The sequence below is a fragment of the Enterobacter sp. C6 genome (assembly GCF_008122455.1).
GTDB lineage: Bacteria > Pseudomonadota > Gammaproteobacteria > Enterobacterales > Enterobacteriaceae > Enterobacter > Enterobacter pseudoroggenkampii.
Map to the genome: position 1 here is coordinate 1 of NZ_QPFW01000239.1, position 57,671 is coordinate 57,671.

A 57,671-nucleotide genomic window follows, 5' to 3' on the forward strand; every position below is an offset into this window, starting at 1 on the left:
CCGCGATCCCCAGCGTTTTATTCAGCCATGCATAGGCAAACGGTGAGGCTGCCGCCATCAGCTGGCCGGGGATCAGCAGCATGCCGGTGCGGCGGGCATAGCTTTCCGCGCTGAACAGTTCCAGCGGCAGCGTGGCTTTCACGATGGTGACCAGCCCGTTCATGGCGCCATAGCCCAGCACAAACCCGGCCGCACACCACACAAACAGAGCGCTACTCAACCCCAGAAGAAAGCAGAGCGGCATGGCGAGCGCGGTAAAAAGCGTGAGTTTGAAGGGGGTTAAACGGGCACCCGCCAGCACTTCCAGCGAGCGGGCGCCCGTCTGGCCGATCCCCCACAGCATGCCGATGGCGACCGGCAGGTTGAAGTGGGCAATAAACTCCGGCAGATGGGTGGAGGTGCCGTTAGAGACAAAGGTGATGAGGGCAATGAAGGCGGCATAAAGCCAGCCGTTGCGCCGCTCGTTGTTCAGGGGCGGCGCGGCGAACTGTGTCGTCACCGTCAGCCGCTGACGGGGGAGCGTTCTTATCAGCGCCGCGCTCAGCAGGCCGAAGAGAGCATAGACGCGCAGCGCCTCCTGCCAGCTCATCACATGAAGCAGAGCATCGCCCAGCGGCCAGAAGACGGCGGAAGCCAGCCCGCCCGCCAGCGTGACGCGGGAGATTGTTCTGCGCGCCTGCTGCCCGTAAAGATTCACCAGCGCGGCGAATAGCGCATCGTACAGCGACAGGCGCATCCCTACACCGATGACCAGCCAGGCGCAGTACCAGCCAAATAGCGTCTGGGTATACGCCATACAGGCGCAGCTTGCGGCGATCAGCAGCGTGCCGCTCATCACCACCGTCTGACCGCCAAAGCGTGCCAGCAGGTGGGCCACAAAGGGCGAAACCGCCGCCATCACCAGCATCGCCAGCGTCAGGCCGAGGTAAATCTGCGGTGACGACCATCCCCGGTCGGCTGCAATGGCCAGCGCAAAGGTGCCGGGCATATAAAACGAGATCCCCCAGTTGATGAGTTGATTACATCCCGCCATGAGGGCGAGGCGGCGTGGCAGGGCAGGTGTTTCCATTATTTTTCATTCCGCTATGCAGTTGTCCTGAGCATAACGGGCGCGGTATTGTGCTGGCAGGGCCGTAACCTTATGCGCGGTATAAGAGAAACTTTGAATGACGACGCTTAATCTGGGCTATCTCACCACCTTCCGTCTGGTGATCCAGCGCGGCAGCTTTTCAGCGGCAGCGGACGTGCTGGGCATTTCACAGCCCGCCGTCAGCCTGCAAATACGCCAGCTGGAGCAGTTTCTGCAAACGCGGCTGGTAGAGCGTACCGGGCGGGGAATTAAGGCGACGGCCGCCGGGCAGGCTTTGCTGATGCATGGGGAGCGTATTCAGCAGGCGGTGGATGACGCCATCCGGTCCGTGAGTGCGTTCAGTCACGACGTGAGCGGCACCATTACGCTTGGCACGGGGGCAACGGCCTGCATCCATCTTCTCCCGCCCCTGCTGGAGCAGCTGCGCCGCGACTATCCGCTCCTGAGCGTGGGGGTGACAACGGGCAACACCCTCGACATCGTCAGGGCCATCGAAGAGAACCGTCTCGATGTGGGGCTGGTCACGCTGCCGGTGAGCGGCAGAGCGCTGGACGTCATGCCGGTGATGGACGAAGAGTTTGTGTTTATCGCCTCGCGGGAGCAGCAGGATGTTTTCCGGGATTTCACGCCGGAGGCGCTGCACGCTCATCCGCTGATTGCCTTTGAATCAGGCAGCGGGACCCGGGCGCTGATCGATGGCTGGTTTGCAGCCAGTGGATTGGCGATCGCGCCGGTGATGCAGCTTGGCAGCATCGAGTCGATCAAACGCATGGTTCGCGCGGGGCTGGGCTACAGTATTGTGCCGCGAATGGCGGTCGAACAGGATGTCGATCGTGAAGGGCTATGCGTGATGTCGCTGATGCCCATGCTGCAGCGGCAGCTGGCGGTGGTCATGCGGCAGGATAAAATCCTCAGCAAAGGGATCGCGGCCCTTATTCGGCTCGTGCAACATCCTTTGGCGGTTTAGCGGTCAGCTGTGTCGACGGTCAGGCTGGATTGCTGCGACTGGGTTTTATCCTGATGGTGGTACCAGGCGCCAATCGAAGAGTAAACGAAGCGGCCAAAGAAAAACAGGAAGCTGATGAGCAGTATGATGCGGGTCATTCGGGTGTTAAATCGATGTCGTTTGCGCATACGCGTGACCTGACTCACTCTGTTTTTCCTGGGTAAGCCCTTTTGGGCGATAAGGATATTAAGGCACAGCGGGAAGATGGGGTCAATTCTGTGATGTGTAAATAACCGTCAATGTTTACATTAATTAATGTTATTGAGATTAATTAATACATTTACCATATTGATAATATGAAGAAAATAATTGTAGAAAAACGTCGCAAAACGTTATTTGCGTAAAGTAGTTTGATTTATGTCAACGGATTCCTGGCCCTGATATTTAAAATCCTTCCTCCACACTGTTCGCCCGGCACGCTGCCGGGCGGGACGTACGTCAGGTCGGATGCCTGTCTTTATTTCCCTCTGGAGCGATAGGGGTTTAACCGGGCATCTATGAACATTCTCGCTTTCCTGAAAAAAAATGAAAACCGCTGGTGGGCATTGCCGCTTATTTTACCGGTGGTTTTACTTCCCGTGCTGAGCATTGCGAATACGCTAACGCAGTTGGGCGACGGCATTGTGGCACTCTATTATTTACCCCTCTCATTTTTGCTTTCGCTGATGATGTTCTTTGGCCTGGAAGCGCTGCCCGGGATCGTATTGTCACTGTTTATCCGCTATTACCCCTCGGTCGGGATGTTTGAAACCGTCGCCGGCGTGCTCCATTTTATCGTCCCTTTAGTGCTCAGCTGGGGCGGCTACCGGGTGTTTGCGCCCAGACGGAATATGACCGCGTACGGCGACATCCGGCTGATGGCGCAGCGCATCTTCTGGCAGGCCTTCTGCCCCGCGACGCTGTTTCTGTTACTGTTTCAGTTTGCGGTGTATTTAGGCGTGTATGAGAGCCGCCAGAGCCTGGCGGGATTAAACCCTCTTAATATTCGCACGCTCATCAACTACCAGGCGTTGCTGGTCAGCGGACTGACGGGCGTGCCGCTGAGCTATCTGCTGATCCGCCTGATTCGTCATCCGCGTTATCTTAAAAGCCTTATCTCGCAGGTCCGTTCCCAGATAGACAAAAAGGTGACGATCGTTGAGTTTCTGGTGTGGGCAATCGCGCTTGGCGGGCTGCTTTCGCTGCTGCTGCTCCCGATGAATGAAAACAGCTCCATTTTTACCACCAACTACACCTTGTCGCTGCTGATGCCGGTGATGCTCTGGGGCGCGATGCGTTTTGGCTATAAGCTGGTGTCGCTGATCTGGATACCGGTGCTGCTGGTGTCTATTCACTATTTTTACCACTATATCCCGGTGAACCAGGGGTATGACATTCAGCTGGCGATCACCTCTTCCAGTTACCTGGTCTTCTCGTTTGTGGTGATTTATATGTCGATGCTGGCGACCCGGCAGCGCGCGGTGAACAAACGCTCCCGCAGGCTGGCGCTACTCGACCCGGTCGTCCATATGCCTAACCTGCGGGCGCTGTCGCGTGAACTGGCGAAAAACCCGTGGTCGGCTCTCTGCCTGCTGCGCATTCCGGAGCTGGAAATTCTGGGCCGAAATTACGGCGTGTTGCTGCGCATTCAGTACAAACAGCAGCTGGCGCAGTGGGTGAATGGCACGCTCCAGCCCAATGAGCAGGTGTATCACCTCACCGGGTATGACATGGCGGTACGGCTCAATGCGGAATCACACCAGCAGCGGATTGAAGCCCTGGACGAGCATATCAAACAGTTTCGCTTTGTCTGGGACGGGATGCCGCTGCAGCCGCAGGTGGGCGTGAGCTATTGCTATGTCCGGTCCCCGGTTAACCATCTTTATCTGGTGCTGGGCGAACTGGGCGTGGTTGCCGATCTGTCGCTCTCCTCCAACCATCCGGAAAATCTTCAGCAGCGTGGGGCCATCCATTTGCAGCGCAGCCTGAAGGATAAAGTCGCGATGATGAGCCGCCTGCAAAAGGCACTCGATAACGACGAATTCGCCCTGCTGGTTCAACCCGTTCGCGGCCTGCGTGGCGATCGCTATCACGAAGTTCTGCTGCGGATGCCGGATATCAACGGGCTATTGATCTCCCCCGACCAATTCCTGCCCGTCGCGCAGGAGTTTGGTCTCTCCTCGCGGGTGGATTTGTGGGTGCTGGAGCATACCCTGCGCTTCCTTGCAGCGCATCGCGAAACACTTCCCGGTCAGCGCTTTGCCATTAATCTGGCCCCGTCGACCGTGTGTCGGGTACAGTTCCCGCTTGAGGTAAGTCGCCTGCTGGCAAAATACGCCATTGAGCCGTGGCAGCTGATTTTTGAGGTGACGGAGTGCAGCACCTTCGGCAGCGGGGAGCAGGCGCTACATATTCTCCAGCAGCTGCAGAAAATGGGGGTACGCATTGCGATTGATGATTTTGGTACCGGGTATGCGAGCTATGCGCGGCTGAAAAGCGTGGATGCCGACATTCTCAAGATTGACGGCAGCTTTATCCGCAATATCGTCAATAACAGCCTGGATTATCAGATCGTAGCGTCTATCTGCCATCTGGCGCGCATGAAGAAGATGCTGGTGGTGGCTGAGTACGTCGAGACGGAAGAGATACGTAGCGCGGTTCACGCGCTAGGTATCGATTATGTGCAGGGCTATCTGATTGGCAGGCCGGCACCGCTTGAGTCACTGCTGGAAGCTGAGACGTCCTGCGCGGACGCCTGAACTGTTACGCGGCGACGTCGGCGCTCTCTTCTTCAATTTTGAGCAGCCAGCCGGTGACCGCTTCCCAGTACTGCTGCTCTTTTTCCAGGTCCAGCAGGACCAGCGCGTTCTGGCTGAACCAGTCGTGTGGGAAGCTCAGCGTCCAGTGATGATCGTCAGTTTTAAGCTTCAGCGTGGGCGGCGTGGTGGTGGCCTGGCGCTGGTTATTGAGCAGCACGCCCAGGCGCAGCAGCTGAATAAGCGGCAGGAACTGCTTCTTCTTAAACAGCGTGAAGCGCGGCAGATCGTCGAGCTTGATGGCTTTGCGGTGATAACGCACCAGGGTCGCCATCATGGTTTGCTGCTCCTGGTTGAAGCCGGGCAGATCGCTGTTTTGCAGAATGTAGGCCGAATGGCGATGCATCCCGCTGTGGTTGATGTTCAGCCCCACCTCGTGCAGCATCGCGGCCCATTTCAACAGCGCGGCAAGCTGCGGGTGCGCGAGCTTCGGATTCTGTTCTTCCCACTGTTCGTACATCTGCACCGTGGTGTCCAGCACGCGCTTCGCCTGTTCGCGGTCGATGTTGTACTGGTTGGCCAGGCTTTGCGCGGTACGGCTGCGAATATCCTGATGGCGGAAGCGGCCTTCCATTTCGTACAGCACGCCTTCGCGCAGCGCGCCGTCGGAAAGGCGCAGCTCTTTAATGGCGAGGGCATCAAACACGCCGCAGAGAATAGCCAGCCCCGGCACGAAGACCGCCTTACGCTCGTCGGAAAGACCCGGCAGGCTTAAGGCGTCAAAACTTTTATGCTTCAGCACTTCTTCGGTCAGCAATGTCAGGCGTTCAGGCGTGATAAACCCGTCTTTTTCACCCATCGCCAGCAGCACTTCATGCGCCGCTTTGATGGTGCCTGACGCGCCCAGCGCCACGTTCCAGCCCTGAATTCGGTACTGCCAGGCCAGGTTTTCCAGTTTCTGGACGGCCGCCATACGCGCACGCTGGAAGTTCTCGCGGGTGATGGTGCCGCCCGGGAAATACATCTGCGCGAAGCTGACGCAGCCCATACGGCGGCTTTCCACCAGGCGAGGCTCAAAGTCTTCGCCGATCACAAGCTCCGTTGAGCCGCCGCCGATATCGATAACCAGCTTGCGCCCTTTTTCCGGCTGGGTGTGCTCAACGCCCATGAAAATCAGACGCGCTTCCTCGTTGCCGGAGATGATCTCAATCGGGTAGGGGATCACTTTTTCGGCCCGTTTGAGAAACTCCGGCGCGTTCAGCGCCTGGCGCAGTGTGTGGGTGCCCACGATGCAGACGCTGGAGGGCGAGAAGCCCTGCAGGCGTTCAGCAAACAGCGACAGGCAGTTTAACCCACGCTCCATTGCCTCTTCGCTGAGCATGCTGCGTTCATCAAGGCCATCCGCCAGGTGTACCCGCTGCTTCAGACGACCGATGATCTGCAGTGCGCCATCCACCTCACGGGCGATGACCATGTGGAAACTGTTAGAGCCAAGATCGACCGCGGCGAATTCCTGCGGGCGTGGGGTCTTATCATTTATCGGCATAGGTTAATCGGGTTGCTCGAGTGATTTGATATAGTCGTAAATCGCCAGTTGCGACCGCACTTTGCGGCGGTTGCCACGCGGTACATAGCGGTTACTGAGTTCTTTGTCGATATAGCGTGCTTTCACGGTATCGCTGAACAGAATCTCGATGATGTCGAGGATCTGCTGCTTCAGGCGCGGATCCAGCAGCGGTGCCGCGACTTCAATTCGGTAGTCAATATTGCGCGTCATCCAGTCTGCCGAAGAGAGATAGACCTGTTTATCACCCGCATTATCGAAAATATAGACGCGATCGTGTTCCAGGTAGCGGTCAACAATGCTGATCACGCGAATATTGTCGCTGATGCCTTCCAGTTCCGGGATCAGCGAGCACATGCCGCGGATCAGCAGATTAACCGGCACGCCGGAGCTGGACGCCGCGTACAGCCTGTCCACCAGCCCTTTATCAACCAGGTTGTTAAGCTTCAGCGTGATGCCGGACGACAGCCCTTTCTGGGCATTGGCGATCTCTTTATCGATCATATCGTACAGCAGACGGCGCGAGTTCTGCGGCGAGACCAGCAGATAGTCAAAGTTCACCGGACGGTACGGGTTCTCAATAAAGTTAAAGACCCGGCGCACTTCGTTAGTGATGCGGGCATCGGCAGTCAGCAGCGAGTAGTCGGTATAGATTCGCGCCGTTTTCTCGTTAAAGTTCCCGGTACCGATGTGGGCATAACGCACCACCTCGTCGCCCTCTTTACGGGAGATGAGGAACAGCTTGGCGTGAATTTTCAGCCCCGGCGCGGAGAAGATGACGTGCACACCGGCTTCCGTCAGACGACGCGCCCAGTGAATGTTTGCCTCTTCGTCGAAGCGCGCCTGCAGCTCAACCACCACGGTGACTTTTTTGGCGTTGTGCGCCGCATGGATCATCGCGTCGATGATGCGGGAATCTTTTGCCACGCGGTAGATGTTGATTTTGATCGCCAGCACGCTCGGGTCGAACGAGGCCTGACGCAGCAGTTCCAGCACGTGCTCGAAGGTGTGGTACGGATAATAGAGCAGGACATCGCGTTCGCGGATGGCGTCGAATCCGTTGCGGAATTTATCGAACCACAGATGGCGCAGGCGCGGCAGCGGCTTGTTCACCAGATTGGCTTTTCCGACGTTCGGGAAACCAATAAAATCTTTAAAGTTGTGGTAACGACCACCCGGTACGATGGAGTCATAGCGCGAAATGGTCAGCTTCTCGCGCAGCATCTCCACCATGGCGTCCGGCATATCGCGCTGATAGACAAAGCGTACCGGCTCGGCCGTCAGGCGCTGTTTCAGGCTGGACGACATCAGCTCCATCAGGCTGGCTTCCATCTCGTGCACCAGGTCATATTCGGCGTCACGGGTCATCTTCATCGAGTAGGCGTTTAACGCATCGTAATCGAAGAAGCCTTTGAAGATATCGTCCAGACAGTAGCGCAGGATGTTATCGAGCAGGATCATCGGCTTGCGTCTGCGCGGGGTTTCCGGCGGCAGGTTCACAAAGCGCGGTACCTTGTCGGACGGGATCTCCAGCAGCGCGTAGCGGATGGATTCACCGCGAATAATTTCCACGGCCAGATAGGTGTAGTCATCTTTCAGGAACTGCACCAGATCGGTTTCGCGGTTGATCAGAATCGGGGTAATGTGCTGGCGCAGGTACTGTTTAAAGTAGTGGCGCAGCCAGTTTTGTTGGTTAACGGAAAGCTGACGTTCGTTAATCAGGAAGATTTGATTACGCGCCATCTCCAGCAGCAGTTCGTTATACAGGCCGTCAAATTCCTGATCGGCTTTCAACACGCGGGACTGGATTTTGCCCAGCAGGTGCCGCGAGTGCGAGTTTAGGCCCTGTTCTTCGCTGATGATGATGCGTCTTTTCAGCTCGGCAAAGCGAACCTTGTAGAACTCATCCAGGTTGTTGGAATAGATGCCCAAAAAACGCATGCGCTCGATCAGCGGGTTACTTTTGTCTGCCGCTTCCTGGAGTACACGTTCGTTAAATGCTAACCAGCTTAGCTCTTTCTCGATATATAACTTTTCCTGACCCATTACAGCTCACACTCCAGTTCAATCACAGGACGTGGTAAATCCGTCTCGTCCTTATTATGGCGAGCATTTCCACGATATGTCCAACAGTGCCAGAAAAGTATGACAGTTATTTTTTTTGTTGGGGAATTTAGAGGGTTGGGGGAGGGGGGCGCTGCGCTTATCACGACCTACGGGATCGTAGGCCCGTGCAAGCGAAGCGCCGCCGGGCAATTCAAAGAGACTACTCTTCGGCAGCATGACCCTGCGGGGGTAACTTCACGCCATCCAGCCAGGCTGCGCCGTCGCGCATTTCGAGACGCCCGTCGACAAACCAGCTTACCACCAGCGGGTAGATGGCATGCTCCTGGGTCTGCACGCGTTCGGTCACGTCTTCTTCGCTGTCGCCGTCAAAGACCGGGACTTTAGCCTGCAGGATCACCGGACCGCCGTCCAGCTCGTCGGTAACGAAATGCACGGAGGTGCCGTGCTCCTCATCGCCGTTTTCCAGAACCTGACGATGGGTGTGCAGGCCGGGATATTTCGGCAGCAGGGAAGGGTGGATATTCAGCAGACGTCCGGCGAAGTGTTCTACAAAAGCCGGGCTCAGAATACGCATATAGCCCGCCAGTACGACCACGTCCGGTGCGTAGGCATCAATCTCATGCACCAGCTCGCGGTCAAAGGCTTCACGCCCGGCGAACTGGCTGGCTTCCAGCGCGTGCGCAGGGATGTTCGCTTCCCGCGCGCGCTCAAGGCCGAACGCGTCGGCCTTGTTGCTGAAAACTGCCCGAATGGTGCCATTGATTTTCTTCTGTTTGCAGGCGTCAATTATCGCCTGCAAATTGCTTCCGTTGCCGGAAATGAGCACCACGATGTTTTTCATTCAATGACCACACGCTGTTCGGAATCGGAGGCTTTAATCGTACCGATTTTCCACGCGTTTTCACCTTTTTCAGTCAGCAGCTTGACCGCTTTATCCGCTTCGCTTGCTGGCAGGGCGATAACCATGCCCACGCCGCAGTTAAAGGTGCGGTACATTTCGTGGGAGCTCACGTTGCCTGCGGTCTGCAGCCAGTTAAACACGGCTGGCCACTGCCATGAGGATTCGTCGATCACCGCCTGGGTGTTGTCCGGCAGGACGCGCGGGATGTTTTCCCAGAAGCCGCCGCCGGTCAGGTGAGCGATAGCGTGAACGTCGACGTTCTCGATAAGCTCAAGCACGTTTTTCACGTAGATGCGGGTCGGGGCCAGCAGATGGTCAGCCAGCGGTTTACCGTCAAGTTCGGTCGTCAGCGGGTCACAGCCGCTCACTTCGATGATTTTACGCACCAGGGAGTAGCCGTTGGAGTGCGGGCCGCTGGAGGCCAGCGCGATCAGCACATCGCCATCGGCCACTTTGCTGCCGTCGATAATTTCTGATTTTTCTACTACACCGACGCAGAAGCCCGCGACGTCATAATCTTCGCCGTGATACATGCCCGGCATTTCCGCGGTTTCACCGCCAACCAGCGCACAGCCAGACTGCAGGCACCCTTCGGCGATACCGTTGATCACGCTTGCCGCGGTATCTACGTCCAGTTTGCCGGTCGCGTAGTAATCGAGGAAGAACAGCGGCTCTGCGCCCTGAACCACCAGGTCATTCACGCACATCGCGACCAGATCGATACCGATTGTGTCGTGACGCTTTAAATCCATCGCCAGGCGCAGTTTAGTGCCTACACCGTCAGTTCCCGAGACCAGAACAGGTTCACGATATTTTTGCGGCAGCGCGCACAGTGCGCCGAATCCACCCAGACCACCCATCACTTCCGGGCGGCGGGTTTTTTTCACCACACCTTTGATTCGGTCAACCAGCGCATTACCTGCGTCAATATCAACACCGGCATCTTTGTAGCTGAGAGAAGTTTTGTTGGTCACGGCTTAAATCCCCACGCGATTGCATAGCTAGTAAGAAAAATCGGCGCAATTCTAACAGTCCAGGCAAACGTTTGCGAGCCTATTCTGGACGTAGGGATCTTTTTTTACGCGCAGCCTGCCAGTGCGCCCAAACTTGCGTCTGTTCACGAAAATGAAACCGGTTTCGGTATTCTCCTTGCAACCCGAAACGGCTTTGCACATCATTCAACTGAAACCGGTTTCTGTAATTGTTTTTGCAGAAAATAACGCAGAATGAGGGAAAGTGAATGTCAGGATTTAAAGCAGATTTTCTGTGGGGCGGTGCGGTTGCGGCGCACCAGCTCGAAGGCGGCTGGAAAGAGGGCGGCAAGGGGGTGAGTGTGGCCGATGTGATGACCGCAGGCGCGCACGGCGTGCCGCGTGAAATCACCAACGGCGTGCTGGACGGGAAAAACTACCCTAACCATGAAGCCATCGATTTCTATCACCGCTATAAAGAAGACATCAAACTCTTTGCCGAGATGGGGTTCAAATGCTTCCGCACCTCTATTGCCTGGACGCGGATCTTCCCGAAAGGCGACGAGCTTGAGCCGAACGAGGCAGGCCTGAAATTCTATGACGACCTGTTCGACGAGTGTCTGAAGCACGGCATCGAACCGGTTATTACCCTGTCTCACTTCGAGATGCCGTTTCATCTGGTCACGGAATACGGCGGCTGGCGCAACCGTAAGCTGATCGACTTCTTCGTTCGTTTTGCAAAAGTGGTTTTCCAGCGCTATCAGCACAAGGTGAAGTACTGGATGACCTTTAACGAGATCAACAACCAGGCCAACTTCCACGAAGACTTTGCCCCATTCACCAACTCGGGGCTGAAGTACGCGCCGGGCGAAGATCGCGAGCCGGTAATGTTCCAGGCCGCGCACTATGAGCTGGTGGCCAGCGCGCTGGCGGTGAAGGCGGGGCGCGAGATTAACCCGTCCCTGCAGATCGGCTGCATGATTGCCATGTGTCCTATCTATCCACTGACCTGCGCGCCGGACGATATGATGATGGCGATGAACGCCATGCACCGCCGCTACTGGTTCACCGACGTGCACGTGCGCGGCAAGTACCCGCAGCATCTGCTCAACTACTTCGAACGTCGCGGCTTCGCGCTGGATATTACCGAAGAAGATAAAGCGGCGCTGACGCAGGGCTGCGTGGACTACATCGGGTTTAGCTATTATATGTCCTTCGCCACCAAGGCGACGGCGGATAACCCGCAGCTGGACTATGACGAGAGCAAGAGCCTGGTCTCTAACCCGTACGTGCAGAAATCCGACTGGGGCTGGCAGATTGACCCGGTGGGGCTGCGCTACTCCCTCAACTGGTTCTGGGATCACTACCAGCTGCCGCTGTTTATCGTTGAGAACGGCTTTGGCGCAATCGACGTGCAGGAGAGCGACGGCACGGTGAACGACCAGTACCGAATTGACTACCTGGCCGCCCACATCAGCGAGATGAAAAAAGCGGTGGTAGAAGATGGCGTAGACCTGATGGGCTATACCCCGTGGGGCTGTATCGACCTGGTGTCTGCCGGTACGGGCGAAATGAAAAAACGCTACGGCTTTATCTTTGTCGATAAAGACAACGAAGGCAACGGCACGCTGAACCGCAGCAAGAAGAAGTCGTTCGACTGGTATAAGCAGGTGATTGCGAGCAACGGGGATAACCTGTAATTGTCGGGTGGCGCTAACGCTTACCCGACCTACAATACACGTAGGCCCGCGTAAGTGCAGCGCCACCGGGCAGAACCCGCACCCAAGCCGGAACTCAGTCTCCGGCTTTTTTGTCTTTGCTTGATCCCTGTCAAGCAACATGGGTATGGCCTAATCCGAAAAAAGCGGTATAATCCCGCGATTTTTTTGCGGATGCCATTCAGAGGAGAAAGAGAATGAAGATTGTGGAAGTGAAACACCCACTCGTTAAACACAAGTTGGGCCTGATGCGTGAGCATGACATCAGCACGAAGCGTTTTCGCGAACTGGCCTCTGAAGTCGGCAGCCTGCTGACCTACGAAGCGACCTCCGATCTGGAAACGGAAAAAGTCACCATCGAAGGCTGGAACGGCCCGGTGCAGGTTGAGCAGATCAAAGGTAAGAAAATTACCGTTGTGCCAATCCTGCGTGCCGGTCTCGGCATGATGGAAGGCGTGCTGGAGCACGTGCCAAGCGCGCGCATTAGCGTGGTCGGGATCTACCGTAACGAAGAAACCCTCGAGCCGGTTCCTTACTTCCAGAAGCTGGTGTCCAACATCGACGAGCGTATGGCGCTGGTGGTTGACCCGATGCTGGCAACCGGCGGTTCAATGATTGCCACCATCGACCTGCTGAAAAAAGCGGGCTGCAGCAGCATTAAAGTGCTGGTGCTGGTTGCGGCACCGGAAGGGATCGCGGCGCTGGAAAAAGCGCACCCGGACGTTGAGCTGTATACCGCCTCTATCGACCAGGGCCTGAACGAGCACGGGTACATCATCCCGGGGCTCGGCGATGCCGGCGATAAGATCTTTGGTACGAAATAATCGAATAACGATAAATAAGCCGACTTTGATAGTCGGCTTTTTTTTGAATAAAACACCAACAACGATACTACTCAGAGGAAAACACTATGACGCGCCGTGCTATCGGGGTGAGTGAAAGACCGCCGCTTTTACAGACTATCCCGCTTAGTTTGCAGCACCTGTTCGCCATGTTTGGCGCAACCGTGCTGGTGCCAATCCTGTTCCACATTAACCCGGCTACCGTGCTGCTGTTCAACGGCATCGGTACGCTGCTGTACCTCTTCATCTGTAAAGGCAAAATTCCGGCGTATCTCGGGTCGAGCTTCGCCTTTATCTCTCCGGTGTTATTGTTGCTGCCGCTGGGTTATGAGGTCGCGCTGGGCGGCTTTATCATGTGTGGCGTGCTGTTCTGCCTGGTCTCCTTCATTGTGAAGAAAGCCGGTACCGGCTGGCTGGACGTGATGTTCCCACCTGCGGCGATGGGCGCCATCGTGGCCGTCATTGGTCTTGAGCTGGCGGGCGTCGCGGCGAATATGGCCGGCCTGCTGCCTGCTGACGGCCAGTCACCGGATTCCAAAACCATTATCATCTCGCTGGTGACCCTGGGCGTAACGGTGTTTGGTTCCGTGCTGTTCCGCGGCTTTATGGCGATTATCCCGATCCTGATCGGCGTGCTGGCGGGCTACGCGCTCTCCTTCGTGATGGGCGTGGTGGATACCACCCCGATTGCCGAGGCGCACTGGTTCGCGCTGCCAACCTTCTATACGCCGCGCTTCGAATGGTTTGCGATCTTCACCATTCTGCCTGCGGCGCTGGTGGTGATTGCGGAGCACGTCGGCCACCTGGTGGTGACGGCGAACATTGTTAAGCGCGATTTAATCCGCGATCCGGGCCTGCACCGCTCCATGTTTGCGAACGGTTTCTCCACCATCATCTCCGGTTTCTTTGGTTCTACGCCAAACACCACCTACGGTGAAAACATCGGCGTGATGGCGATTACCCGCGTCTACAGCACCTGGGTTATCGGCGGCGCGGCTATCATCGCCATTCTGCTCTCCTGCGTCGGCAAGCTGGCGGCAGCGATTCAGATCATCCCGGTTCCGGTGATGGGCGGCGTTTCTCTGCTGCTGTACGGCGTGATCGGTGCCTCCGGTATTCGCGTGCTGATTGAATCCAAAGTGGATTACAGCAAGGCGCAGAACCTGATCCTGACCTCGGTGATCCTGATTATCGGCGTCAGCGGCGCGAAGGTGCACATTGGTGCGGCCGAGCTGAAAGGCATGGCGCTGGCGACCATCGTCGGCGTGGGCCTGAGCCTGATTTTCAAGCTGATCTCCGTGATCCGTCCGGAAGAGGTGGTGCTGGACGCTGACGAAAACGAAAAAGCGTCACACTGATCCTATAACCGGGTGGACGATCCGCCCGGTTCTCTCCTTGCAGGTTCCGTGTTAAACTCCATGCCGATTTTATGTAAGATCTGGTTGAGGTACTTCTGAACGGACCGGCACAGCTCTCTCTGCCACTCTATCTCCCTGACGACGAAACTTTCGCGAGTTTCTGGCCGGGTGATAACCCCTCTTTACTGGCTGCACTGCAAAACGTGCTGCGCCAGGAACACAGCGGATACATCTATATCTGGTCACGCGAAGGCGCGGGGCGCAGCCACCTGCTGCATGCCGCCTGCGCGGAGCTTTCGGCGCGCGGCGATGCGGTAGGCTACGTGCCGCTGGATAAACGTACCTGGTTCGTGCCTGAGGTGCTTGAGGGAATGGAACATCTCTCGCTGGTGTGCATTGATAATATCGAATGCGTGGCGGGGGATGAGCCGTGGGAAATGGCGATCTTTAACCTCTACAACCGCATTCTGGAATCGGGGAAAACCCGGCTGCTGATCACCGGCGATCGTCCGCCTCGCCAGCTGAATCTGGGACTGCCGGATCTGGCGTCTCGCCTGGACTGGGGGCAAATCTACAAGCTTCAGCCGCTGTCGGATGAAGATAAGCTTCAGGCGTTACAGCTGCGTGCGAAGCAGCGCGGGTTTGAGCTGCCGGAAGACGTGGGCCGTTTCCTGCTTAAACGACTGGATCGCGAAATGCGCACGCTGTTTGATACGCTCGATCAGCTCGATCGCGCCTCCATTACCGCCCAGCGCAAGCTGACCATTCCGTTTGTGAAAGATATTCTCAAGCTTTGAGCTTTTTGCCCGGTGGCGGCTGCGCCTTACCGGGCCTACGAAAACCTGCCGCACTTTGTAGGCCGGGTAAGGCGCAGCCACCACCCGGCTAAAGATCCCCCATTAGATGCTCAACCAGCAGTGGAATCGGTCTTCCCGATGCCACGCTTCGCCCACTTTCACGCCACAGCGCCGTACCGCTGATGTCCAGATGGACCCACGGAATTGTCGGCGGGCAGAAGTGATGCAGCAGCCACGCCGCCGAGGCGCTGATCGCCGCATTGTTGGTCGGCGTGTTGCACAGATCGGCAATCGCGCTGTCGGTCTGCTTTTTCAGCCGCGCATCCAGCGGCAGGGACCACACTTCATCACCGCTCTGCTTACCCGCCAGCGTAAGCGCCGCGCGCAGCGGTTCATCCTGCGTCATCAGCCCGCTCAGCTCATACCCCAGCGCCTTCACGACCGCACCGGTTAAGGTGGCCATATCAATGATATAGCGCGCCTGCGGATGGCGCTGGCTGGCCCAGGCGATGGCGTCCGCCAGCACCAGTCGGCCTTCGGCATCGGTGTTGTTGATTTCAACGGTGATCCCGTTGCAGGCCGTTGCTACCGTGCCGGGCTGCATGGCGTCCGGGCCGATGGCGTTTTCCGCCAGCGCCAGCACGCCCATAATGCGTACGGGCAGCGCCAGCTCTGCGACGGTCAGCATCAGGCCCAGCACATTAGCCGCACCGCACATGTCGTATTTCATGGTGTACATGCCCGCGCCTTCCTTCAGCCACAGGCCGCCGGTATCAAAGGTAATGCCTTTACCCACATAGCAGCGCACCGGACCGTCGTTGACACCGTCATAATGAATCGCCAGCAGGCGCGGCGGACATGTCGCCCCTTTGCCGACGGCGTGCAGCAGCCCCAGACCGTCCTCAACGATTTGCTTTTCATTCAGCACTTCGCACCGCAGGGCAGGGAAGGCGGCACACAGTCTTTGCGCCTCTTCCACCACAAACTGCGGCGTGCAGCGGTCGGACGGGGTATCCGCCAGACGTCGCGCCGCGACCATGCCGTGGGCGATGGCCTGCTGCTGGCGGAAAATAACCGCCAGTTGGTCCTGCTGTTCGGGTAAGCAGAGGGCGGTGATGCGCTCAAGACGGACGCTGTCACTGGTTTTCTTCAACTGCAAATCGCTTAGCCTGTGCGCCTGATTAAAGAGAAAACGCAGCACCTGCGCCAGCACCACATCGTCGATATCAGTCACGTCCAGTATCAGTTCGGGACTGACGGGCGAGGCCAGCAGCGGGCGCAGCGCCGTCAGTAATCCTTCGGTCAGGCTATCCTGCCAGAGCGCATCGGGCAGCAGGGTGATCCGGGCAAACGGGGCGCAGCCAAAGCGGGTGTCAGCGATGCTGGCATACTCGCGCATTTCCGCGACAAGCGCCGTTTCGGGCAAAAGCGTACAGGAGGCGGAGGCAATCAAATGGCTCTGCGGCTTCGCGTCGGAAAGCGCGGTGATAAACTGATACGTAATCATCATGACTCCTCAATCGGCGCGCGGATCCGCGCGGCATAGGCCTGCATCCACTCATCGTCTACCGCGTGATAATGCGTTTTCTCCCGCAGGCGTTCGGTACGAAAAACGGTGAGGGGCTGGCGAGCCGTCGCCACCACGAACGAAAAGGTTTTGATGTTGGTAGCGGCACCAAATTCGCCCCTGTTATTCATGCACACCACGGAGAGATCGCCCACGCGGCCAAAGCGCGACATCAGCTTGTCCTCCAGTTCGAACACCACCGAATCCGCCGCCTGCTGCGGCGTCATACCCTGCGCCATGCGGCGAACGATTTCGTAACTGGTGCAGCCTTTCATCAGATCTTCACCGACGCCCGTGGCGGTGGCGGCGCCGGTTTCGCTGTCACAGTAAAAGCCGGAGCCGATGATCGGCGAATCGCCGAGTCGACCGCGTTTTTTCATGAACAGGCCGCTGGTGGAGGTAGCGACGCTCATTGAGCCCTGTTTATCGAGGCCGATAATGCCGACGGTGTCATGTCCGTCGTAAGGGCTTAAGCCCTTATCCAGCGTTTCGCGGCAGCGTTTGCGGTAGTGCTGCATGGCGCGGTCGGTGAGCATGGTTTTGTCGGCAAAGCCCTGGCTCAGCGCCCATTCCCGCGCGCCCTGGCCGACCAGCAGGCTGTTGTAGCGCTGGCGGCTTAACGCATGCGCCACGCGCACCGGGTTGGCGATATCCACCAGGTTGCCCACGGCACCAAACGCCAGCGTGTCGCCGTCCATGTAGGCGGCGTCCAGCTCCACCTCACCATTTTCGGTGGGCAGCCCGCCGTAGCCGACGGATTTATAAAACGGAAAGTCTTCGACGGCGGCGACGGCATCCACCACCGCTGCCGAGACCGGTTTCCCCGCAGCCAGCGCAGATGCAGACTCGGTGACGCCTTCAAGCGCCATTCGCCAGGTCGCGATAATTCCCCACATGCGTTACTCCTGTTTTGCAAGGGTGGTGTCGGTTTGCGTAACGGTGGCCATTTCCGCCGCGCGGTACTGTTTGTCCACGATACGCATAAAAGGCAGATACAGCATGGCGCCAATCAGCAGGTTGATCAGCTGCATCACGCTGCCGCTCAGGTGACCGGTGACGATAAAACCGCTGATGACCGGCGGCAGCGTCCAGGGAATAAACACCCCGGTGGTGACGGCAACCGCGCCAATCTTCATCGCCGCATACTGCACGGTGACCAGCACCAGCGGCACCAGGTTGAACGGGATAAGCATGATCGGGTTCATGATCACCGGCAGGCCAAACAGGATCGGTTCGTTGATGTTAAACACCGATGCCCCGGCGCCGAGGCGCGCCACTTCACGCATGTTTTTGCTGCGGGCGAAAATCAGCATTGCAATCACCAGCGACAGCGTGGCCCCCGCGCCGCCCATCCAGATCATGTCAAAAAACTGTTCGGTGATAATGTGCGGCGGCGTCGTGCCTGCCTGAATCGCGGCGATGTTGTCGGTCTGGTTCTCCATCCACAGCGGTCGAATGATGCCGTTGATCATCGAGCCGGAGTTAATGCCCACGGACCACAGAATGGTGATGCTGAACACCGTCATCAGCGCGCCAAAGTATGAGGTGCCATAGTGGCGCACCGGCGTGGCAACCACTTCGTAAATAAACTGGTGGATGGTGTTGTAGTGGGTGTTTTCAAACACGATGCGGATACCCAGCACCAGAATCATTACCAGCAGGGCCGGGATCAGCGCGGCGAACGACTCCTGCACCGCCGGAGGCACGCCGTCCGGCATTTTGATCACCAGTTTTTTGCGCTTGAGCCAGCAGAACAGCTCCGTCCAGAGCAGGGAACCAATCATCGCCACGAACAGCCCTTTGCTGCCAATCCATTCCACCGGAATGACGGTAATACCGCCGTTCTCCGCCACTTTGATAAAGGGCGTCAGGATGAGAAAGGCGACCAGCGCCAGGATGCCGCAGGAGATGCGATCCTCGCCATAGTGTTCCGCCAGGCGGAAGGCGACCAGGAAGCTGATGAACAGCGACATGGTGGAGAACACCGCGTTGAACGGGATTTCGATAATGGCGCTCCAGCTCTCACCAAAGGCCTGAGACATAAACTGTTGATAGGCTTGATTCGGGAACGACGAGATCACCAGCAGAATAGAGCCGACGATGATAAACGGCATGAAGGAGACGTAGGCGCCGCGAATGGCCCCGAGATGCCGCTGCTGGGCCGTTTTGGCCGCCAGCGGCATCAGTTTTGCTTCAAGAAATCCCAGAACATTGTTCATTGTGAACTCCGTACAAGATTGAGGGGTGTTGTTTGTGTTATGTCTGAGGATTATCAGTGAAGCGTGGCGAGCGAAAGGTGAAATCGGTCACAAAGTAATCGCTGGTATAGTATAAATCTCACAAGATTGGTTCTGAGGATCCTGCGATGGAAATTAAACTGCATGCTAATGCCACCACGACGCCGCGCATCCGTCGCTATCTTCAGCAATCAGATAAAAGCGACAGGGAGCTGGCCGTTGAGCTGGGGATCTCGGTCACTACAGTCAGGCGCTGGCGTAACCGCGACCAGGTTTCGGATAACCACACGACGCCAAAAGTGATACACAAAGTATTGAGACAGGAGCAGGTTGCGCTGGTCAATGCCCTGCGGGATATCACGGGTGCCCCGCTGGACGAACTGCTGCAGATGGTCAATAACGGACTCGGGATCGCCGTATCCCGCGCGACCCTGAACCGCTACCTCAAACCGGCTTCGGTAAAGCAGAAGGGCGCGACGTTGCAGGGGAAAAAGGCGCTGAGGGCAGGTATCGTGCCGCAAAAACTCCTGTTACATCATCAGCCTCTGTCTCTGCATATGGACGATGGCGGTGAACAGCATCTGCTCTGGGCGCGTGAACCCGTGAGCGGCTGGTGCTCCGCCCGGCTGTACGCGGGCATTTCTCCACAGCTGCTGGTCCACTGGGTGAACGACGTGCTGGAAGCCTGTCCGGCTGATATTCAATCTATTGAGACTTTTGGTTTCGAGGTGAAGCTTGAGAAACGCAATACCGCCGTGACAGTGCATCCACAGCAATACCCCGCCGTTCAGGTTGCTCCGCCGCTATGCGACATCATTCCACGTCTGAACAGTGAACCGGCAGGCGAGCTGTTGATCCAGCTGTGCGAATTTTACAACCGGGAGAAAGCCCAGAAAAAGTTGGGAGAGAGTACGCCGCAGGCCTTTCTGGAAGCGCTGCGGCATAAGAACTAGAGGATCTCGAGCACGTCTTCCGGCGGGCGTCCAATGCGCGCCTGGCCGTTCGCCACCACAATCGGGCGCTCAATCAGCTTTGGATTTTCAACCATCGCCTGGACCAGTTCAGCCTCGGTGAGACGGTTGTCATCCAGGTTAAGCGACTTATACAGATCTTCTTTCTGGCGCATCAGTTCTCTTGCACTGCCCATTCCCAGCATGTGCAGCAGCTGGCGGAGGGTTTGCGCGTCAGGTGGGGTGTCAAGGTACAGCACCACCTCCGGCTCCACGCCGTTAGACTTCAGCAGGCTCAGGGTATCGCGGCTCTTGGAGCAGCGAGGGTTATGATAGATTTTTACGGCGTCTGTCATGACGTGAATTCTCCTTTATTACATCTTCTCGTACGGCTTAAAGCGCTGCTGCAGACCGCGTAGCTGATCGATACGCGCGTCGTAGCGAGCCTGCTGGAGGCTGCCGAGTTTGACCTGTGAGCTGGCGCTGCTGAGCGCGGAAATCGCCTGATCGAGGCGGCCCACCAGGGCAAAACCTTCGGCACGCGCCGCCAGCTCCTGATCGCGGTTGCCGAGCTGGGCTTCCGCCTGAGCGAGCAGATCCCAGCCGTTTTGATCGTCTTTATTATTAAAGGTGTAGCGGTTGAGGATGGTCGCCGCCTCGCCGGGCTGGCCGCCCTGCAGATAAGCGTTCGCCAGGTTAAGCTGCAGCACCGGGTTGGTACGGACGTCTTTCGCCCCTTTCAGGCGGTTAATCGCATCGGCAGGCTTCTTCTGCCCCAGATCGATATCCGTCGACAGATCGAGGTACCACGGGTTGTTCGGATCGGCTGCCAGAAGCGGCTGCAGCGCCTTACGCGCCTCGTCGTATTTGCTGGCTTCCATCGCCTGGAGCGCCTGACCATACTGCGCGGCGTTCTTCTCGCGCACGTTGCCTTTCGCCAGGGTATCCAGCAGGTCGCTGGTGAGCTGGTTACGCCCGGAATTGTACATCCCCAGGGTTCTCACCTTCGCCATGTAGAAATCCTGCGAAGACTGGACCACGACCGGACGCATCTGGTTGGCACGGTTACGCGCGTCCGACAGACGGCTTTCCGGCAGCGGGTGAGTGAGCAAAATTTCCGGTGGACGGGAAGAGTAACGCGCCTGATCGAGCAGTTTTTCGAGGAAGCTCGGCATGGCCTGCGGGTCAAAGCCCGAACGCTGTAACACCTGAATGCCGATGCGGTCCGCTTCCTGCTCGTTCTGCTGGGTGAAGCTGATCATCCCCTGACGCGTTCCCGCCAGCGTACCGGTCAGGGCCGCCATCCCGGCCTGCGGGCTGGCCATCGCCAGCAGAATAGAGCCCAGTGCACCCACCCAGGTGAGGGGGGCGTTACGTTTCTGGTCTTCCATCGCACGCGCCAGATGACGCTGGGTGACGTGCGAAATTTCGTGCGCCATTACCGAGGCCAGCTGGCTTTCGTTGTCAGAGTAACGGAATAACGCCGAATGCAGCACCACGTTACCGCCAAAGAAGGCGAAGGCGTTGATTTCGTCGTTATTGATTAAATAGAAATGGAAGGGGGTTTTTACCGAGTCGGCGTGCGAAACCAGACGCATCCCCAGCCCGTTAATGTACTGTACCAGCAAAGGGTCGTTAATCAGCGGGGCGCTGCCGCGCAGCTGGCGAACATAGTAATCCCCCATTTGCATCTCTTGCCCAATAGAGAGCGTGCTTCCTGCTGTGGTGCCCATGTCCGGCAATGTATCGGACGAGTCAGCAAAAGCGGGCAACACCTGACCGACCGTCACCGCGGCAATCAGTGTCGCAACCAGTGTTTTTCTCAACTGCCTGAACATAACCACTGTCCTGTATGTTGGATGTGCTAATTTGACCGATGAACCGGTATATCGTTCATCTCTGCTGCTCTGGGAGTGTAGCCGTGTTGTAGCATGAAGAAAATCCCATTCATCAGGCTTTTGCGGATTGTGATCGGGATACAAAAAGCGAAAGTCTTTTTTGTGACAGTTAGATACAATTCATCGTCTCACTCCCGCCATTCGATTCAGGGAAGGGTTGTATGCTCGAAATGTTAATGCAGTGGTACCGGCGTCGGTTCAGCGACCCGGAAGCCATTGCTTTGTTGGTTATTCTGGTTGCCGGGTTCGGTATTCTGTTCTTCTTCAGCGGCCTGCTCGCGCCCCTGCTGGTGGCGATTGTGCTGGCGTACCTGCTGGAGTGGCCAACGGCGCGCCTGGAGCACATCGGCTGTTCCCGTCGCTGGGCAACCAGCATCGTGCTGGTGCTGTTTGTCGGCATCCTGCTGTTAATGGCCTTTGTGGTGATGCCGGTTGCCTGGCAGCAAGGGATCTACCTTATTCGCGATATGCCCGGCATGCTCAACAAGCTTTCTGATTTTGCCGCCACGCTGCCGCGCCGTTACCCGGCCCTGATGGATGCCGGGATTATCGACGCGATGGCGGAAAATATGCGCGCCCGCATCATGACGATGGGCGATTCGGTGGTGAAATACTCTCTGGCTTCGCTGGTCGGACTGCTGACGCTGGCGGTTTACCTTGTGCTCGTGCCGCTGATGGTCTTCTTCCTGGTGAAAGATAAAGACCAGATGCTCAACGCCGTACGCCGTATTTTACCGCGCAACCGCGGGCTGGCGGGGCAGGTCTGGGAAGAGATGAACCAGCAGATCACCAACTACATTCGCGGCAAGGTGCTGGAGATGATTGTCGTGGGGGTCGCCACCTGGATTGGCTTCCTTATTTTCGGCCTGAACTACTCGCTGCTGCTGGCGGTGCTGGTGGGGTTATCGGTCCTGATTCCGTACATCGGCGCGTTTGTGGTGACCATTCCGGTGGTTGGCGTGGCGCTGTTCCAGTTTGGGCTGGGGACTGAGTTCTGGAGCTGCTTCGCGGTGTACCTGATTATTCAGGGGCTGGACGGTAACCTGCTGGTACCGGTGCTGTTCTCCGAAGCGGTGAACCTGCATCCGCTGGTGATTATCTTATCGGTGGTGATTTTCGGCGGGCTGTGGGGATTCTGGGGCGTGTTCTTCGCCATTCCGCTGGCGACGCTGATTAAAGCCGTGGTCCACGCGTGGCCGGATGTGCCGGCGGTGGAAGAGAAGTAGTTTTGAGCGGCCTGATGCCCTCACCCCGACCCTCTCCCGCGGGGAGAGGGGGAAAACACGAAAAACGGCAACCTGGGTTGCCGTTTTGCTGTTTATCAGGCGCTTTCTTTCAGCCAGTTCAACACCACGTCGTGGTGGTTGCTGGTTTTGAAGTCGTCAAACACGTGTTCAACTTTTCCGTCAGCGTCAATCAGGAAGCTGATGCGGTGAATACCGTCGTAGGTTTTACCCATAAACGTCTTCTCGCCCCAGACGCCGAACTGCTCGCACACCTGATGGTCTTCATCAGAAAGCAGCGTGAAGTTCAGCAGCTCTTTTTCAGCAAATCGTGACAGCTTTTCTGGTTTATCCGTGCTGATACCCAGCACTTCCACGCCGACTTTTTTCAACTCGTCCATGTTGTCGCGTAAGCCGCAGGCCTGTACGGTGCAGCCGGGGGTCATGGCTTTCGGGTAGAAATAGACCAGAACACGCTGTCCCTGGAAGTCGGTCAAATTTACTTGCTCGCCGTCTTGATCCGGTAAGCTAAATTTCGGTGCGATGTCACCGGCTTTCAGTGGGTTCATTACTCAACTCCATCCTGTTCGTGCTGCGAATAATTGACGACGCTTATACTGCCCTGCGCGTTTAATTCTGTACAGAGGGCTTTGAACGCTTGCTCGATATTTGACGCATCCTGTGATGCAGGACTGTGCGCGGTAATTTGAATAAAGAGCGTGGGAACCGTACTTGCGTCGCCCGGCTGTGTGCGGGAAACGAGCTCGGCAATGTTCATCTGATGGCTGTCAAACAGCGCGGTGAAGCGCTCTATCAGATGGGGAGAATCAGGCACTTCAACCTGCACCCAGACGGTAGAAGGCATAGCCGGACGCGGTCGCGCCGTGGTGCGCTTCATGACAATCAGCAAATCCAGCTCGGCGCCTTTCAGCGGCAGGGTCGATTCAATCAACGTAATGGCGTTCCATGTCCCGGAAAGCAACATAATAAATGTGAACTCTTCGCCAAGCATGGCCAGACGGCTGTCTTCGATATTACAGCCGCAGCTGCTTACGTGGCGGGTGATGGTGTTCACGATACCCGGCCTGTCGGCACCCAGCGCAGTGATAACCAGGTAATGTTGTGATGAGGTTGTCAAACCTGTTCTTCCTTTGCATGGTTAAGTCTTCCTAAGGAAAGCATAAAAAAAACATGCATACAACCGCCTGAGAGCCTCAGGTCGCTTGCTTTTATTACAGTTCCAAACGTAACATTGAGGCTCTTGTTCGCACAGAGGATGGCTCATGTTCACGGGAAGTATTGTCGCGCTTGTTACACCGATGGATGAAAAAGGTAATGTCTGCCGGTCAAGCATGAAGAAGCTCATTGATTACCATGTCGCCAATGGAACCTCGGCGATCGTTTCGGTAGGGACTACCGGTGAATCCGCAACGCTGAGCCACGACGAGCACGGCGATGTAGTGATGCTGACCCTGGAACTGGCTGACGGACGTATTCCGGTCATCGCGGGGACAGGGGCTAATGCAACCGCAGAAGCTATCAGCCTGACCAAACGTTTTAACGACAGCGGCATCGTTGGCTGTCTGACGGTGACCCCTTATTACAACCGTCCTACTCAGGAAGGTTTGTTCCAGCACTTCAAAGCCATCGCTGAACATACTGACTTGCCACAAATTCTGTATAATGTGCCGTCCCGTACCGGTTGCGATATGCTGCCGGAAACCGTTGGTCGTCTCTCGGAAGTAAAAAATATTATCGGTATTAAAGAGGCGACAGGGAACTTAAGCCGCGTTCATCAGATCAAAGAGCTGGTTTCAGACGACTTTATCCTGTTGAGTGGTGATGATGCGACCGCGCTGGACTTTATGCAGCTCGGTGGCCATGGCGTGATTTCCGTAACGGCAAACGTTGCGGCGCGCGATATGGCTGAAATGTGCAAACTGGCCGCAGCCGGTCACTTTGATGAAGCCCGTGTCATTAATCAGCGTCTGATGCCGCTGCACAATAAATTATTTGTCGAACCCAATCCGATCCCAGTGAAATGGGCATGTAAGGAGTTGGGGCTTGTAGCAACCGATACGCTGCGTCTGCCAATGACACCGATTACCGACCACGGTCGTGACATCGTCAGGGCGGCGCTGAAGCATGCCGGTTTGCTGTAGAGTTTAGGGAGATTTGATGGCTTATTCAGTACAGAAGTCGCGCCTGGCGAAGGTTGCGAGTGTTTCGCTTGTTATGCTGCTCGCTGCCTGTAGTTCAGACTCGCGCTACAAGCGCCAGGTGAGCGGTGATGAATCCTATCTGGATGCGACCCCGCTTGCTGAACTTCACGCACCGGCTGGTATGATCCTGCCGATTCAGAACGGCGATTATAATATTCCCGTGACTAACGGCAGCGGCCAGGTCGGTAAGGCGCTTGATATTCGTCCGCCAGCACAGCCTCTGGCGCTGGTTAACGGGGCGCGTACCCAGTTCACCGGTGATACGGCGTCTCTGATGGTTGAGAGCGCGCGCGGTAGCACGCTGTGGCCGCAGGTTGTCAGCGTCATTCAGTCGAAGAACTACACCATCGATAAACGCGATGACGCCAGCCAGACGTTAACCACCGACTGGATCGAGTGGAACCGTCTGGATGAAGACCAGCAGTACCGCGGTCGTTATCAAGTCTCCGTAAAACCACAGGGTTACCAGCAGGCGGTTAACGTTAAGCTGTTGAACCTGGAGCAGGCGGGTAAACCGGTTGCGGATGCCGCGTCCCTGCAGCGTTACAGCACCGAAATGCTGAACGTGATTGCCGCGGGTTTGGATAAAACCGCGACCGATGCCGCCAACGCCGCGCAGAGCCGCAACGGTGTGACCTTCGATGTGCAAAGCGGTGCGGATGATACCGGCCTGCCAATGCTGGTGGTTCGTGCACCGTTTAACCAGACCTGGCAGCGTTTGCCAGCGACGCTGGAAAAAGTGGGCATGAAAGTGACCGACAGCACCCGCTCAACCGGTAGCATGACGGCAACCTATAAGCCGCTATCCGACAGCGCATGGCAGGAACTGGGCGCGAAAGATCCTCAGCTTGCCTCCGGTGACTACAAAATTCAGGTCGGTGACCTTGATAACCGCAGTAGCCTGCAGTTTATCGATCCAAAAGGTCACACGCTGACCCAGTCGCAGAACGATGCGCTGGTCGCTGTCTTCCAGGCAGCATTCAGCAAATAAATACGAGGGCTGGTGAATCCAGCCCTTTTTATTTTCGTGCCACGCAAACGTGTGCGTGGCATAATATGCCCAGTTTTGAACACAAATCATCACACCAGGAGTAATGAAGATGCAGAAGCAAGCTGAGTTGTATCGTGGCAAAGCGAAGACCGTATACAGCACGGAAAACCCGGATCTGTTGGTGCTCGAGTTCCGCAATGATACGTCAGCAGGGGATGGCGCACGCATTGAGCAGTTCGATCGTAAAGGCATGGTGAACAACAAGTTCAACCACTTCATTATGACCAAACTGGCCGAAGCGGGTATCCCGACCCAGATGGAAGCGTTGCTGTCCGATACGGAATGTCTGGTGAAGAAACTGGATATGGTTCCGGTTGAGTGCGTTATTCGTAACCGTGCGGCGGGCTCCCTGGTGAAGCGTCTCGGCATTGAAGAAGGTATCGAGCTGAACCCACCTCTGTTCGACCTGTTCCTGAAAAACGACGCCATGCACGACCCGATGGTCAACGAATCCTACTGCGAAACCTTCGGCTGGGTGAGCAAAGAGAACCTGGCGCGTATGCAGGAGCTGACCTATAAGGCCAACGACGTGCTGAAAAAACTGTTTGATGACGCGGGCCTGATCCTCGTCGACTTCAAGCTGGAGTTTGGTCTGTTCAAAGGCGAAGTGGTGCTGGGCGATGAGTTCTCTCCAGACGGTAGCCGCCTGTGGGACAAAGAAACCCTGGATAAAATGGACAAAGACCGTTTCCGTCAGAGCCTGGGTGGCCTGATTGAAGCGTACGAAGCGGTTGCTCACCGTTTAGGCGTTAAGCTCGACTAACTCCCTCACCTGCCAAAGGATGTTCGCATCCTTTGGCGTCTTACCTTTGTTTCCTATGGTAATCTTGCCGTTAACCGCCTACGATCATAGCTATTATAAATGGAATAGTTCGAGGTGGTTATGCGCTGGCAAGGGCGTCGTGAAAGTGACAATGTAGAAGACAGACGCAGTGATGGTGGCGGCGGTCCTTCAATGGGGGGGCCCGGCTTCCGGTTACCCAGCGGCAAGGGCGGCATCATCCTGCTGATTGTGGTGTTAGTCGCGGGTTACTACGGCGTTGACCTCACCGGGTTGATGACCGGTCAGCCGCTGCAACAGCAGCAGCATTCTCAGCGCTCCATCAGCCCGAATGAAGATGAAGCGGCCAAATTTACCTCCGTTATTCTCGCCACAACAGAAGACACCTGGAGTCAGCTGTTTGAGAAAATGGGGCGTACCTACCAGCAGCCGAAGCTGGTGATGTACCGGGGGGCAACCCGCACCGGATGCGGCACCGGACAATCCGTGATGGGGCCGTTCTACTGCCCGGCAGACGGTACCGTCTATATCGATCTCTCTTTTTACGATGATATGAAACGCAAGCTTGGCGCCGACGGTGATTTTGCCCAGGGCTACGTGATCGCGCATGAGGTTGGCCATCACGTGCAAAAGCTGCTGGGGATTGAGCCAAAGGTACGCCAGCTGCAGCAAAATGCGTCGCAGGCTGAAGTGAACCGCCTGTCCGTCAAAATGGAGCTGCAGGCGGACTGCTTCGCGGGCGTCTGGGGTCACAGCATGCAGCAGCAGGGCGTGCTGGAATCCGGCGATCTTGAGGAGGCGCTGAATGCCGCTCAGGCGATCGGTGACGACCGTCTTCAGCAGCAGAGCCAGGGGCGCGTCGTACCGGACAGCTTCACTCACGGTACCTCACAGCAGCGCTACAGCTGGTTTAAACGCGGTTTCGACAGCGGCGACCCGGCGCAGTGTAATACCTTCGGCAAAGCGATGTAATGCTGGCGTTTGATCAGCTGATACGCGAGCTTGAGCGCACCGGCCATCGTCGGCTGGTGGTGCTCAGCGGTGAGGCGCAGTGGACGTTAAGCCAGGCGGTTGCCCTGCGTGACGCCTTGCCCGGAGACTGGGTAAGGCTTGACGAACATCCTTCAAAAGCCATCAGCGGCCTGCTGGGACGCGAGTTCCGGCATGCCGTTTTTGACGCCAGCACCGGGTTTGATGTCGCCGCTTTTGCCGCCCTGAGCGGAACGCTGAACGCCGGAAGCCTTCTGGTGCTGCGAGTTCCGCCGCTTGCTGACTGGGCCGACAGGCCTGACAGCGATTCGTTGCGCTGGAGCGACAGCGCGGAGCCGATCGCCACTCCACACTTTGTGCACCACTTCTGCCGGACGCTTGCCGCCGATTCGGATGCGATTGTCTGGCATCAGTATCGTCCCTTGTCCGTTCCCGTTGCGCCGGATTTACCCGCCTGGCAGCCTGCCAGCGGCGCACCGCAGCGCGAGCAGGCGGAGATCCTCGACGTGCTTCTGACCATGCCTGCGGGCATTGCCGCGGTAACGGCACCGCGCGGACGCGGAAAGTCAGCGCTGGCGGGGATGCTGCTCAGTCGCATTCAGGGGAGTGCGTTGGTCACGGCACCGGCTAAAGGGGCAACGGATGTCATTGCGCGCTTTGCGGGCGAGCATTTCCACTTTATGGCTCCGGACGCGCTGTTGGCCTCTTCACGCCAGGCTGACTGGCTGATTGTCGATGAAGCGGCTGCGATCCCTGGTCCGCTGCTGGAGAAGCTGGTGACGCGTTTTCCGCGCGTAGTGTTAACCACCACGGTCCAGGGCTATGAGGGGACGGGCAGGGGATTCCTGCTGAAGTTCTGCGCCCGTTTTAGCGGATTGCGGCATTATGCCTTATCGACCCCCATTCGCTGGGCTGCCGGATGCCCGCTTGAGCGATTCGTGGCGAATGCACTGTTATTTGATGATGCGCTTATCGATCGCAAACCGGAAGGCGATGTGCGTATAAAGCCGCTGAAAGCGCGGACGTGGGAGAGTGACCCGGCACGCGTGGCAAGCGTTTATGAACTGCTGTGTGCTGCACACTACCGTACTTCACCGCTCGATTTACGCCGGATGATGGACGCGCCCGGCCAGCACTTTGCTGTTGCCGGAACGGAGGCAGAGATTGCAGGCGCGCTCTGGCTGGTGGAAGAGGGCGGGCTGTCCCCTGAGCTTAGCCGCGCCGTGTGGGCGGGATACCGGCGTCCACGCGGGAATCTCGTGGCGCAGTCGCTGGCGGCGCACGGCAGATCGCCACTCGCGGCGACGCTGAAAGGGCGACGGGTTAGCCGCATTGCGGTTCACCCCCTGCGCCAGCGGGAAGGCATCGGGCAACGGCTTATCCGTAGCGCCAGCGGGGAAGACTATCTGTCGGTGAGTTTTGGTTATACCGACGAGCTGTGGCATTTCTGGCATCAATGTGGGTTTGTGCTGGTGCGGATGGGAAGCCATCGGGAAGCCAGCAGCGGCTGCTACACGGCGATGGCGCTGCTGCCGCTGAGCGAAGCCGGGCATCGGCTGTGCGCGCAGGAACATCAGCGTTTGTGCCGGGATATGCGCGTCCTGTCGGCCCGGAACGGTGAAAAGATCCCGGTGGAAGACGGCTGGGAAGCTACCCTTAATAGTGACGACTGGCTGGAGCTGGCGGGGTTTGCGTTCGCCCATCGGGCGTTTTCAACCTCGGTTGCCGCGCTGACGCGGTTGTTGCTCACCGTTGATATGCCGCTTCCGGCCCTACGGGGGAAAATGGCAGGAAAAGCGGATAAGGTCGGGCGAAAAGCGTTGCTGGCAAAGCTGCGCAGTGAAAGCGCGCAAGCGCTTGAAAGCCTTGATTATCCGCGCAGCCAGCGGTTGAAGGAAGCGATTTTGCAATGGCAATTTTTTCAATGACTTCTTCAGTAAAGTGGCATGGTCATTCCCGCCGGGAGGCGTAGAATCCAGGTCATCTATTAAGGAGACCACCATGAAACACGACCATTTTGTTGTTCAAAGCCCTGACAAACCGGCTAAACAGTTACTGCTTCTGTTTCATGGTGTTGGCGATAATGCCGTCAATATGGGTCAGATTGGCAGCTGGTTTGCGCCCGTTTTCCCCGAAGCGCTGATTGTCAGCATCGGTGGCGTAGAGCCATGCGGTCCGAACGGACGCCAGTGGTTCTCGGTTCAGGGCGTGACGGAAGAGAACCGTCAGGCGCGCATTGATGCCATCATGCCGACCTTTATCGATATCGTCCGCTACTGGCAACAGCAGAGCGGCGTGGGTGCCGACGCGACCGCGTTGATTGGCTTCTCACAGGGGTCAATCATGTCGCTGGAAAGCGTTAAGGCGCAGCCGGGTCTGGTTTCACGGGTAATCGCGTTTAACGGCCGTTTTGCGACGTTACCGACAAGCGCAACCACGCAGACCACGATCCACTTAATCCACGGCGGTGAAGACCGGGTGATCGAGCTCTCGCATGCGGTTGCTGCCCAGGAAGCGTTGATTCGCGAAGGTGGGGATGTGACGCTGGATATCGTTGACGATCTGGGCCACGCCATAGACGACCGCAGCATGCAGTTCGCGCTCGATCGTTTGCGCTATACCGTACCGAAGCACTACTTTGATGAAGCGCTCAGCGGCGGTAAGCCGGATAATGATGATATTGTTGAGTTTATGTGAGGTTATCCCCTCTCCACAGGAGAGGGGATACAGACCGATTACTTCTTCTGGTCTTTCTTCGGCCAGTCGTCGTCATCGTCCCACTTGTCGTTGAAATCACGGTGCGGGGGAAGATCCGGTTTGTTGGCGAGAAATTTTTTATGGTCCACGCGCTTAAGGTCTTTAATCACGTTCAGCAATACGCCAACCAGAAAAACCAACACCAGAATCCACCAGTACTTTGAAAGCCAATCCATTCGCTATTCCTCTCAGAGCGTTCGTCAGGCGACGATTTGCTCCATAATACGTTGATACATACGGGCCAGCAGTTGCAAATCTGCCGCATTGACACACTCATTTATTTTATGAATGGTTGCGTTTACTGGCCCCAGTTCGACAACCTGGGCGCCCATACGGGCGATAAAGCGTCCGTCTGAAGTGCCACCCGTTGTCAGCAGCTGTGGCTTAATTTCATTATAGTGCTCGATGGCGTTCACCACCGCATCCACCAGCTTACCGCGCTGCGTCAGGAACGGCTGGCCGGAAAGCCACCACTCCACGGTGTAGCGCAGCTGATATTTTTCCAGCAGGGCGACAACGCGCGCCTTGATCATCTCATCGGTCAGTTCGGTGCTGAAGCGGAAGTTAAACTGGACGAAGTAATCACCCGGGATCACGTTGTTGCTGCCGGTCCCGGCCTTGACGTTCGCAATCTGCATGCTGGTTGGTGGGAAGAATTCGTTGCCTTTATCCCACTCGATGCCCACCAGCTCGTTCAGCATCGGCGCAGCGCGATGTACCGGGTTATCGGCCAGATGCGGATACGCAACGTGCCCCTGAACGCCGTGAATGGTCAGGTTACAGGTCAGCGAGCCACGGCGCCCGTTTTTGACGACATCACCCACCACTTCGGTGCTGGACGGCTCACCGACCAGGCAGTAGTCCAGACGCTCGTTGCGCGCCATCAGCGCTTCAACGACCTTTACGGTACCGTTATGCGCGCTGGCTTCTTCGTCGGAGGTTATCAAAAACGCGAGACGGTTTTTGTGGTTCGGATGCTGCGCCACAAAGCGTTCTGCCGCCACGACCATCGCCGCCAGAGAGCCTTTCATGTCTGCCGCGCCGCGACCAAACAGCATGCCATCGCGAATGGTTGGCTCAAACGGCGGGTTAATCCAGCGATCCGCGTCACCGGCGGGAACGACGTCAGTATGCCCGGCAAAGGCCAGCGTTTCGCCCTGTCCGCGCCACGCCCAGAAGTTCTGGGTATCGCCAAAATCCATGCGTTCAACGGTAAAACCGATGGCACGCAGGCGTTCAATCATAAGAGCCTGACAACCTGCGTCGTCCGGGCTAAGGGAAGGACGGCGAATAAGCTGCTGAGTCAGCTCAATGACCGGGCATGACATAAACTACACCTCAACGAAAAAAGTCGGAATAAAGGGTTTCACTGAAACCCAGCAGCATAGGCTGCCCTGGCGCGCAGAGCAATGGGCGTTTGATAATTGCCGGCATCTCGAGCATCAGTTTTGCCGCGCTGTCGGCATCTTTGATGCTGGCGCGCAGAGAGTCGTCCAGTTTACGCCAGGTGGTACCGCGGGTATTCAGCAGGGCTTCCCAGCCCAGTTCGCGAATAGCGCTATGCAGAAATTCTGCATCGAGCCCATCGGCACGGTAATCGTGGAAGCGGTACTCCACGCCGTTTGCTTCCAGCCAGCGGCGGGCTTTTTTGATGGTGTCGCAATTTTTAATGCCGTACATCACAACCATGGTGAATCCTTTTGATGTTCTGATAATTAAATGTTCAGTAAATTCGAAGATATATCCTTAAGTGGAATATAACACATTCAGGAATCGTCTGGATTAATGTGTCTTCTTAATTCGACTCACAACTGTACGCTGAATATTCTTTCATCATTTAAGCATAGATGTCCATAAACTTTAAAAACCCAATAAAGTCAGCCAATAAAATAAAACTCACCCGTCCGTAGGGTTATTTCAAAATATTGCTGGCCGTCACAAAAAATTGAGGGCTCTCCGTTCATATTTATCATAAATCCCCGCAGGACGTGGGGTACAATCACAGCAATTGGTTAAATAGTCTTCACAATGATGGTACGTTTTTGTAGAATGCGCATAATAATAAGAGAGGTTGTTATGATTGAACGTGAACTGGGGAACTGGAAAGATTTTATCGAAGGCATGCTTCGTAAATGACATTCAGTAAGAATTGCAAGAGCACTAAAATAAGTAAAATAACCATAGTGTGAATTAATCACACAATAAAAAGGCGGCCGATAAAGCCGCCTTTTTTTATTTCAACCACTTACTCAGGACGTTCCTTCAGCGGGAAGCGGCGACGCACCAGCACAAAGAACAGCGGAACGAAGTAAATGGCCAGAATGGTGGCCGAAATCATGCCGCCCATCACCCCGGTCCCGACCGCATGCTGGCTGCTGGAGCCCGCGCCCGTGCTGGTTGCCATTGGCAGAACACCAAAGACAAACGCCAGCGACGTCATCAGGATCGGACGCAGGCGCTGACGGCAGGCGTGCAGCGTAGCGGCCATCAGCTCGTGGCCTTTGGCATTCATCTCGTTGGCAAACTCAACGATCAGAATGGCGTTTTTCGCCGACAGCCCAATGACGGTGAGCAGGCCCACCTGGAAGTAGACATCGTTCTCCAGGCCGCGCATCCAGGTCGCCAGCAGCGCACCGATGACGCCAAGGGGCACCACCAGCATGACCGAGAACGGGACCGACCAGCTCTCATACAGTGCGGCAAGGCAGAGGAAGACCACCAGCAGAGAGAGCGCGTAAAGCGCAGGGGCCTGCGCCCCGGAGAGACGCTCCTGGTAAGACATGGCCGTCCACTCGAGACCAAAACCGGCGGGCAGCTGCTGCACCAGTTTTTCCATGGTGTCCATGGCAGTACCGGTACTGACGCCCGGCGCGGCTTCCCCGACGATTTCAACCGCAGAATAGCCGTTATAGCGCTCCAGGCGCGGCGAGCCGCTCTCCCAGTGCGAATTAGCAAAGGCGGAGAACGGCACCATGCCGCCAGCATTATTTCTGACAAACCAGCGGTTGATATCATCCGGCAGCATGCGGAACGGCGCGGCGGACTGGACATACACTTTTTTCACGCGGCCGCGGTCCATAAAGTCATTCACATAGCTCGAGCCCCACGCCGTCTGCAGGGTGTCATTGATATCGTTGATCGAGACGCCCAGCGCCTGTGCCTTACGCTGATCGATATCCACCTGGAGCTGCGGACTATCATCAAGACCGTTATGGCGAACGCGGGTCAGGCCCGGATCGTTGCCCGCCAGCGCTAGCAGCTTATCGCGTGCCGCCATCAGCGCCGTGTGGCCCGCCCCGGCGTGATCCTGCAGCTCCATATCAAACCCGGCGGAACTGCCCAGCCCGCTTATCGCCGGTGGACTGCTGGCAAAGACGCGCGCCTCTTTGATGTGCGCAAAGGCTTTGGTCGCACGTTCAATGATGGCAAATGACGTTCCCGTTCTGGTATCGCGCTCGTCCCAGTCCTTCAGGCGGACGAACATGCGGGCGACGTTCTGCCCGTTCCCGCCCGGACCGGAGCCGACGGTAGAGAAGACCGACACCACGTTATCTTTCTCTTTGGTGAAGAAGTACTGTTCCACTTTCTGGACCACTTTCAGCGTCTGCTGCTGCGTTGCGCCGCTCGGAAGCTGCACCGAGGTGGTGAACATTCCCCGGTCTTCCATCGGCAGGAACGAGGTGGGCAGGTGCAGGAACAGCCAGACCATGCCGCCCAGCAGCACAACGTAAATCATCATCCAGCGCAGGCTGCGGTGCAGTACGTGACCGACGGCAGATTCATACCGCGCGGCGTTGCGGTTGAACATCCGGTTAAACCAGCCGAAGAAGCCTTTCTGACCGTGATGCTCCCCTTTGTGCAGCGGTTTCAGAATGGTGGCGCACAGCGCGGGGGTGAGGATCAGCGCCACCAGCACGGAGAGCACCATCGCCGAGACGATGGTGATCGAGAACTGACGGTAAATCGCCCCGGTAGTGCCGCCAAAGAAGGCCATCGGGATAAAGACGGCCGACAGCACCATCGCAATACCGACTAACGCCCCCTGAATTTGCCCCATGGATTTGCGCGTCGCCTGGCGCGGAGTGAGTCCTTCTTCGCTCATGATGCGCTCGACGTTTTCAACCACCACGATGGCATCATCCACCAGAAGGCCAATCGCCAGCACCATGGCAAACATCGTCAGGGTATTAATGCTGTACCCGAACGCGTACAGCACCGCAAAGGTCCCCAGCAGCACCACCGGGACGGCAATGGTGGGGATCAGCGTCGCGCGGAAGTTTTGCAGGAACAGGTACATGACCAGGAACACCAGCGCGATGGCTTCCAGCAGGGTCTTCACCACGTCCTCAATCGACGCTTTAACGAAGGAGGTGGTTTCATAGGCGACTTTATACTCCAGCCCGTGCGGGAAATACTGCGACAGCTCGTCCAGACGATCTAACACCAGTTTCGCCGTCGCCATTTCGTTCGCGCCGGAGGCCAGTTTAATCCCCAGGCCGGAGGCCTGATTGCCGTTAAAGCGGCTCAGGTAGTCGTATTTCTCCGCCCCCATTTCCACCGTGGCGACATCGCCCAGACGCACTTCCGACCCGTCCTGATTCACGCGCAGGGTGATGTTGCGGAACTGGTCCGGCGTCTGCAGCAGGGATTGCGAATTGATGGTGGCGTTCAGGGCTTGCTTATCAACGGAAGGCGTTCCCCCCAGTTGCCCCACGGCAATCTGCGCGTTCTGGGCTTTAATGGCATCCGTCACGTCGGTTGCCGTCATCTGGTAGCTGTTTAGCTTGTTGGGATCGAGCCAGATACGCATGGAGTATTGTGAGCCGTAGGCGTCGATATCCCCGACGCCGTTGATACGACTGATGGGATCCTGAATATTACTGGCGACGTAGTCCGCGATGTCCTGTTTATCCATCGAGCCATCTGTCGAGACAAACGCGATGGTCAAAATGTTGGTATCACCGGTTTTACGCACGGTCACGCCCTGGTTCTGCACCGCCTGGGGCAGCTTGCGCATGGCCGACTGCAGCTGGTTTTGGACCTGCTGCACCGCTTCGTCCGGGTCGGTGCCCGCCTTAAAGCTCAGGGTCACCGTCGCCTGTCCCGTGGCGCTGCTTTGTGAGGACATGTACATCAGGTTATCCAGACCCGTCATGTTCTGCTCGATAACCTGCGTCACGGTATTTTCCAGCGTTTGCGCGGACGCGCCGGGGTAGTTGGCGGTGACGCGCACGTTAGGCGGTGCCAGGTCGGGGTATTGCTCAACGGGAAGTGAAGTAATCGCCAGGACACCTGTCAGACACAACAGGATGGCAAGCACCCAGGCAAAAATGGGGCGATCGATGAAGAAATTCGCCATGAAAGTGTGACCTCGTTTTGCTGCACGTCATTATTGTTTATTGCCCGCATAACTTTAGCGGTAAGGGCAAGGTCAAACGTGGAGAAATAAAGGAGATAATGTAAATTATCATGCGCTTTTCCCTGCGCTTGCCCCTTTACCGTTATTTACCTGTTAACGGCGTGGGCACCGGGAACGTCACGCTGACCAGCGTGCCGCCGTTTTGCGGCTGTGAAAAGTGTAGTGTTCCCCCAAGCCGTTGCGCGCGTTCACGCATAATGTTCAGCCCGTAGTGTCCCGGCGGCTCGCTGGCCTCGCCAATTCCGATCCCGTTGTCACGAATGCTGACGCAGTGCGTACCGTCCGCTGCCGTCAAGCAGTTCACCGCGATTTCGCTGGCCTGCGCGTGCTTAATGGCGTTCAGCACGGCCTCACGCACGATCTGTAAAAGATGCACCTGCTTTTGCGCGTCCAGCGCCAGCGAGGAGAGGCGACAGTCGAGATGCAGCTTAGCCTGCGTCTGGCTCTGCAGGACGTCGAGGGACTCCTGTAGAGCCGCGGGTAAATTCGCGTGGTTCAGCGTCAGGCGGAAGGTAGTGAGCAGTTCGCGCAGTTGCTGCCAGGCGTTGTTCAGCTCGCGGGAGAAGTCGGAGATGATGGTCTGCGCCGGAGTATTTTCCTCCGGCACGGCGCGTTTGAGCAGCGCAAGCTGAATGCGCAGATACGACAGCACCTGCGCCAGCGAATCGTGCAGCTCGCGGGCGATGGTGGCGCGCTCTTCCATCAGCAGCAGCTGCTGGTAATGTTTTTGCGCCTGGTTAAAGTACAGCCCGCGCCCGAGCATGGTCGCCACGCTTCTCATCAGCGGAAGGGGGACGCTGTCCGTTTCGCTTTGCCAGCGCAGCTCCCCGTAAAGGGTGTCCTGCATCAGTACCGGCAGGTTTTGTAGAGGGATCCCCCTGGACTCCTTCCCTTCACACAGTCGCCAGTCGTCGCTGGTGCGCAGCTCCAGATAATTCATCTGCGTATAGTCATGGACAATCTGCAGGATATGCCGGAAACAGTGGCTGTCTATCTGGCCGGTATTCAGCGCCTGCGAGCACTTGAACAGCATGTCGAGCTGCTGGTGGGCTTCGTGCAGGTGCCGCGTTTTTTCCGCGACCGAAGCCTCAAGCGAACGGTAGAGCGTATCTAATTCGGCGGACATGTGGTTGAAGGCGCGGGAGAGCTGGCCCAGCTCATTCGGCAGGGCGGAATCCGGCGCCGGGGTTGCAAATTCCCCGCGCTCAACCCGTTCGCTGGCCGCCACCAGATTGTTAAGCGGCAGCACCACCTGGCGACGGATGCGTCGCAGGGTAAACAGCGTCAGCAGCAGGATCCCGAGAGCGCCTGCCAGGGAAAGCAGGGTCACCGTCTGAATTTTATGTTCGGTATAGTGCTGAAGGGCGAGGACAAAGGCATCAATGCGGCCGACAAAATCTTCAATATTGTGTTGATACCACGCGCTGTCGCCGCGGGCGATGTGCGCATTCATCTCCTGCCAGGCCACGTGCAGCTGCTGGTAGCGTGCTTTAACATTGTCCGGAACGTACCAGCGGTTCAGCTTCTGCAGCGCTGGCGCGCCGAGCGTCTGTTGCCAGCTCTCGCGATGTGCAGCAAGGGAAGGGCTGTTGCGCTGCATCTCGTAGCCCAGACGATAGCTCTGCATGCGCAGCGAACCCGCGATATTGATGGCTTCGGCGTCACGCTGGCTGCTGGCCAGCGTCAGCAGCGCGACGGTGCTGGTCAGCACGGATAAGACAATGATCGAAAAGAAAGCCCAGGCAAGGCTTCCGGAAACGGGTCGTTTAACGGTCACAGAACGGCTCTCTGAATAAAATTGATCTGCCACAGGTTCACTGGAAATAATTGGGCATTCCGGGCATTTGAACATTGCCCGATCGCGCCGTGATGCGTAAATACCATACTCTTATAAAGAGAAAGGTTATTGAACCAAAAACAGGTGTGGTTATGAATCGTTTTATTATGGCTAACAGCCAGCAGTGCATTGGGTGTCGCGCCTGCGAAGTGGCCTGCGTGATGGCGCACAACGATGAGCAGCATGTCCTGAGCGAGCGCCATTTTCATCCCCGTATTACGGTCCTGAGATCCGGTGAGAAGAGCAGCCCCGTGACCTGTCATCATTGTGAAAATGCACCCTGCGCGCAAAGCTGCCCGAACGGTGCCATCAGCAAATGCGATGACAGCGTACAGGTGAATCAACAAAAATGCATCGGCTGTAAGGCCTGCGTAGTGGCCTGCCCGTTTGGCACGATGGAGATTATCGTCACCCCGCTCGACAACGGCAGCGTGAAGGCCTCGGCGGATAAATGCGATCTCTGTCTGACGCGGCCACACGGCCCGGCCTGTATCGAAAATTGCCCGGCAGATGTCCTCTCACTGGCGACGCCTGCTGTCCTTGATAATCTGGCGAAATCACGCCGACAGCGCACGGCCTGCCTGGAGGCGCAGCCCTGGCATGCTGAGGCCGTCGGAGAAGATGCTCCGCGCACCAAACTGCAGCAGATGCAGGGGACGGCGCCCCGCGGCGAGCCCGATAAACTGGCTGCCGCCGAACGCGTAAGCCATTTTAACGAAATTTACCTGCCATTCCGGGACGGGCAGGCCGCCCGCGAGGCGTCGCGCTGCCTGAAATGCGGAGAGCACAGCATTTGCGAATGGACCTGCCCGCTGCATAACCACATCCCACAGTGGATTGAGCGCCTCAACGCGGGAGATATCGCCGGTGCGGTCGAGCTTTCTCATCAGACCAACTGTTTACCTGAAATTACCGGCCGCGTCTGCCCGCAGGACCGATTATGCGAAGGGGCCTGCACAATACGTGAAGAGGCGGGATCCGTGACCATCGGTAACATCGAGCGCTATATCTCCGATCGGGCGCTGGCGATGGGCTGGCGGCCGGATATGTCCGCCGTCACGCCGACAGATAAACGTGTCGCGATTGTCGGCGCGGGGCCTGCCGGGCTGGCGTGCGCCGACGTGCTGGCGCGCAGCGGCGTGAGCGTGACGGTCTATGACCGGCATCCGGAAATCGGTGGATTGCTGACCTTTGGCATCCCGGCATTCAAGCTGGACAAATCGCTGCTCGCGCGGCGCAGAGAGATATTTACTGCGATGGGGATCCGCTTCGAGCTGAACTGCGAGGTGGGCCAGGACGTATCGATGTCGCAGTTAAAGCACGATTACGACGCTCTGTTTATTGGCGTGGGAACCTATCGTTCGATGAAGGCGGGTATCCCGCATGAAGACGCGCCAGGGGTCTATGACGCGCTGCCTTTCCTGGTGGGCAACACGCGGCATGTTATGGGGCTGGAGGCGACGGCCAGCGAACCATTCATCGACACCCATGGCTTAAACGTGGTGGTGCTTGGCGGGGGCGATACCGCCATGGACTGCGTCCGCACCGCGTTACGCCACGGTGCGGCGAAGGTGACCTGCGCCTATCGTCGGGATGAGGCCAACATGCCGGGCTCGAAGAAAGAGGTGAAGAACGCCAGAGAAGAGGGCGCGGCGTTTGAATTTAACGTCCAGCCGGTTGAGCTAACGCTGGATCCGAACGGAAAGGTCAACGGTATCCGGATGCTGCGTACCGAGCTCGGAGAGCCGGATGCGCAGGGACGGCGGCGACCGGTTCCCGTGGCGGGCAGTGAGTTCGTGATGGCCGCGGATGCAGTCATCATGGCGTTTGGTTTTAACCCGCACGCGATGCCGTGGCTGCAGGCGCAGGGTGTCGAAACGGATGACTGGGGGCGGATCGTTGCCTCCGTCGAGAGCCGTTACCGTTACCAGACGACTAACCCGCAGATCTTCGCCGGGGGCGATGCGGTACGCGGCGCGGATCTGGTGGTGACCGCCATGGCGGAAGGGCGTCATGCGGCGCAAGGGATACTCGACTGGCTTGGGGTTAACGCGCCAAAACATCATTAAACCGGCGGGCGACAAAGCGGGATTCACGGCGTAGTATAGGACGACTCATTGTGTCGTGGAGCCCGTATGACCCTGAAAATTGACGTTATCAAAGACAAAATTCTCTCTGAAAACTACTTTGTCCTGCGTAACATCACCTATGACCTTACGCGTAACAACGGTGAAGTGATCCGCCACAAACGCGAGGTCTACGACCGTGGCAATGGAGCAACTATTCTGCTCTATAACCGTGAAAAGCGGAGCGTGGTGCTGATCCGCCAGTTCAGGGTGGCGACATGGGTCAATGGCAACCCTGACGGACGTCTGATTGAAACCTGCGCGGGCCTGCTCGATGATGATGAGCCGGAAGTCTGCATCCGCAAAGAGGCCGTTGAAGAAACCGGCTTCGAAGTGGGCGAGGTCAAAAAGGTCTTCGAGCTGTTTATGTCGCCCGGCGGCGTGACGGAAATCGTCCATTTCTTCATCGCGGAATACAGCGACGCGCAGCGCACTCACCGGGGCGGTGGGGTCGAGGATGAAGATATCGAAGTGCTGGAGCTTCCTTTTTCCCGAGCGCTGGAGATGGTGCGATCAGGGGAAATCAGGGATGGTAAGGCAGTGATATTACTGCAGTATTTACAGACTACCGGGCTGATGAATACCCCTTTCGAACGGATATAGCCTGTTTTTCGGGTATATCTGATAAATCCGATTGAGCAACCCCGGCGGGAACACGAAGATACTGCCCAGTTATGCGTTTTCGTTCCGGGATTGTGTCATTCATGCGCTACAGCGTCTTTTTATTTTCCCTGTTTTGGGTGCTCCTCGCGCCGCAGGTGCGGGCTGCACCCGCGCAGCAAGCCTTTTCTGACTGGCAGGTGACCTGCAATAACCAGAACTTTTGCCTTGCCCGCAACACGGGCGAACATCGTGGTCTGGTCATGACGCTCACCCGAAGCGCCGGGGCGAAAACGGATGCCACGCTGCGTATCGATCTCGGCGGTCTTGATACGCCCTCCGTTAAAGAGCCTGAGATTGCTCCCCGTCTGCTGCTGGATAACGTTCCTCTGAAGCTCGACAAACAGCGCTGGCAGCTCACGCCCTGGCATCTGAAAACGGACGATGCGGCCACCATCACCGCCTTTCTGAAAAACATCCAGGAAGGGAAGGCCCTGACCCTGCGCGGCGGTAAGCAGGTCATTTCACTGAGCGGTCTGAAAGCCGCGCTGCTGTTCATTGATGCGCAGCAAAAGCGCGTCGGCAGCGAAACCGCGTGGATCAAGAAAGGTGACGATCCGCCGTTAAGCGTTCCGCCTGCACCCGCCTTAAAAAAGGTGGCGGTCGTCAATCCGACCCCGACGCCACTCTCCCACGCCGAACTGAACGACCTGCTGGACTATGGTACCGGACGGATGAACAGCAGCCAGTGCTCGCTGGATCCTAACCGCCGGGAAGTGCGCGTCACCGCGTTAACCGATGACAAAGCGCTGCTGATCGTCAGCTGCGAGGCGGGGGCCTATAACACGGTCGATCTGGCGTGGCTGGTATCACGTAAAAAACCGTTCACCGCCCGCAGCGTCAGGCTGCGTCTGCCGTTTACGCCGTCAAGCGATGGCAGTGAGATGGAGTTGATGAACGCCAGCTTCGATGAGAAGACGCGCGAGCTGACAACGCTCGCGCTGGGACGCGGTATGGGCGATTGCGGGATCCAGACGCGCTGGCGTTTCGACGGCCAGCGTTTCCGCCTGGTGCGCTACGCCGAGGAGCCCAGCTGCGACAACTGGAATGGGCCAGATGCCTGGCCCACGCTGTGGATTACGCGGTAGCTTTTCTGCCGGGTAAGCGCCACCCGGCAAAGCAGACCGCACCCTCGTTACTGTTTACGGAAAAAGTCGTTATACAGCATGTAAAGATGCGCCGCGCTCCAGGAAAAGTTAGGCGCGCCCTGCTGCGCGCCGGTCAGCGGGTTGTAGTTTTCCTGAATCGGGCCGTCGGACGTTAACCCCTTCGCGTGCTTAAAGAAGTTTTCTGCCAGCGTTTGAGCCTGCTCCCGGTAGCCATAGCGTTCCATCCCTTTCAGCCCAAACCAGAACTGGTCGACCCACACCCGGCCTCGCCAGTAGATATCCGGACCAAAGGCCGGGTTGGTTAGCGCGGCAGTCCCGAGCGGCACATACGTGTTGAACTCTTTCGGATCCAGCATCACCTTCACCACGGCATCCGCATGCGCCTGCGTTGCCGCACCGTTAAACAGCGGCGACCAGCCTTCCGGTCCTTTACCGCGCTCGACGATAGGCTTGCCTGCGCAGCCGTTCGCCAGCGGTTTATCCTCGATACGGATGTCGTAGTAAAAACCGCTCTTCGCGTCGAACATGCAGGTATTGATGTAGGTCGCGAGCTTATCCGCCAGCTGGCGGTAGCGGCTGGCCTCCTGCTCTTTACCCAGCAGGCTCGCCATCTGCGCCAGATAGTGATTGTCGCTGTACATGTAGCTCGCCTGATCGACGGACTCCTGCAGCAGCGAATAGCCCAGCAGCTTGCCCTCGTTATCGCGATTTTCAGCAAACTTCACCGTCCAGTCGCTGCGCTTGCCGCCGTTTTCGACGTAGTTATCCAGCTGGGCTTTATCGATAAAACCGAATACGGCAGCGTCATCGCGACCTGATTCCCACGAGGCCGCAACCTGCGCCGGGATCTCCAGACTGTCGTAATGGCCCTTGTCGATCACCCGGGCATAGTTGTTCAGGCCGGAAAGCGATTCCTCTTTATCGCCTTTTTTGACCGTAAAGAGTATCTCCCCGCTGGCGGTGTTATGGGCTTTGTCACGGGTCGCGCCGTACTCCGGCACACCGTTGCCGTTATGGTCGCGGTTGCGCAGCCACCAGTCGTGGTAGGCCACCAGTTTAGGGTACATTTCTGCCAGCCAGGCTTTATCCTGCGTGGTGTTATATACCTCCATCACCGACCACGCTGCCAGGCTCGGTTTAGTATTGCGCTCATTCCAGTTGCCGCCGTCGCCGCCGCGTTCCGGGCTTAGGTTCCAGGCGATGAGATCCGGCACAAAGCCGGCATCCTGCGGGCGTACCGGATCGTCGGGTTTGATTTGCCAGGAGAAGACCGCGCGAATGTTCTCTTTGGCGATATCCGGGTTGAAATGCGACATGGCAAACGCCTGTTTCCAGGTATCCCAGGGCCAGGTCTGGTTGCCGGAGAACCACCGTCCGGTGACGGATGGCGTCACCGTGTTATAGCGTACCGCGCCGCCCGGCGAGCGCCAGTTGCCGTTCAGCGTTTCGATGGCCTTCACCGCCACGCGGGTTTGCTCTGGCGTGGCGTTAGGGTTAGTTAACCCTTTCTGCAAATAGCCCTCCCAGCGCTGCTGCGAGGCCGTCATATAAGCGGCCGGGCGCGCCAGAATATCGCGGATCTGCACCTGCTCGCGCTTCACCTCATCGGCATTCAGCAGATGGGAGTAGGTGGTATACAGCGTGGTGCTGCCGGTAATGTGTGCCCGGCTGGTAAAGCGATGCCCGTCGACGGTGGTCTCGACGGGGAGGGATTTATGCACCTGATATTCGGAACTGCCGGAGGTCAGCAGATCCCAGGTGGAGCGCACTTTGCCAAAGGTCACTTTCAGGCCGTCACGGGTGGGGACCAGCCTGCGCTGATAGTCCGGATACGCGCCGTCGATGGTCTTATCCGACAGCGGTTTGCCCTCTTTGGCCTCCAGCTTTTCCAGCAGTTCGCCGTCCCACACCAGTTCCAGCGGTGCCTTGCTGATGATGCGGGTCTCCAGCAGCGAGGTGCGCGCCGTGGCAAAGCGCAGCGTCATTACGATCTGCACATCTTTCGCGCTCAGCTTTTGCACCAGCGCGCCGGGAAGGCTGTAAGCCTCAAGGGTAAAATCGACTTTTTTGCCGTTCTGATACACATTCAGGCGATCGAAATTGGTCGCCATAAAGTTGATGTACTCTTCGGTGAGCAGCGCTACGCCGGGAAATCCTCCCTGGGTCTGCGGCCCGTTCGGCAGCAAATGACCATGCCAGGCACCCAAATCGAAAAAGGGATTAAACCGCTGGTGGTCGTCAGCGTCGAAATCGTGCATGTATTCCGGCGCACCGGTACGGTTGATGACGTTTTTAAAATCAGCAGGAGCGGTGGCGTGAGCCGAAAAGCTGAGCGCCAGCGCGCAGGCCAGCGGTGTAAGGCTGAGTTTCATATCGGAAGATCCTTTTACCAGTAGACGTATTGCATCAGGAAGACCTGGTCGCTCGGGTCGCCGGAGGCATTTTTCATGTAAAAGCGGCTGTCGGCTGCGGTGGCAAAGCGTCCACCGCCGTACTCATACCAGATACCGAACTGCATAAACGAGGTCGTTTCATCGGCGGCATTGTCCGCGCGGTGCTTTGCATAGCTGTAAGCGGTGGAGAGATAGACGCCTTTTAACGCTTCAATCATGGCGCTGACCATATAGCCGGTTTCAGTCCCGGAGACGTCCTTACCGCTCGCGCGTCCGGTATGATGCCAGGCGCGCGCCGCCAGGTTGGGGGACAGAATGCCGGTCAGAAACAGTTGTCCCGTGCCGTCGGTGACCTCAAGTCCGTTCATCCAGGTGACATCTTTGACGATGTCATACTGGATATAGCCGTTGGCCATCGCCGGATAGGTATACTTATCGTCATAGCGATCGTATTTACCAAAATGCAGCCAGGCTTTGCTCTCGTCATGGTGCCCCGCAGGCGTGGCGGTGACGCTGTAGCGCAGGTTCCCGGAGCGGTTTTGTACCTTGAGCGCATACATAATGTCGCGAGTGTTGGGGAGCACGTAGCCCAGATCGGGCGTGAAATCTCCCCACCATTGCAGGTCATCAAGGGAGGAGTCCTGACGCAGGCTGAGCATGATCTCGGTGTTGTCGTCGGTTTTGTAGCCGCCGTAAAAGCGGTTAAGCCCACCTTCGAATCCGCCCCAGCTGTGGTCGGGCACCCAGGCGTTCCCCTGATGGTCAGCCTGTACGGTCCAGCCCTCGCCGTAAATCAGGCCGAACCAGTGCCCGTATTTCATTTCCAGACCACTCTCAATGTAGGTGCCGTCACTGTATTTATGTTTATTCTGACCTTCTAAATCCATATATCCGCCAACACCCAGCTCGCCATAAAAACGAAACGACGGAGAGGTGATTTCCGGAGTTCGGGTATCGTCATGTTCAGCGGGTCGGGCTTCTTCTGCGGCAAATGCCGGGCAGCAGAAAGAGAGGGCAGCGAGTGCCCCAATTGTTTTCTCTTTAATTTTCATGCACTCATCCCAGTGAAAAAATATCCATGCCTTCAGCGTTAGTGAAGATTTGAGGCAGGTGACGCTTCTGTTTGTTGTTGTTCTTTTGATAATCCCTTGACGTATTTGCTGTATTTCCACCAGGCAAATCCGAGGAATAACACAATGCCACCGACGTTATAGAAAATAATCGTCAGAATATTGGCACCGGTGGGGAAAGTTGAGGCCACAAAGCCGATGGCAAAAATCACAATCAGCATCGACACCACCACCATGCCCGTGGTGCGTGAGCCCATTTTGAAGTCGCGCGGGAGATGATCGAGCTTACGGCGCAGGTTCAGGTAGGCCAGCATGATGAACAGCGGCGGTAACATTGACGCGGCCGCGGTCATGTTGATGACGGTATTCATCAGCTCCTGCGCGGTGTTCGACCCCATGGTTGGGATAATCATGAGCGGAATGACGATCAGATACTGGATCCACGCCGCCCGCGCCGGTACGCCGTTCTCGTTCAGCGCCACGGTTTTTGGCCCAAAGATGCCGCTTGGGATCTCAGAGAAGAAGATTTTGACCGGGGTTGCCGTCCACATCAGCAGGGAGCCGAACATCGCGGTAAAGGAGACCAGGCCGACAAAGCGGTTCATCAGCACCTCCGGCAGGCCAAACCATACCGCCAGGCCGTGGAACACCTGTACCGAACCACCGGTGAATTTCAGCTCTTTGCTGCTGATAAAGACGTTAATCAGCACCGAGGAGATGGAGTAGAGCACGCCGATGAAAATCCCCGCCAGAATGATCACCCTGACAAAGGATTTTGACCCGCCCTTCACGTCGTTAACGTATACCGCAACGGACTCTGCGCCCCCGGCGGCCATAAATATCCAGGTGGTGATGCCGAGGAAGGCCCAGTTGAAGTTGGGGATCATCGCGTCAACGGTAATCGGGTCGGCTGGCTGCACGCCGCCCACCAGCGCCGCGCCGGCCAGAAGAATATAGGAGAGGGTCAACAGCAGCATGAGCGTAGAGGTCACCGACGTGATCGGCCCCAGCATCTTCGCCCCGTTGGTGGAGACCCAGGTCGAGAAGGCGAACAGCACCATGCTCAGTACCGTGGTGGCAAACGGCGTAAGAATGTACTCATAGCCCAAAAAGGCGTAAGAGGCGTAGGCGATGACGCGCGGTAATAACGAGGTGAAGAAAAACAGGTTCACGAACCAGTAGGTGTAGGCGGTAATAAACGCCCAGCGCCCGCCCAGCGAGCTTTTCACCCAGGCGTACACGCCCGCTTCGGAGTTTTTATTCAGGGAGACAAACTCCGCGATGATTAAGCAGAAAGGAATAAAGTAGAACAGGGTGGCTAAAAAGAACATCGGCGCGGAGGCCAGCCCCAGCTCGATGTTGTTATTAATCACGTTGTTAAAACTGAATACGGCGGCAAACGTCAGCGACAGCAGGCCGAATTTGCCGATGGTATTACGCTTGGTAGTTTCAGACATAACCTATCTCCGGGTACGAGGAGGATAGCGGTGCTTCATTGGCACCGCTGGATTTTTTATTTGTTATGGAAATAACCGTCTTCGATGGTCACATAGAGGACGACTTTTTTGGCTGGCGTTTCGCTGATAAAGCGATACGCCTCGTGGTTTTCACATATCACGATCTGTCCCTCCCGCACCTGTTCGGTATGGCCCACGCCTTTCAGGTATTCGCGGTCGGTTTCATCCCGGTAGCACTCCACAAGCTGAAGGGCGTCTTTTGCGGCGTACTCAATTTTCTGCGCGCCCTGCAGGTAGTAATGCACCTCGAAATAGCGGCGATGGCCGACGAACAGCGCGTCGGTGCTGGCATCATGGGTCACGCGGTAGGCCAGAGAGTCGCCAATCGAGTGGGCAACGCCGGGCTGGATGTGGTCGATGTTATTAATGGCCTCTGTGCAGCGCTGCCATTTGCGGCCCGTGCGATAACGCTGCTGGAACTGTTCCAGGCTGTCGAGAACGATCATTTTTCTGCCTCGCTATGCGAATTCATGGAGAAGAAACCGCTGCAGAACCGATGGCGCGCCAGCGTCTGCGCGGCGGTGTGTCCGCCTTCCAGCGGGAGCAGGGTGAAGCCGTAGCGGAACGGCCGGAACCAGACGCGCCAGCTATCCAGCACTTCGCTTCCCCAGGAGTTAGAGCCTAAGCCCAGTACCTGATGGTCGAGATTGAGGGTGATGTCCTCGCTGCGACGCAGTTCGTTGCAGTGCTGCGCGGCGTGGATGTTCTCTGCCGTGTAGTGCCAGGCGCTGAAATGGATGGGCTGCTCAGGCATCACCAGCAGGCCGCGGCCGTGACGGCTGGCGAGCGTTGCCCAGCGCACCTGCTGACGGTTGCCGTTGTTCTGCGGGAACGGGTAGTTTTCGAACATCTCGTCCACCGTGGTGTGCCACAGGTCTATGGTGCTGGCCTGCTGGCTGTCCGGGTAGTTCTCTCCAGGGCCGCGTCCGTAGTAGCTCACCTGGTCGAATTCACCGTTGATGCCGAGGGTAAAGCCGATGCACGGGATAATGTGCGGATAATCACCGTAGCGTTCACCGCTCAGCTCAACGTTAATTTGCCCGTCGGCGGCAATGCGCCAGCGATAGGTGCAGCGCATACCAAAATCAAACACCGGCGGGGCAATCAGCGTGCGGGTGGTAATGACGATCGCATCGTCCTGCTGCTCGACCTCAAAACCGCGCAGGTGCTCCTGCATAATCTGCAGATGGTTGGGTTGCCACAGCCCCTCATACTCCTGCTTGTGGTTATCAATCATCGGTTTGAAAAAGTTAATCTTTGGTTCACGGGTGAGGTTTTCTTCACCGTTAACCAGCCAGGAGCAGAGTTTCCCCGTCACTTTTGAGAAGCGTGCGCGGAAGTTATGCCCGATCACGGTACAGTTCAGACGGTCTTCTGCCAGCCGCAGCGGTGTCGCGTTGGCGTTACTAAACGGCGTGGCGTGAGCCGTGCACGCTTTTAGCGGGAACTGATACACCGCAATCTCGTGCCCCGCTTCGCTGTAGCGCGTGCGGCTGTTTTTGCTGATGCGCACGGTCAGGAACGCTTCGCGCTCGTCGAGTTCGGGCAGGTTCAGGCTCACGCTGCGGGTGCTGTTGGGGGCCAGCCCGGTAATTGTCAGCGGCTGGCTGTGCAGGGTTTCACCTTCGGCACGCACCTCAACGAGCAGGGTGTAATCGTCCAGGCTGGTGAACCAGAAGCGGTTTTCAACGTGCAGCTCGCCGTTCTGCCAGCGCAGTTTGACCGGGGCAATCACCTGCTTATATTCGCGCAGCCCCGGACCCGGCGTTTGATCGGAGTAGATCAGCCCGTCGAGGCAGAAGTTGTAGTTATTCGGATAGTCACCAAAGTCGCCGCCGTAGGCGTAATACGTATTGCCGCTGGCATCTGCCGCCTGAATACCGTGGTCGCACCACTCCCAGACGTAGTGGCCCTGAATGCAGTCGTGGCGATCGAAGACGTTTTGATACTCGCTCAGACCTCCGGGGCCGTTGCCCATCGCGTGGGCGTATTCGCAGATAACGCGCGGTTTGGCGTGGGGATACTCGCCGAACAAATTCATCAGCGGCACGCGGGTGTACATGGTGGAGATGATATCCACCACCTCGGCGTCGCGATCTTCTTCGTAATGCAGCAGGCGCGTGTCGTCCAGCGCCTTTGCAGCCCGGGCCATGGCGCGAATATTGCAGCCGTAGCCGGACTCGTTTCCAAGCGACCAGATGATGATGGAAGGGTGGTTTTTCTGGGCGTGAATATGGCGCTCGATGCGCTCAACGTAGACATGTTCCCACACCGGATCGTCCGTGATGCGGCTCAGGTCGCCGACGTTGGCAAAGCCGTGGGATTCCACATCCGTCTCCGCCATGACGAACAGGCCGTAGAGGTCGCACAGCTCGTAGAAGCGCGGATCGTTAGGGTAGTGGGCGGTGCGTACCGAGTTGATGTTGTGCTGCTTCATCAGGATCAGGTCGCGCTCGACGCGATCCATGCCCACGGCGCGGCCTTTCTGGTGATCGTTGTCGTGACGGTTTACGCCGTGCAGCTTCAGGTAGCGGTTGTTCACGTAGAACAGGCCGTCTCGCACCTTGATGTCGCGGAACCCAATGCGCTGAGGGATAACCTCCAGCGTCTGTCCGTGCTCATCTTTAAGCGTTACGACCAGATGGTAGAGGTAGGGCGATTCCGCAGACCACTGCTGAGGCTGTTTGACCTCAATGCTAAAGGCGGTTTCCGCGCTGCGGGTCACGGTCAGGCTGTCGGTCGAGCCCTGATGGATCGCTGCTTCGCCATCATACAGGGCATACTCCAGCGACACGGCGGATGCGTGCGGGGCCAGGTTTTCCAGCTCAAGCTGACAGAAGAGGGTGGCGTCTTTCCATGCCTCGTCGAAGGTGGTTTTGATCGTGACGTCGCGCACGTGAGTGGGATTTTTGCCGATCAGATAGACGTCGCGGAAAATACCGGCCGTCCACCACATGTCCTGATCCTCAATGTAGGTCGAATCCGCCCACTGCAGCACCCGTACGCACAGCAGGTTTTGCCCACCGTGCACCGCGTGGCTGATATCAAACTCGGCGGTCAGCCGGCTGCCCTTGCTAAAGCCAATGTAGTGACCATTCACGTAGACTTCGAAATAGGTTTCGACGCCGTCAAACTTGATGAGGGTCTGCTTCCCCTGCCAGCCGTCCGATAGCGTGAAGTGGCGCTGATACGCCCCGGTCGGATTGTCTGTAGGCACCCACGGCACGTCGACCGGGAAGGGGAAGCCTTCGTCGGTGTACTGCAGCTGGCCGTGGCCTTCCATCTGCCACATGGCGGGGACGGTAATGTCGCCCCAGTCGGCCATATACTCAGAGGTAAAGTTTTCCGGTACCAGAAGGGGGTGGGTGAAAAAGCGAAAGTTCCACTTACCGCTCAGAGACAGAAAGCGGCTGCTGGCCTCGCGGGCAAAGGTGCGAGCCTGCGCGACGGTGTCGTATGAGAAGAAGTACGCCCGCGGCGGAAGCCGGTTCTCATGCGTGAGTTGAATATTTTCCCAGCGATTCATGCGATCTCCCTGTAGGGGGTAAACATCATTGCTGGAGATTTTAGTAAATATTTTACTAAATAAAATCAGTAAAATTGATTTGCTTTAACTCGATCACGAAATAAAAAATGCCGGGCATGCCCGGCAGTGTGTTAAACGAGGGGAATTAGCGGGTGGTGCCGCGCAGTTTCAGCACGCTCGGCACGAAAACCTGCAGCGGCAGCGTCCGGCCATCGCGGGCTTTTTCCAGCAGAAGGTTAACCCCCTGGCTGCCCATCATTTCCGAGTGGATGCGTACGGTAGAGAGCGGCGGGAAGGTGAAGCGGGCGGTCGGGATATCGTTCACGCTGATGAGCGAAATGTCCTCCGGGATCGCCAGCCCTTTTTCATGGATAGCGCGCAAGACGCCGATGGCTATCGAATCAGAGGCCACAAACAGGGCGGTAGGCCAGCTTGTCTGAGCCAGCATGGTTTTTGCCAGTTCGTATCCGGATGAGCTGGAAAAACCGCCGCGCCAGATATCCTGTTCTGACACCACCCCTTTCAGGCGACCATACTCGACAAAAGCGGCTTCGCGGATATCGGCTTTGCCGGGCTCATCTTCCCCGCCGATAAAGCCAATGCGCTTAACGCCCTGATCAATGAAGAAATCAACGATCTGCTTGCTAATGCGCGAGAGGTCAATGTCGACGGAATCGAACGCGCTGCCGGGCTCGTGAAAATCGATAAAGCAGACGTTGTCCGTTAACGCAGTTGCAGCGCGCAGGACGGCTGAAGAGGGCTTGCCCACAATCAGTACGCCGGTAAGTTTTTTACTCTCTGGCAGGGTGGCATTGGCGTAACAGTTGCTCAGCTCGACGCCCAGCTTTTCACACTGTGTCTCAATACCGTGGCGGATGGCAAGGTAGTAAGGGTCGTTAATCTCCAGCTCTTGCTGGTAGCTGTAGAGCGCCAGAATGTGCTGCTGACCTACCGCGGCAGACTGCATTTTGCGGGACGTTGTGCTCTTGTATTCCAGCTTTTCCGCAATCTCCAGAATGCGGTGCTTGGTCTCTTCTTTTACGTTCAACGTTGGGTCATCGTTTAAAACCCGGGATACCGTCGCCAGCGAAACGCCAGCCTCCGTCGCGATGTCTTTGAGCGTAGCCATGTTTGTCCTTATTCCCCCACGTGATGACCCATTGTAAAGGATGAATCAGGACATGCATCCGTTTTTACTAAATATCCTGCCCATTGCTTCCGGCAAATAGCGTGCTAGTATTTAGTAAAACTTTACCAAGGAGAGAGTATGGATACGATAGCTTACGATGACTTTGCAAAGCTGGAGATCCGCGTGGGGACGATTGTGGACGTTAAGCGCCACGCCAACGCAGACAAACTCTATATCGCGCAGATTGATGTGGGTGGAAAAACGCTGCAAACCGTCACCAGCCTGGTGCCGTATTACCGGGAAGAAGAGCTTATGGGAAAAACGGTGGTGGTGCTGTGTAATCTGGCGAAAGCGAAGATGCGCGGCGAAACGTCTGAATGCATGCTGCTCTGCGCGGAAACCGATGACGCCAGCGAAAGCGTGTTGTTAACGCCGGAGCGGGCGATGGCGGCGGGTGTCCGGGTGGTATAAAAAAAGGGTGGCAAAGCCACCCGATTTTTCAGGCCGGGTAAGCGACAGCGCCACCCGGCAACGCAGACCGCACTACAGCACGCTCAGCGCCTTCTCCACCACGTTCTCAACGGTAAAGCCGAAGTACGGGAACAGCTTATCGGCAGGGGCGGACTCACCGTAGCCCCGCATGCCGACAATCGCCCCTTTGAGCCCGACATACTTGTACCAGTAGTCGGCGATACCGGCCTCCACCGCCACGCGCGCCGCGACGTTAGAGGGCAGCACCGACTCCCGGTACGCCTCGTCCTGAGCGTCAAAAATATCCGTAGAAGGCAGGGATACCACGCGCACCGCGTGGCCTTCGGCAGTCAGTTTTTCCGCCGCTTTCACCGTGATTTCCACCTCGGAACCGGTCGCAATCAGGATCACGTCCGGCTTGCCGCCGCTGTCCTTCAGAATGTAGCCGCCGCGGGCGATGTTTTTCACCTGTTCCGGCGTGCGTTCAATCTGCGCCAGATTCTGGCGTGACAAAATCAGTGCCGTTGGGCCATTGTGGCGTTCTACCGCCAGCTTCCAGCCCACCGCCGCTTCGACCTGATCGCACGGACGCCAGGTGCTGAAGTTGGGCGTCAGGCGCAGGCTCGCCAGCTGTTCAACCGCCTGGTGGGTGGGGCCGTCTTCTCCCAGACCGATGGAGTCGTGGGTATAGACCATAATCTGCCGCGCCTTCATCAGCGCCGCCATGCGCGCCGCGTTACGGGCGTACTCGACGAACATCAGGAAAGTGGCGGTGTACGGCACAAACCCACCGTGATGGGCGATGCCGTTGGCGATCGCGGTCATCCCGAACTCGCGCACGCCGTAGTGGATATAGTTCCCGGCAATATCCTCTTTCAGCGATTTCGAGCCGGACCAGATCGTCAGGTTGCTTGGCGCCAGGTCCGCCGAGCCGCCGAGCAGTTCGGGCAGAATAGGGCCGATTGCGTTCAGGGTATTTTGCGACGCCTTACGGGTGGCGATTTTCGCCGGGTTGGACTGCAGGTTTTCAATCAGCGCCTGGGTTTTATCGTTCCAGTCTTCCGGCAGACCGCCGCTCATGCGGCGGGAGAACTCGGCGGCCAGCTCCGGGTGCGCTTTTTTATAAGCGGCAAACTTCTCGTTCCAGGCGTGCTGGGCCTTCTCGCCGTCTTCACGGGCATCCCAGGCTCTGTAGATCTCTTTTGGGATCTCAAACGGCGGGTATTTCCAGCCCAGCTTCTGCCGGGTCAGCGCCACTTCCTCCTCGCCCAGCGCCGCGCCGTGCGCCTCCTCTTTGCCCGCCTTGTTCGGCGAGCCGAAGCCGATGACCGTGCGGCAGATAATCAGGGACGGTTTGTCCTTCACGCTCTGCGCTTCCTGAATCGCTTTTTTCACCGCCTCAGGGTCGTGACCGTCAATCTCATGCACCACGTGCCAGTGGTAGGCCTCGAAGCGTTTTGCCGTGTCGTCGGTAAACCAGCCCTCGGTTTCCCCGTCGATGGAGATGCCGTTGTGATCGTAGAACCCGATCAGCTTGCCGAGCCCCAGCGTGCCTGCCAGCGAGCAGACCTCGTGGGAGATCCCCTCCATCAGGCAGCCGTCACCCATAAACACGTAGGTGTAGTGATCGACAATCTCGTGGTCCGGCTGGTTGAACTGTGCCGCCAGCGTACGCTCGGCAATCGCCAGCCCGACCGCATTGGCCAGCCCCTGACCGAGCGGCCCGGTGGTGGTCTCCACGCCCGGCGTATAGCCAATCTCCGGGTGCCCCGGCGTTTTGGAGTGCAGCTGGCGGAAGTTTTTCAGCTCCTCAAGCGGCAGATCGTAGCCGGAAAGGTGCAGCAGGCTGTAGAGCAGCATTGAGGCGTGACCGTTGGAGAGAATAAAGCGGTCGCGATCGTACCAGGTGGGGTCATTCGGGTTGTGCTTCAGGAAGTCATTCCACAGCACTTCGGCAATATCGGCCATGCCCATCGGTGCGCCGGGGTGGCCGGAATTGGCTTTCTGCACGGCATCCATGCTGAGGGCGCGAATGGCATTGGCGAGCTCTTTACGGGACATAGTTCACTCCGTGGCAAGGTTAAAGTTTGGCGGCGAGAAGGTCTTCAAGTTTGCGCTGGTCGACGGCGAACAGGCGGATACCTTCCGCCAGTTTTTCCACAGCCATCGCGTCCTGGTTGTGCTCCCAGCGGAACTCCGCTTCGGTCATGGTTTTCGGTTTTGGCAGAACGGTAGAGGTGGGCACCAGCTTACGGATCACCGTCTCTTCTTTGTCCTGTAGTTCCTGGAGCAGGTTAGGGGAGATGGTCAGACGGTCACAGCCTGCCAGGGCGAGGATCTGCTCGGTACGGCGGAAGCTGGCCCCCATCACGATGGTTTCGTAGCGGTGCTGTTTGTAGTAGTCGTAGATGTTACGGACTGATTTCACGCCCGGATCCTCATCCACCACGTACGGATCCATCGGCTGTTTTGCCTGATACCAGTCGTAGATGCGCCCGACAAACGGCGAGACAAGGAACACGCCCGCTTCCGCGCAGGCGCGCGCCTGGGCAAACGAGAACAGCAGCGTCAGGTTGCAGTGGATACCCTCTTTTTCCAGCACCTCTGCCGCGCGGATGCCTTCCCAGGTGGAGGCGAGCTTGATCAGAATGCGTGATTTATCGATGCCCTGATCCTGGTAGAGCTCCACCAGACGACGTGCCTTATTAATGCTTTTTTCTTTATCGAATGAGAGGCGGGCATCGACTTCGGTCGAGACGCGTCCCGGAATGCTTTTCAGAATTTCTGCACCAAAATTAACCGCCAGCTTGTCGCTGGCTTCGGCGACCTGCTGCTCCTGCGTTTTCCCGCGCTGTTTACCGTAGGCAATGGCGTCATCAATCAGATGGCTAAAATGGGCAAGCCCGGCCGCTTTGAGCAGCAGCGAAGGGTTGGTGGTCGCATCCTCCGGCTGATAGTGGCGAATCGACTCGATATCGCCGCTGTCTGCAACCACGGTGGTGAATTTTTTGATGCCGTCTAGCTGGTTCATAAATGATTACTCCTTGGAAATAAAAGCGTTAGCTGAGTGCGTTAGTTCACACTTCTGGAAAAATCATGATGGACTTAACAAAAAAGCATAGCAGACGGGGGAGGCATTGCTTTTGAGACGGGTAACATGGCTGTTATAAATTGATAACAATTTTTAATGTGTGATGGTGAGAGTTTGGCAGCCTTCAAAGTTTATGCGCTGTCCTGCGGCGATACTATCTGACCGATACGTAAAAGGAATAACAAGATGGACGATCAGTTAAAACAGAGTGCCCTCGATTTTCACGAGTTTCCTGTCCCGGGGAAAATCCAGGTCTCCCCAACCAAGCCGCTGGCAACCCAGCGCGATCTGGCGCTGGCCTATTCGCCGGGCGTAGCTGCCCCGTGTCTGGAAATTGAAAAAGATCCGCTGGCGGCCTACAAATACACCGCGCGTGGCAACCTTGTCGCCGTGATCTCTAACGGCACGGCGGTGCTGGGGCTGGGCAACATCGGTGCGCTGGCCGGTAAACCGGTGATGGAAGGGAAGGGGGTACTGTTCAAGAAATTCGCCGGTATCGACGTGTTCGATATCGAGGTGGATGAGCTCGACCCTGACAAATTCATCAACGTGGTGGCCGCGCTGGAGCCGACCTTCGGCGGGATTAACCTGGAAGACATCAAAGCGCCGGAATGTTTCTATATCGAGCAGAAGCTGCGCGAGCGTATGAACATTCCCGTGTTCCATGATGACCAGCACGGGACCGCGATTATCAGCACCGCCGCGATTCTGAACGGCCTGCGCGTGGTAGAGAAAAATCTCTCCGACGTGCGCATGGTGGTTTCTGGCGCAGGCGCCGCGGCCATCGCCTGTATGAACCTGCTGGTGGCGCTGGGTATGCAGAAACACAACATTGTGGTCTGCGACTCCAAAGGCGTTATCTATAAAGACCGCGAGCCGAACATGGCTGAAACCAAAGCGGCCTATGCGGTGGAAGACGACGGTAAACGCACCCTGGACGACGTGATCGACGGCGCGGATATCTTCCTCGGCTGCTCGGGTCCGAAGGTTCTGACCCAGGAGATGGTGAAGAAGATGGCGCGTGCGCCAATGATCCTGGCCCTGGCGAACCCGGAGCCGGAAATTCTGCCGCCGCTGGCGAAAGCGGTGCGTGAAGACGCCATTATCTGTACCGGTCGTTCTGACTACCCGAACCAGGTCAACAACGTGCTCTGCTTCCCGTTCATCTTCCGCGGTGCGCTGGACGTCGGCGCAACGGCGATCAACGAAGAGATGAAGCTTGCCGCCGTTCACGCCATCGCGGAGCTGGCGCACGCCGAGCAGAGCGAAGTGGTCGCGTCTGCGTACGGCGATCAGGATCTGAGCTTCGGTCCGGACTACATCATTCCAAAACCGTTCGACCCGCGTCTGATTGTCAAAATTGCGCCAGCGGTGGCCAAAGCGGCGATGGACTCCGGCGTGGCGACGCGTCCGATTCACGATTTCGACGCTTACGTCGATAAGCTCACCGAGTTTGTCTATAAAACCAACCTGTTCATGAAGCCGATCTTCTCCCAGGCGCGTGCCGACGCGAAGCGCGTGGTGCTGGCGGAAGGGGAAGAGGCACGCGTGCTGCACGCCACCCAGGAGCTGATCACCTTAGGCCTGGCGAAGCCGATTCTGATTGGTCGTCCGAGCGTGATCGAAATGCGTATCCAGAAGCTGGGCCTGCAGATTAAGCCGGGCGTCGACTTCGAGATCGTCAACAACGAATCCGATCCGCGCTTCAAAGAGTACTGGAGCGAATACTACGCGATCATGAAGCGTCGGGGGATCACTCAGGAGCAGGCGCAGAAAGCGGTGATCAGCAACACGACGGTGATCGGCGCGATCATGGTCCATCGCGGCGAGGCGGATGCGCTGATCTGCGGCACCATCGGCGATTACCACGAGCACTTTAGCGTGGTGCAGGAGATCTTTGGCTATCGCGATGGCGTCCATACCGCCGGGGCGATGAACGCGCTGCTGCTGCCAAGCGGCAACACCTTTATTGCTGATACCTACGTTAACGACGATCCGACCCCGGACGAGCTGGCGGAGATCACCGTGATGGCCGCCGAGACCGTGCGTCGCTTTGGTATCGAGCCGAAGGTGGCGCTGCTGTCGCACTCTAACTTTGGTTCGTCTAAATCCGCGGCGGCCTGCAAAATGCGTGAGACGCTGGCGCTGGTGCGCGAGCGCGCGCCGGAGTTGATGATTGACGGGGAAATGCACGGCGATGCGGCGCTGGTGGAGAGCATCCGTAACGAACGTATGCCGGACAGCCCGCTGAAGGGAGCGGCTAACATCCTGATTATGCCGAACGTGGAAGCGGCGCGTATCAGCTATAACCTGCTGCGCGTCTCCAGCTCTGAAGGGGTGACCGTAGGACCGGTGCTGATGGGCGTGGCGAAACCGGTGCACGTGTTAACGCCGATTGCCTCCGTGCGTCGTATCGTGAACATGGTGGCGCTGGCGGTGGTTGAGGCGCAGACGCAGCCGCTGTAATATCACTTTAATTTATTTCCGGCGCGGGTTTCTCCCGCGCCTTTTTATTTTCCCTTTCTTAGTGATCCACTTCACCTTTTAAACCTGGTTGCCGAATTTTGTTATTTGCTCTGACAAAAAATTGCCACGATG

46 protein-coding genes are annotated in these 57,671 nt (G+C 57.2%); 20 read left to right on the plus strand and 26 right to left on the minus strand.

Annotated elements, in window-relative coordinates; genetic code table 11:
• Positions 1-1,069, minus strand: a 1,069-nt coding sequence (locus DOU50_RS17205) for an MFS transporter (RefSeq protein ID WP_148769806.1), incomplete at its 3' end; no start/stop codon positions are given.
• A 97-nt stretch (positions 1,070-1,166) separates the two neighbouring features.
• Between DOU50_RS17205 and DOU50_RS17210 the strand changes: the two genes are divergently transcribed.
• Positions 1,167-2,057, plus strand: coding sequence for a LysR family transcriptional regulator (locus DOU50_RS17210; RefSeq protein ID WP_148769807.1), 891 nt, complete (start codon positions 1,167-1,169; stop codon positions 2,055-2,057).
• Here the strand turns inward: DOU50_RS17210 and DOU50_RS17215 are convergent.
• A complete protein-coding gene (locus DOU50_RS17215; protein ID WP_021241815.1) occupies positions 2,054-2,242 on the minus strand; it encodes a YfgG family protein in 189 nt (62 codons plus the stop codon). The two genes, DOU50_RS17210 and DOU50_RS17215, sit on opposite strands and share 4 nt — an antisense overlap.
• A 351-nt stretch (positions 2,243-2,593) precedes the next feature.
• Here DOU50_RS17215 and DOU50_RS17220 point away from each other — a divergent pair, with 351 nt between their 5' ends.
• Positions 2,594-4,834 carry an EAL domain-containing protein gene (locus tag DOU50_RS17220; RefSeq protein WP_148769808.1) on the plus strand — a complete coding sequence of 747 codons (2,241 nt, stop codon included), beginning with the start codon at positions 2,594-2,596 and terminating at the stop codon, positions 4,832-4,834.
• Positions 4,835-4,838: 4 nt separating this feature from the next.
• Here DOU50_RS17220 and ppx read toward each other — a convergent pair whose 3' ends face one another.
• The 4 genes from ppx to purM all read right to left on the minus strand — a co-directional run bounded on the left by ppx (position 4,839) and on the right by purM (position 10,337).
• Positions 4,839-6,377 carry an exopolyphosphatase gene (gene ppx, locus DOU50_RS17225; protein ID WP_024907553.1) on the minus strand — a complete coding sequence of 513 codons (1,539 nt, stop codon included), beginning with the start codon at positions 6,375-6,377 and terminating at the stop codon, positions 4,839-4,841.
• Between the two features lie 3 nt (positions 6,378-6,380).
• Positions 6,381-8,441 (minus strand): polyphosphate kinase 1, encoded by a 2,061-nt coding sequence (gene ppk1, locus DOU50_RS17230; protein WP_024907554.1) that lies wholly within the window; start codon positions 8,439-8,441, stop codon positions 6,381-6,383.
• A gap of 220 nt (positions 8,442-8,661) precedes the next feature.
• Complete coding sequence (purN, locus tag DOU50_RS17235; protein WP_032646794.1) at positions 8,662-9,303, minus strand: phosphoribosylglycinamide formyltransferase; 642 nt, start codon at positions 9,301-9,303, stop codon at positions 8,662-8,664.
• Positions 9,300-10,337 (minus strand): phosphoribosylformylglycinamidine cyclo-ligase, encoded by a 1,038-nt coding sequence (gene purM, locus DOU50_RS17240; RefSeq protein WP_024907556.1) that lies wholly within the window; start codon positions 10,335-10,337, stop codon positions 9,300-9,302. The genes purN and purM overlap by 4 nt, the downstream gene beginning before the upstream one ends.
• A 266-nt stretch (positions 10,338-10,603) precedes the next feature.
• Here purM and DOU50_RS17245 point away from each other — a divergent pair, with 266 nt between their 5' ends.
• The 4 genes from DOU50_RS17245 (at position 10,604) to DOU50_RS17260 (ending at position 15,049) form a co-directional block, all read left to right on the plus strand.
• Positions 10,604-12,034, plus strand: a complete 1,431-nt coding sequence (locus DOU50_RS17245; RefSeq protein ID WP_148769809.1) for a 6-phospho-beta-glucosidase — start codon at positions 10,604-10,606, stop codon at positions 12,032-12,034.
• A gap of 215 nt (positions 12,035-12,249) precedes the next feature.
• Positions 12,250-12,876 (plus strand): uracil phosphoribosyltransferase, encoded by a 627-nt coding sequence (gene upp / locus DOU50_RS17250; protein ID WP_008501641.1) that lies wholly within the window; start codon positions 12,250-12,252, stop codon positions 12,874-12,876.
• An 86-nt stretch (positions 12,877-12,962) separates the two neighbouring features.
• Positions 12,963-14,252, plus strand: a complete 1,290-nt coding sequence (gene uraA, locus DOU50_RS17255; RefSeq protein WP_032675304.1) for a uracil permease — start codon at positions 12,963-12,965, stop codon at positions 14,250-14,252.
• A 95-nt stretch (positions 14,253-14,347) separates the two neighbouring features.
• The gene (locus DOU50_RS17260; protein ID WP_166792068.1) at positions 14,348-15,049 is read left to right on the plus strand and encodes a DnaA inactivator Hda; all 702 of its coding nucleotides are present in this window, start codon (positions 14,348-14,350) and stop codon (positions 15,047-15,049) included.
• 88 nt (positions 15,050-15,137) lie between these two features.
• Here DOU50_RS17260 and DOU50_RS17265 read toward each other — a convergent pair whose 3' ends face one another.
• The 3 genes from DOU50_RS17265 to celB are packed head-to-tail and all read right to left on the minus strand — an operon-like array spanning position 15,138 to position 18,835.
• A complete protein-coding gene (locus DOU50_RS17265; RefSeq protein ID WP_148769828.1) occupies positions 15,138-16,556 on the minus strand; it encodes a leucyl aminopeptidase family protein in 1,419 nt (472 codons plus the stop codon).
• Positions 16,556-17,512 (minus strand): N(4)-(beta-N-acetylglucosaminyl)-L-asparaginase, encoded by a 957-nt coding sequence (locus tag DOU50_RS17270; protein ID WP_024907561.1) that lies wholly within the window; start codon positions 17,510-17,512, stop codon positions 16,556-16,558. The genes DOU50_RS17265 and DOU50_RS17270 overlap by 1 nt, the downstream gene beginning before the upstream one ends.
• A 3-nt stretch (positions 17,513-17,515) precedes the next feature.
• Positions 17,516-18,835 (minus strand): PTS cellobiose transporter subunit IIC, encoded by a 1,320-nt coding sequence (gene celB, locus DOU50_RS17275; RefSeq protein ID WP_024907562.1) that lies wholly within the window; start codon positions 18,833-18,835, stop codon positions 17,516-17,518.
• Positions 18,836-18,981: 146 nt separating this feature from the next.
• Here celB and DOU50_RS17280 point away from each other — a divergent pair, with 146 nt between their 5' ends.
• Positions 18,982-19,806, plus strand: coding sequence for an XRE family transcriptional regulator (locus DOU50_RS17280; RefSeq protein ID WP_148769810.1), 825 nt, complete (start codon positions 18,982-18,984; stop codon positions 19,804-19,806).
• Here DOU50_RS17280 and arsC read toward each other — a convergent pair.
• Together arsC and bepA are read right to left on the minus strand one after the other, a co-directional pair.
• The gene (arsC, locus tag DOU50_RS17285) at positions 19,803-20,159 is read right to left on the minus strand and encodes an arsenate reductase (glutaredoxin) (protein ID WP_024907564.1); all 357 of its coding nucleotides are present in this window, start codon (positions 20,157-20,159) and stop codon (positions 19,803-19,805) included. The two genes, DOU50_RS17280 and arsC, sit on opposite strands and share 4 nt — an antisense overlap.
• Before the next feature lie 18 nt (positions 20,160-20,177).
• Positions 20,178-21,641 (minus strand): beta-barrel assembly-enhancing protease, encoded by a 1,464-nt coding sequence (bepA, locus tag DOU50_RS17290; protein WP_048991275.1) that lies wholly within the window; start codon positions 21,639-21,641, stop codon positions 20,178-20,180.
• A gap of 221 nt (positions 21,642-21,862) precedes the next feature.
• Between bepA and DOU50_RS17295 the strand changes: the two genes are divergently transcribed.
• Positions 21,863-22,927, plus strand: a complete 1,065-nt coding sequence (locus tag DOU50_RS17295) for an AI-2E family transporter (RefSeq protein WP_024907566.1) — start codon at positions 21,863-21,865, stop codon at positions 22,925-22,927.
• 95 nt (positions 22,928-23,022) lie between these two features.
• Here DOU50_RS17295 and bcp read toward each other — a convergent pair whose 3' ends face one another.
• Together bcp and DOU50_RS17305 are read right to left on the minus strand one after the other, a co-directional pair.
• Positions 23,023-23,493, minus strand: a complete 471-nt coding sequence (gene bcp / locus DOU50_RS17300; RefSeq protein ID WP_008501635.1) for a thioredoxin-dependent thiol peroxidase — start codon at positions 23,491-23,493, stop codon at positions 23,023-23,025.
• Entirely contained in the window at positions 23,493-24,062 is a 570-nt protein-coding gene (locus DOU50_RS17305) for a glycine cleavage system transcriptional repressor (RefSeq protein ID WP_023325845.1), read from the minus strand. The genes bcp and DOU50_RS17305 overlap by 1 nt, the downstream gene beginning before the upstream one ends.
• Positions 24,063-24,207: 145 nt before the next feature.
• Between DOU50_RS17305 and dapA the strand changes: the two genes are divergently transcribed.
• From dapA to ypfH, 6 genes are all read left to right on the plus strand, one after another.
• Positions 24,208-25,086 (plus strand): 4-hydroxy-tetrahydrodipicolinate synthase, encoded by an 879-nt coding sequence (gene dapA / locus DOU50_RS17310; protein WP_008501633.1) that lies wholly within the window; start codon positions 24,208-24,210, stop codon positions 25,084-25,086.
• Between the two features lie 16 nt (positions 25,087-25,102).
• Positions 25,103-26,137 carry an outer membrane protein assembly factor BamC gene (gene bamC / locus DOU50_RS17315; protein WP_024907567.1) on the plus strand — a complete coding sequence of 345 codons (1,035 nt, stop codon included), beginning with the start codon at positions 25,103-25,105 and terminating at the stop codon, positions 26,135-26,137.
• Positions 26,138-26,246: 109 nt separating this feature from the next.
• Positions 26,247-26,960, plus strand: coding sequence for a phosphoribosylaminoimidazolesuccinocarboxamide synthase (gene purC, locus DOU50_RS17320; protein ID WP_023332985.1), 714 nt, complete (start codon positions 26,247-26,249; stop codon positions 26,958-26,960).
• A gap of 120 nt (positions 26,961-27,080) precedes the next feature.
• Entirely contained in the window at positions 27,081-27,950 is an 870-nt protein-coding gene (locus DOU50_RS17325; protein WP_023308754.1) for a neutral zinc metallopeptidase, read from the plus strand.
• A complete protein-coding gene (locus DOU50_RS17330; protein WP_148769811.1) occupies positions 27,950-29,896 on the plus strand; it encodes a tRNA(Met) cytidine acetyltransferase TmcA in 1,947 nt (648 codons plus the stop codon). The genes DOU50_RS17325 and DOU50_RS17330 overlap by 1 nt, the downstream gene beginning before the upstream one ends.
• Before the next feature lie 73 nt (positions 29,897-29,969).
• A complete protein-coding gene (gene ypfH / locus DOU50_RS17335) occupies positions 29,970-30,665 on the plus strand; it encodes an esterase (protein ID WP_048991268.1) in 696 nt (231 codons plus the stop codon).
• A 38-nt stretch (positions 30,666-30,703) separates the two neighbouring features.
• Here ypfH and DOU50_RS17340 read toward each other — a convergent pair whose 3' ends face one another.
• From DOU50_RS17340 to DOU50_RS17350, 3 genes are read right to left on the minus strand one after another with little or no spacing between them, the layout of a single operon-like run.
• A complete protein-coding gene (locus DOU50_RS17340; protein ID WP_014171111.1) occupies positions 30,704-30,901 on the minus strand; it encodes a YpfN family protein in 198 nt (65 codons plus the stop codon).
• Between the two features lie 24 nt (positions 30,902-30,925).
• Positions 30,926-32,053, minus strand: coding sequence for a succinyl-diaminopimelate desuccinylase (dapE, locus tag DOU50_RS17345; RefSeq protein ID WP_148769812.1), 1,128 nt, complete (start codon positions 32,051-32,053; stop codon positions 30,926-30,928).
• 10 nt (positions 32,054-32,063) lie between these two features.
• Positions 32,064-32,414: an ArsC family reductase gene (locus DOU50_RS17350; protein WP_090420121.1), complete on the minus strand. Its 351-nt coding sequence runs from the start codon at positions 32,412-32,414 to the stop codon at positions 32,064-32,066.
• 387 nt (positions 32,415-32,801) lie between these two features.
• Here DOU50_RS17350 and ypfM point away from each other — a divergent pair, with 387 nt between their 5' ends.
• Entirely contained in the window at positions 32,802-32,861 is a 60-nt protein-coding gene (ypfM, locus tag DOU50_RS17355; protein ID WP_015572204.1) for a protein YpfM, read from the plus strand.
• Between the two features lie 109 nt (positions 32,862-32,970).
• Here the strand turns inward: ypfM and acrD are convergent, their stop codons facing one another.
• Both acrD and narQ read right to left on the minus strand, forming a co-directional pair.
• A complete protein-coding gene (gene acrD / locus DOU50_RS17360) occupies positions 32,971-36,084 on the minus strand; it encodes a multidrug efflux RND transporter permease AcrD (RefSeq protein WP_061714666.1) in 3,114 nt (1,037 codons plus the stop codon).
• Between the two features lie 142 nt (positions 36,085-36,226).
• Entirely contained in the window at positions 36,227-37,921 is a 1,695-nt protein-coding gene (narQ, locus tag DOU50_RS17365) for a nitrate/nitrite two-component system sensor histidine kinase NarQ (RefSeq protein WP_148769813.1), read from the minus strand.
• Between the two features lie 152 nt (positions 37,922-38,073).
• Here narQ and aegA point away from each other — a divergent pair, with 152 nt between their 5' ends.
• The 3 genes from aegA to DOU50_RS17380 all read left to right on the plus strand — a co-directional run bounded on the left by aegA (position 38,074) and on the right by DOU50_RS17380 (position 41,855).
• Positions 38,074-40,050 (plus strand): formate-dependent uric acid utilization protein AegA, encoded by a 1,977-nt coding sequence (aegA, locus tag DOU50_RS17370; RefSeq protein ID WP_148769814.1) that lies wholly within the window; start codon positions 38,074-38,076, stop codon positions 40,048-40,050.
• A gap of 66 nt (positions 40,051-40,116) precedes the next feature.
• A complete protein-coding gene (gene nudK, locus DOU50_RS17375) occupies positions 40,117-40,710 on the plus strand; it encodes a GDP-mannose pyrophosphatase NudK (protein WP_090420112.1) in 594 nt (197 codons plus the stop codon).
• 101 nt (positions 40,711-40,811) lie between these two features.
• Entirely contained in the window at positions 40,812-41,855 is a 1,044-nt protein-coding gene (locus DOU50_RS17380) for a DUF1176 domain-containing protein (RefSeq protein ID WP_024907576.1), read from the plus strand.
• Positions 41,856-41,902: 47 nt separating this feature from the next.
• On the opposite strand, the gene ygjK is transcribed toward DOU50_RS17380, so the two are convergent.
• From ygjK to ebgR, 6 genes are all read right to left on the minus strand, one after another.
• Complete coding sequence (gene ygjK / locus DOU50_RS17385; protein ID WP_148769815.1) at positions 41,903-44,248, minus strand: alpha-glucosidase; 2,346 nt, start codon at positions 44,246-44,248, stop codon at positions 41,903-41,905.
• A gap of 14 nt (positions 44,249-44,262) precedes the next feature.
• Entirely contained in the window at positions 44,263-45,321 is a 1,059-nt protein-coding gene (gene ygjJ, locus DOU50_RS17390; RefSeq protein WP_148769816.1) for a protein YgjJ, read from the minus strand.
• 38 nt (positions 45,322-45,359) lie between these two features.
• Positions 45,360-46,796, minus strand: a complete 1,437-nt coding sequence (locus DOU50_RS17395) for an amino acid permease (RefSeq protein ID WP_024907579.1) — start codon at positions 46,794-46,796, stop codon at positions 45,360-45,362.
• A 56-nt stretch (positions 46,797-46,852) separates the two neighbouring features.
• Entirely contained in the window at positions 46,853-47,302 is a 450-nt protein-coding gene (locus DOU50_RS17400; RefSeq protein WP_032646754.1) for a beta-galactosidase subunit beta, read from the minus strand.
• Positions 47,299-50,382, minus strand: coding sequence for a beta-galactosidase subunit alpha (gene ebgA, locus DOU50_RS17405; protein WP_148769817.1), 3,084 nt, complete (start codon positions 50,380-50,382; stop codon positions 47,299-47,301). Before ebgA ends, DOU50_RS17400 begins: the two co-directional genes overlap by 4 nt.
• A gap of 145 nt (positions 50,383-50,527) precedes the next feature.
• Complete coding sequence (ebgR, locus tag DOU50_RS17410) at positions 50,528-51,511, minus strand: transcriptional regulator EbgR (RefSeq protein ID WP_048989340.1); 984 nt, start codon at positions 51,509-51,511, stop codon at positions 50,528-50,530.
• A 138-nt stretch (positions 51,512-51,649) separates the two neighbouring features.
• Between ebgR and DOU50_RS17415 the strand changes: the two genes are divergently transcribed.
• Positions 51,650-51,982: a tRNA-binding protein gene (locus DOU50_RS17415; RefSeq protein WP_024907583.1), complete on the plus strand. Its 333-nt coding sequence runs from the start codon at positions 51,650-51,652 to the stop codon at positions 51,980-51,982.
• 72 nt (positions 51,983-52,054) lie between these two features.
• Here the strand turns inward: DOU50_RS17415 and tkt are convergent, their stop codons facing one another.
• Together tkt and tal are read right to left on the minus strand one after the other, a co-directional pair.
• A complete protein-coding gene (gene tkt / locus DOU50_RS17420) occupies positions 52,055-54,043 on the minus strand; it encodes a transketolase (RefSeq protein WP_148769818.1) in 1,989 nt (662 codons plus the stop codon).
• Positions 54,044-54,062: 19 nt separating this feature from the next.
• A complete protein-coding gene (tal, locus tag DOU50_RS17425) occupies positions 54,063-55,013 on the minus strand; it encodes a transaldolase (RefSeq protein WP_024907585.1) in 951 nt (316 codons plus the stop codon).
• A gap of 246 nt (positions 55,014-55,259) precedes the next feature.
• On the opposite strand from tal, the gene maeB reads away from it, so the two are divergent.
• Entirely contained in the window at positions 55,260-57,539 is a 2,280-nt protein-coding gene (gene maeB / locus DOU50_RS17430; protein WP_148769819.1) for an NADP-dependent oxaloacetate-decarboxylating malate dehydrogenase, read from the plus strand.
• Positions 57,540-57,671 lie beyond the last annotated feature (132 nt).

Coding starts and splice junctions, on each gene's coding strand:
- bepA (WP_048991275.1), bottom strand. CDS start 21,641: ATGTTCAGGCAGTTGAGAAAAACACTGGTTGCGACACTGATTGCCGCG.
- DOU50_RS17325 (WP_023308754.1), top strand. CDS start 27,081: ATGCGCTGGCAAGGGCGTCGTGAAAGTGACAATGTAGAAGACAGACGC.
- ygjK (WP_148769815.1), bottom strand. CDS start 44,248: ATGAAACTCAGCCTTACACCGCTGGCCTGCGCGCTGGCGCTCAGCTTT.
- DOU50_RS17295 (WP_024907566.1), top strand. CDS start 21,863: ATGCTCGAAATGTTAATGCAGTGGTACCGGCGTCGGTTCAGCGACCCG.
- DOU50_RS17395 (WP_024907579.1), bottom strand. CDS start 46,796: ATGTCTGAAACTACCAAGCGTAATACCATCGGCAAATTCGGCCTGCTG.
- acrD (WP_061714666.1), bottom strand. CDS start 36,084: ATGGCGAATTTCTTCATCGATCGCCCCATTTTTGCCTGGGTGCTTGCC.
- DOU50_RS17280 (WP_148769810.1), top strand. CDS start 18,982: ATGGAAATTAAACTGCATGCTAATGCCACCACGACGCCGCGCATCCGT.
- purC (WP_023332985.1), top strand. CDS start 26,247: ATGCAGAAGCAAGCTGAGTTGTATCGTGGCAAAGCGAAGACCGTATAC.
- DOU50_RS17340 (WP_014171111.1), bottom strand. CDS start 30,901: ATGGATTGGCTTTCAAAGTACTGGTGGATTCTGGTGTTGGTTTTTCTG.
- tal (WP_024907585.1), bottom strand. CDS start 55,013: ATGAACCAGCTAGACGGCATCAAAAAATTCACCACCGTGGTTGCAGAC.
- bcp (WP_008501635.1), bottom strand. CDS start 23,493: ATGAACCCACTGAAAGCCGGTGACATCGCACCGAAATTTAGCTTACCG.
- uraA (WP_032675304.1), top strand. CDS start 12,963: ATGACGCGCCGTGCTATCGGGGTGAGTGAAAGACCGCCGCTTTTACAG.
- arsC (WP_024907564.1), bottom strand. CDS start 20,159: ATGACAGACGCCGTAAAAATCTATCATAACCCTCGCTGCTCCAAGAGC.
- purN (WP_032646794.1), bottom strand. CDS start 9,303: ATGAAAAACATCGTGGTGCTCATTTCCGGCAACGGAAGCAATTTGCAG.
- nudK (WP_090420112.1), top strand. CDS start 40,117: ATGACCCTGAAAATTGACGTTATCAAAGACAAAATTCTCTCTGAAAAC.
- upp (WP_008501641.1), top strand. CDS start 12,250: ATGAAGATTGTGGAAGTGAAACACCCACTCGTTAAACACAAGTTGGGC.
- DOU50_RS17245 (WP_148769809.1), top strand. CDS start 10,604: ATGTCAGGATTTAAAGCAGATTTTCTGTGGGGCGGTGCGGTTGCGGCG.
- DOU50_RS17210 (WP_148769807.1), top strand. CDS start 1,167: ATGACGACGCTTAATCTGGGCTATCTCACCACCTTCCGTCTGGTGATC.
- ygjJ (WP_148769816.1), bottom strand. CDS start 45,321: ATGAAAATTAAAGAGAAAACAATTGGGGCACTCGCTGCCCTCTCTTTC.
- ppx (WP_024907553.1), bottom strand. CDS start 6,377: ATGCCGATAAATGATAAGACCCCACGCCCGCAGGAATTCGCCGCGGTC.
- DOU50_RS17265 (WP_148769828.1), bottom strand. CDS start 16,556: ATGATTACGTATCAGTTTATCACCGCGCTTTCCGACGCGAAGCCGCAG.
- tkt (WP_148769818.1), bottom strand. CDS start 54,043: ATGTCCCGTAAAGAGCTCGCCAATGCCATTCGCGCCCTCAGCATGGAT.
- dapA (WP_008501633.1), top strand. CDS start 24,208: ATGTTCACGGGAAGTATTGTCGCGCTTGTTACACCGATGGATGAAAAA.
- ebgR (WP_048989340.1), bottom strand. CDS start 51,511: ATGGCTACGCTCAAAGACATCGCGACGGAGGCTGGCGTTTCGCTGGCG.
- dapE (WP_148769812.1), bottom strand. CDS start 32,053: ATGTCATGCCCGGTCATTGAGCTGACTCAGCAGCTTATTCGCCGTCCT.
- DOU50_RS17415 (WP_024907583.1), top strand. CDS start 51,650: ATGGATACGATAGCTTACGATGACTTTGCAAAGCTGGAGATCCGCGTG.
- DOU50_RS17330 (WP_148769811.1), top strand. CDS start 27,950: ATGCTGGCGTTTGATCAGCTGATACGCGAGCTTGAGCGCACCGGCCAT.
- ebgA (WP_148769817.1), bottom strand. CDS start 50,382: ATGAATCGCTGGGAAAATATTCAACTCACGCATGAGAACCGGCTTCCG.
- bamC (WP_024907567.1), top strand. CDS start 25,103: ATGGCTTATTCAGTACAGAAGTCGCGCCTGGCGAAGGTTGCGAGTGTT.
- maeB (WP_148769819.1), top strand. CDS start 55,260: ATGGACGATCAGTTAAAACAGAGTGCCCTCGATTTTCACGAGTTTCCT.
- DOU50_RS17270 (WP_024907561.1), bottom strand. CDS start 17,512: ATGTGGGGAATTATCGCGACCTGGCGAATGGCGCTTGAAGGCGTCACC.
- DOU50_RS17350 (WP_090420121.1), bottom strand. CDS start 32,414: ATGGTTGTGATGTACGGCATTAAAAATTGCGACACCATCAAAAAAGCC.
- DOU50_RS17400 (WP_032646754.1), bottom strand. CDS start 47,302: ATGATCGTTCTCGACAGCCTGGAACAGTTCCAGCAGCGTTATCGCACG.
- ypfH (WP_048991268.1), top strand. CDS start 29,970: ATGAAACACGACCATTTTGTTGTTCAAAGCCCTGACAAACCGGCTAAA.
- aegA (WP_148769814.1), top strand. CDS start 38,074: ATGAATCGTTTTATTATGGCTAACAGCCAGCAGTGCATTGGGTGTCGC.
- ppk1 (WP_024907554.1), bottom strand. CDS start 8,441: ATGGGTCAGGAAAAGTTATATATCGAGAAAGAGCTAAGCTGGTTAGCA.
- DOU50_RS17220 (WP_148769808.1), top strand. CDS start 2,594: ATGAACATTCTCGCTTTCCTGAAAAAAAATGAAAACCGCTGGTGGGCA.
- celB (WP_024907562.1), bottom strand. CDS start 18,835: ATGAACAATGTTCTGGGATTTCTTGAAGCAAAACTGATGCCGCTGGCG.
- DOU50_RS17380 (WP_024907576.1), top strand. CDS start 40,812: ATGCGCTACAGCGTCTTTTTATTTTCCCTGTTTTGGGTGCTCCTCGCG.